Annotated in this window: 36 protein-coding genes; 19 read left to right on the plus strand and 17 right to left on the minus strand. The window is 69.1% G+C overall.

All coding sequences use genetic code 11. The features are described 5' to 3' along the window. Window positions 1–774: 774 nt before the first annotated feature. Entirely contained in the window at window positions 775–1,788 is a 1,014-nt protein-coding gene (locus TW83_RS09300) for a LacI family DNA-binding transcriptional regulator (RefSeq protein ID WP_045982497.1), read from the minus strand. Between the two features lie 175 nt (window positions 1,789–1,963). On the opposite strand from TW83_RS09300, the gene iolG reads away from it, so the two are divergent. The 10 genes from iolG to TW83_RS09350 all read left to right on the plus strand — a co-directional run bounded on the left by iolG (window position 1,964) and on the right by TW83_RS09350 (window position 13,470). Beyond that, the gene (iolG, locus tag TW83_RS09305) at window positions 1,964–2,956 is read left to right on the plus strand and encodes an inositol 2-dehydrogenase (RefSeq protein WP_045982498.1); all 993 of its coding nucleotides are present in this window, start codon (window positions 1,964–1,966) and stop codon (window positions 2,954–2,956) included. 125 nt (window positions 2,957–3,081) lie between these two features. Beyond that, the gene (locus TW83_RS09310) at window positions 3,082–4,005 is read left to right on the plus strand and encodes a sugar ABC transporter substrate-binding protein (protein WP_045982499.1); all 924 of its coding nucleotides are present in this window, start codon (window positions 3,082–3,084) and stop codon (window positions 4,003–4,005) included. Window positions 4,006–4,063: 58 nt separating this feature from the next. Further along, window positions 4,064–5,164 carry an ABC transporter permease gene (locus tag TW83_RS09315; RefSeq protein WP_045982500.1) on the plus strand — a complete coding sequence of 367 codons (1,101 nt, stop codon included), beginning with the start codon at window positions 4,064–4,066 and terminating at the stop codon, window positions 5,162–5,164. Continuing rightward, window positions 5,164–5,940, plus strand: a complete 777-nt coding sequence (locus TW83_RS09320; RefSeq protein ID WP_045982501.1) for an ATP-binding cassette domain-containing protein — start codon at window positions 5,164–5,166, stop codon at window positions 5,938–5,940. Before TW83_RS09315 ends, TW83_RS09320 begins: the two co-directional genes overlap by 1 nt. Beyond that, the gene (locus tag TW83_RS09325) at window positions 5,940–7,046 is read left to right on the plus strand and encodes a Gfo/Idh/MocA family oxidoreductase (protein ID WP_045982502.1); all 1,107 of its coding nucleotides are present in this window, start codon (window positions 5,940–5,942) and stop codon (window positions 7,044–7,046) included. Before TW83_RS09320 ends, TW83_RS09325 begins: the two co-directional genes overlap by 1 nt. Continuing rightward, complete coding sequence (gene iolC / locus TW83_RS09330) at window positions 7,033–8,952, plus strand: 5-dehydro-2-deoxygluconokinase (protein ID WP_045982503.1); 1,920 nt, start codon at window positions 7,033–7,035, stop codon at window positions 8,950–8,952. Before TW83_RS09325 ends, iolC begins: the two co-directional genes overlap by 14 nt. 50 nt (window positions 8,953–9,002) lie before the next feature. Beyond that, on the plus strand, window positions 9,003–10,832 hold the full coding sequence (gene iolD, locus TW83_RS09335; protein WP_045982504.1) for a 3D-(3,5/4)-trihydroxycyclohexane-1,2-dione acylhydrolase (decyclizing): 1,830 nt from the start codon (window positions 9,003–9,005) through the stop codon (window positions 10,830–10,832). Between the two features lie 10 nt (window positions 10,833–10,842). Beyond that, window positions 10,843–11,766, plus strand: coding sequence for a myo-inosose-2 dehydratase (gene iolE / locus TW83_RS09340; protein WP_045982505.1), 924 nt, complete (start codon window positions 10,843–10,845; stop codon window positions 11,764–11,766). 85 nt (window positions 11,767–11,851) lie between these two features. Next, window positions 11,852–12,646, plus strand: coding sequence for a 5-deoxy-glucuronate isomerase (gene iolB, locus TW83_RS09345; protein WP_045982528.1), 795 nt, complete (start codon window positions 11,852–11,854; stop codon window positions 12,644–12,646). Then, window positions 12,643–13,470 (plus strand): TIM barrel protein, encoded by an 828-nt coding sequence (locus TW83_RS09350; RefSeq protein WP_045982506.1) that lies wholly within the window; start codon window positions 12,643–12,645, stop codon window positions 13,468–13,470. The genes iolB and TW83_RS09350 overlap by 4 nt, the downstream gene beginning before the upstream one ends. Before the next feature lie 253 nt (window positions 13,471–13,723). On the opposite strand, the gene TW83_RS09355 is transcribed toward TW83_RS09350, so the two are convergent. The 7 genes from TW83_RS09355 to TW83_RS09385 all read right to left on the minus strand — a co-directional run bounded on the left by TW83_RS09355 (window position 13,724) and on the right by TW83_RS09385 (window position 22,345). Next, a complete protein-coding gene (locus tag TW83_RS09355) occupies window positions 13,724–14,797 on the minus strand; it encodes a 2,3-butanediol dehydrogenase (RefSeq protein WP_045982507.1) in 1,074 nt (357 codons plus the stop codon). A gap of 24 nt (window positions 14,798–14,821) precedes the next feature. Then, entirely contained in the window at window positions 14,822–15,592 is a 771-nt protein-coding gene (locus TW83_RS09360) for an acetoin reductase (RefSeq protein ID WP_045982508.1), read from the minus strand. Window positions 15,593–15,644: 52 nt separating this feature from the next. Beyond that, entirely contained in the window at window positions 15,645–17,444 is a 1,800-nt protein-coding gene (locus TW83_RS09365) for an NAD(P)/FAD-dependent oxidoreductase (RefSeq protein ID WP_045982509.1), read from the minus strand. Window positions 17,445–17,584: 140 nt separating this feature from the next. Then, entirely contained in the window at window positions 17,585–19,306 is a 1,722-nt protein-coding gene (locus TW83_RS09370) for a sigma-54-dependent Fis family transcriptional regulator (RefSeq protein ID WP_045982510.1), read from the minus strand. A 196-nt stretch (window positions 19,307–19,502) separates the two neighbouring features. Next, complete coding sequence (locus TW83_RS09375) at window positions 19,503–19,685, minus strand: hypothetical protein (protein ID WP_157001476.1); 183 nt, start codon at window positions 19,683–19,685, stop codon at window positions 19,503–19,505. 385 nt (window positions 19,686–20,070) lie between these two features. Next, a complete protein-coding gene (locus TW83_RS09380) occupies window positions 20,071–21,288 on the minus strand; it encodes a histidine kinase dimerization/phosphoacceptor domain -containing protein (protein ID WP_045982512.1) in 1,218 nt (405 codons plus the stop codon). Window positions 21,289–21,463: 175 nt separating this feature from the next. Continuing rightward, window positions 21,464–22,345 (minus strand): LysR family transcriptional regulator, encoded by an 882-nt coding sequence (locus TW83_RS09385; RefSeq protein WP_045982513.1) that lies wholly within the window; start codon window positions 22,343–22,345, stop codon window positions 21,464–21,466. Between the two features lie 97 nt (window positions 22,346–22,442). On the opposite strand from TW83_RS09385, the gene TW83_RS09390 reads away from it, so the two are divergent. From TW83_RS09390 to TW83_RS19340, 3 genes are all read left to right on the plus strand, one after another. After that, on the plus strand, window positions 22,443–23,975 hold the full coding sequence (locus TW83_RS09390; RefSeq protein WP_045982514.1) for a proton-conducting transporter membrane subunit: 1,533 nt from the start codon (window positions 22,443–22,445) through the stop codon (window positions 23,973–23,975). Window positions 23,976–24,005: 30 nt separating this feature from the next. Continuing rightward, window positions 24,006–26,366 carry a DUF2309 domain-containing protein gene (locus TW83_RS09395; RefSeq protein WP_052714796.1) on the plus strand — a complete coding sequence of 787 codons (2,361 nt, stop codon included), beginning with the start codon at window positions 24,006–24,008 and terminating at the stop codon, window positions 26,364–26,366. 469 nt (window positions 26,367–26,835) lie between these two features. Beyond that, entirely contained in the window at window positions 26,836–27,453 is a 618-nt protein-coding gene (locus TW83_RS19340; protein ID WP_052714798.1) for a hypothetical protein, read from the plus strand. Window positions 27,454–27,482: 29 nt separating this feature from the next. Here the strand turns inward: TW83_RS19340 and TW83_RS09405 are convergent, their stop codons facing one another. From TW83_RS09405 to TW83_RS09415, 3 genes are all read right to left on the minus strand, one after another. Next, entirely contained in the window at window positions 27,483–28,124 is a 642-nt protein-coding gene (locus TW83_RS09405) for a response regulator transcription factor (protein WP_045982515.1), read from the minus strand. After that, window positions 28,121–29,488, minus strand: coding sequence for a histidine kinase (locus TW83_RS09410; RefSeq protein WP_045982516.1), 1,368 nt, complete (start codon window positions 29,486–29,488; stop codon window positions 28,121–28,123). Before TW83_RS09410 ends, TW83_RS09405 begins: the two co-directional genes overlap by 4 nt. A gap of 90 nt (window positions 29,489–29,578) precedes the next feature. Next, window positions 29,579–31,438: a heavy metal translocating P-type ATPase gene (locus TW83_RS09415; protein ID WP_045982531.1), complete on the minus strand. Its 1,860-nt coding sequence runs from the start codon at window positions 31,436–31,438 to the stop codon at window positions 29,579–29,581. A 165-nt stretch (window positions 31,439–31,603) separates the two neighbouring features. Here TW83_RS09415 and TW83_RS09420 point away from each other — a divergent pair, with 165 nt between their 5' ends. Further along, window positions 31,604–31,861: a PepSY domain-containing protein gene (locus tag TW83_RS09420; RefSeq protein ID WP_045982517.1), complete on the plus strand. Its 258-nt coding sequence runs from the start codon at window positions 31,604–31,606 to the stop codon at window positions 31,859–31,861. Further along, the gene (locus TW83_RS09425; RefSeq protein ID WP_045982518.1) at window positions 31,851–32,393 is read left to right on the plus strand and encodes a cytochrome b/b6 domain-containing protein; all 543 of its coding nucleotides are present in this window, start codon (window positions 31,851–31,853) and stop codon (window positions 32,391–32,393) included. The genes TW83_RS09420 and TW83_RS09425 overlap by 11 nt, the downstream gene beginning before the upstream one ends. 679 nt (window positions 32,394–33,072) lie before the next feature. Here the strand turns inward: TW83_RS09425 and TW83_RS09430 are convergent. The 3 genes from TW83_RS09430 to TW83_RS09440 all read right to left on the minus strand — a co-directional run bounded on the left by TW83_RS09430 (window position 33,073) and on the right by TW83_RS09440 (window position 36,434). Then, window positions 33,073–33,792 (minus strand): transporter substrate-binding domain-containing protein, encoded by a 720-nt coding sequence (locus tag TW83_RS09430; RefSeq protein WP_045982519.1) that lies wholly within the window; start codon window positions 33,790–33,792, stop codon window positions 33,073–33,075. Beyond that, entirely contained in the window at window positions 33,782–34,885 is a 1,104-nt protein-coding gene (locus TW83_RS09435) for an isocitrate/isopropylmalate family dehydrogenase (protein WP_045982520.1), read from the minus strand. Before TW83_RS09435 ends, TW83_RS09430 begins: the two co-directional genes overlap by 11 nt. A 499-nt stretch (window positions 34,886–35,384) precedes the next feature. After that, window positions 35,385–36,434 carry an Ldh family oxidoreductase gene (locus TW83_RS09440; protein ID WP_045982521.1) on the minus strand — a complete coding sequence of 350 codons (1,050 nt, stop codon included), beginning with the start codon at window positions 36,432–36,434 and terminating at the stop codon, window positions 35,385–35,387. A 121-nt stretch (window positions 36,435–36,555) separates the two neighbouring features. Between TW83_RS09440 and TW83_RS09445 the strand changes: the two genes are divergently transcribed. Next, complete coding sequence (locus tag TW83_RS09445; RefSeq protein ID WP_045982522.1) at window positions 36,556–37,467, plus strand: GntR family transcriptional regulator; 912 nt, start codon at window positions 36,556–36,558, stop codon at window positions 37,465–37,467. Here TW83_RS09445 and TW83_RS09450 read toward each other — a convergent pair. Then, entirely contained in the window at window positions 37,464–38,534 is a 1,071-nt protein-coding gene (locus tag TW83_RS09450) for an AbrB family transcriptional regulator (RefSeq protein WP_239441314.1), read from the minus strand. The two genes, TW83_RS09445 and TW83_RS09450, sit on opposite strands and share 4 nt — an antisense overlap. 70 nt (window positions 38,535–38,604) lie before the next feature. On the opposite strand from TW83_RS09450, the gene TW83_RS09455 reads away from it, so the two are divergent. From TW83_RS09455 to tcuB, 3 genes are read left to right on the plus strand one after another with little or no spacing between them, the layout of a single operon-like run. Next, entirely contained in the window at window positions 38,605–39,270 is a 666-nt protein-coding gene (locus TW83_RS09455; protein WP_045982523.1) for a GntR family transcriptional regulator, read from the plus strand. Beyond that, window positions 39,267–40,661: an FAD-dependent tricarballylate dehydrogenase TcuA gene (gene tcuA, locus TW83_RS09460; RefSeq protein ID WP_045982524.1), complete on the plus strand. Its 1,395-nt coding sequence runs from the start codon at window positions 39,267–39,269 to the stop codon at window positions 40,659–40,661. Before TW83_RS09455 ends, tcuA begins: the two co-directional genes overlap by 4 nt. Next, the gene (gene tcuB, locus TW83_RS09465; RefSeq protein WP_045982525.1) at window positions 40,651–41,745 is read left to right on the plus strand and encodes a tricarballylate utilization 4Fe-4S protein TcuB; all 1,095 of its coding nucleotides are present in this window, start codon (window positions 40,651–40,653) and stop codon (window positions 41,743–41,745) included. The genes tcuA and tcuB overlap by 11 nt, the downstream gene beginning before the upstream one ends. Window positions 41,746–41,813: 68 nt before the next feature. Here the strand turns inward: tcuB and TW83_RS09470 are convergent, their stop codons facing one another. Both TW83_RS09470 and TW83_RS09475 read right to left on the minus strand, forming a co-directional pair. Beyond that, on the minus strand, window positions 41,814–42,908 hold the full coding sequence (locus TW83_RS09470) for a 4-oxalomesaconate tautomerase (protein ID WP_045982526.1): 1,095 nt from the start codon (window positions 42,906–42,908) through the stop codon (window positions 41,814–41,816). A 61-nt stretch (window positions 42,909–42,969) separates the two neighbouring features. After that, window positions 42,970–44,970 (minus strand): tripartite tricarboxylate transporter permease, encoded by a 2,001-nt coding sequence (locus tag TW83_RS09475; RefSeq protein ID WP_045982527.1) that lies wholly within the window; start codon window positions 44,968–44,970, stop codon window positions 42,970–42,972. Window positions 44,971–45,156: the final 186 nt, after the last annotated feature.

The following is a 45,156-nucleotide window of genomic DNA, read 5'->3' on the forward strand; positions in this document are numbered from 1 at the left end:
CCGCCCCTACGGCCCTTAATCGAGAGAGCGGGCCGGGGCCGGCTCAGCGCCCATCCGCACCGGCAGCGACATTTCTAAATGGCGGAACACGCGACATTTTAATTTGGTGACAACAGATGGCCTAACTCTCATGGCAGCGACCGGCAAGCGGATCCTGACGCATGATGCCGAGCCACTACGCCAAGCGACGCTGAGCGATAGCGTCAAACCAACCCCGCCCTGTCCCATACCGGGGGTCTACGGTCCGCACTGGACGGCACGGCAGTGGCTGCTCGGGTGGTGCACCCCCGCACAGCGCAGGTCGAAGACCGGCACGGCAGCTGGGCCAAGCTAGCCGTACGCTTCTTTGGCCATGTCGATCCAAGCGCTGCATCTGTCCATGTCGTTTGTACCGCGATGGAACTGATTTTTTTGTGCAAGCGAGCAAGGGACGCAAGCATTGCTTCGACGTAAAGGCCAAGTGCGACCGTCATCCGGCAGCCGTTAGGTTGGTCGGATACCCGGCCCCCTGCCCTAATACGCAGAAATCATGCTCTTAGGTACCCTTTCCCCGGTGGCAAGACCAGCCTGACGTACCAGGTCGCCGTCGCCAGCAATCCACATTTTCGGCGCGCCTTGAACGAACGGCGTATCCGTTAGAACGGTATGGCAAGTCCGGTCAGCAGCGACGTCTGCGGATCACAGCGGTTTTGCACGATCATCTGTGCCGATCACCGACGCCAGGTATCCGGACCAATTCGACTGTCTCGCCAGTATGCCTGCCTTCATGCCATCTCAGGCGCTGTGCCGGATGACCAATTCGCCGGTGAACTTGCGGTCCAGGTTCCTTGAATCGGCGCTTTCCAGGACGTCGACAAGGTAACCGGCCATCTCGGCAAGCGGCTGGCGGTATGTGGTCAACTGATAGTGCGGGCTGGCGGCCTGCGGTACGTCGTCGAAGCCGACCACCGCGATGTCCTGGGGTACGCGCAGTCCCAGCCTGTAGCGGATCGTGTCGATGGCACCCAAGGCCAGGGCATCGTTCTCGCAGACGATCACGTCGGGCAGATCGACGCCCTTGCGGCCGTGCAATGTCCGGAACGCGATCTCGGCCGACAGGATGGGATCATAGCGCGGCACCGAAACCGTCTCAGGGGCGTGGCCGAACCAGTCCTGCCAGACCAGGGCGAAGGTCTCCTTGCGCAACAGATGCGCCGACGCCGTGTTGGGCCCGGCGACATACAGCGGGCGGCGATATCCCTTGGCAATCACGTAATGCGCAATCTCCTTGGTCGCGATCTCGTCGTCCACGGCAATGGAGATCGTGTCGGGGTTGCGGGAGGTCCGGGCAAAGATGATCAGCTTCTTGAAGCGATGCGCCCGATGGGCCGCAGCTAGCACGTCGTCGTCGAACTGGATGCCAATCAGGATCGTGGCGTCCACCCGCCGCTGGCTGGCGTTGATCAGCGCCGGGGTCGTGTCCTCGCGGTCAAGCGTGTTGACCAGCAGCGTGTCCAGGCCCCGTCCCCGCAGCGCCCGGGTCAGGCAATCCATCATCACCAGCTTGTGCGGGTTGGCAAAGTCATCGACCAGCAGCGCCACAAGGTTCGACCGCGTCGATGCCAGGGCCGACGCGCTGAGATCGGGGATATAGCCAAGCGCCTGCGCGGCGGACATCACCTTCTCTCGGCTTTTGGCCGAGATCGAGGCGTCCTTCTTGAAGGCGCGGTTGACCGTCCAACGCGACACGCCGGCGGCGATCGCGACATCGTCCGCGGTCACGCTGTCGAACCGGTCGGGCTTGCTCATGGCTGGCTCCTGTCATGATCGGTGGCCTGTCCTGTCGATAGCTATACGGCAGCCAAAAGGCCACCACAGCAAGAAAAGCACGCGCGTGCAAAAAATGCTTGCACGCGCGTGCAATCAGTGTACCCATGATGACGCAGCGGCAGGGAGAGGCCGCGAACGCGATGGGGGGATTCGGATGCTGAAGGTTGGTTTGCTGGGTGCCGGCAGGATCGGACAGGTTCACGCGGTGAACATCGCGGGCCATCCCCGCTCCACTCTGGTGGCGGTGTCGGACATCCACGCAGAGGCCGCCGGCACCCTTGCCGCCGCGCATGGCGCCGAGGCTCGCAGCTCCGACGCGATCCTGAACGATCCCGGGATCGACGCCGTGCTGATCGCGACCTCGACCGACACGCATTCGGATTTGATCGAGGCTGCGGCCCGGTCGGGCAAGGCCGTGCTGTGCGAAAAGCCCGTGGATCTGTCGCTGGACCGGGCGCAGCGCTGCCTGGAGGCCGTGGCGGACCGGGCGACAACCGTGATGATCGGTTTCAACCGCCGATTTGACCCGAATTTCGCGGCGCTCAAGGCGTCGCTGCTGAAGGGCGACATCGGCAAGCCGGAACTACTGTCGATCACCTCCTTCGATCCGGCGCCGCCGCCGGTCGATTACATCAAGGTGTCCGGCGGGCTGTTCCGCGACATGATGATCCATGACTTCGACATGGCCAATTTCCTGATGGGCGATGCCCCCGTATCCGTCAGCGCGGTGGGCAGCAGCATCGTCGACCCCCGCATCGGCGCGGCGGGCGACGTGGACACCGCGGTCGTGACGCTGCGCTATGGCGACGGGCGCATCGCGGTCATCAAGAACAGCCGCCGGGCCGTCTATGGATACGACCAGCGGGTCGAGCTGCTGGGCTCGACGGGTCTGCTGCAGGCCGGGAACATGCTGGAGAACACGGTCGTCCGTTCGACGGTGGACGGGGTGGTGTCGGGAAAGCCCACCTATTTCTTTTTGGAACGCTACATGCCCGCCTATGCCGCGGAATGGGACGCCTTCGTCGGCGCGGTCCTGGACGGACGGCCGCAATCGGTGACGCTTGCCGACGGTATCGCCGCGCTGGCCCTGGCCGAGGCTGCCACCCGCGCCGCCCGGACCGGAGAGACCGTCCCCCTTCAGGGCTGACAGTTCCGGGCCCGCCGCGACCGCGAGGACGGCGCGACGGGCCTTCAAGCGATCCGGCAGGGGAGATGCCGGGAATGACGGGGGGTCGCCTGCGTCCCTTCGAACGATCAACAGGGAGGAAAGACATGACCAAACTGACAGCCTCGGCCGCCGTGGCGGCAGTGCTGACCCTTGCCGCGCCCGCGATGGCGCAGAACATCATCGTGGTGGCCCATGGCCAGGCCAACGACCCCTTCTGGTCGGTCGTCAAGAACGGTGCCGCCAAGGCGGGCGAACATACCGGTGCGACGGTCGATTTCCGGTCGCCCGAGGTCTTTGACATGGTCGCCATGGGCCAGCTGATCGATGCCGCCGTGAACCAGCAGCCCGACGGGCTGGTCGTGTCGATCCCCGATGCCGATGCGCTTGGGCCCTCGATCCAGCGTGCGGTCGAGGCGGGCATCCCGGTGATCTCGATGAACTCCGGCTCGGACGTGGCGGCCGATCTGGGCGCGCTGCTGCATGTGGGACAGTCGGAATACGACGCCGGCGTGGCCGCGGGGCAGCGGCTGGCCGAAATGGGCGGGACCAAGGGCATCTGCGTCAACCAGGAGGTCGGCAACGTCAGTCTGGACCAGCGCTGCGACGGCTTTGCCGAGGGCTTCGGCCATCCGGTGACGGTCGTGCCCACGGCCAACGACCCGACCGAGGTGCAGTCCAAGGTCCGCGCCGCGCTGGAATCCGACCCCGAGGTCGACAAGGTCCTGGGCCTGGGCGCCAGCTTGGTCGGAGAGCCCGCCGTCGCCGCCGCGGAGGCGCTTGGCCGCGACGACGTGATGATCGCCAGCTTCGATCTGTCGGCGGGCTTCCTGCAGGCGGTGGCCGACGGCAAGGCCGCCTTCGCCATCGACCAGCAGCAGTTCCTGCAGGGTTACCTGCCGGTCGCCTTCCTGGCGCTGAATGCCCAGTACGGCCTGATGCCGGGCGGTGACGTGCCCTCGGGGCCGAACCTGGTGACCCAGGACAGCGCCGCCCAGGTGATCGAGCTGTCCGCCCAGGGCATCCGCTAAGCCTATCGGCGGGCGCGCCATCCGCGCCCGCCCCGCTTTGCCAGCAGGGGGACCCCCGATGACCGAGATCGCATCGCAAGACGAACGGATCGCCACGGAATCCATGATGACGCGCCTGATGAAGCGCCCCGAACTGGGGGCCATCGGCGGCCTGATCCTGGTGACGATCTTCTTTCTGACCACCGCCAGCCCGTCGATGTTCACGCTGGCGGGCATCATGAACTTCCTGACGCCCGCGGCTCAGCTGGGCATCCTGGGCATCGCCGCCGCCCTGCTGATGATCGGGGGCGAATTCGACCTGTCGATCGGCTCGATGGTGGCCTTCGCGGGGATGATCTTCGGCGTGCTGGTCGTCAATCTGGGCCTGCCGCTGATCCTCGCGATCCCGCTGACGATGGCCTTCGCGGCCGCGACCGGCGCGGTGAACGGGGCCATCGTGCTGCGCACCGGGCTGCCCAGCTTCATCGTGACGCTGGCTTTCTTGTTCATCCTGCGCGGCGCGTCGCTGGTGGGACTGAAGCTCTTCACCAACGGCTCGACCCAGCTGCGCGGCGTGCGCGAGGCGGTGGCGGGCGACTGGCTGACGCCGATCTTCTCGGGCGACGCCTTTCCGGGCCTGTTCCGCTGGCTGGGCGATCAGGGGATCATCGCGACGCTGAACAACGGCGCACCCTCGGTCCCCGGCATCCCGGTCGAGATCCTGTGGTTCCTGGGCGTGGCGGGGCTGGCGACCTTCGTACTGCTGCGCACGGCGGCGGGGAACTGGATCTTCGCCACCGGCGGCGACAAGACCGCGGCCTCCAATTCCGGCGTGCCGGTGCGCCGGGTCAAGATCACGCTGTTCATCCTGACCGCCCTGGCTGCGACGCTGGTCGCCATCGTCACCGTGATCGACACCGGATCGACCGACGCGCGCCGCGGCTTCATGAAGGAATTCGAGGCGATCATCGCCGCCGTCATCGGGGGCTGCCTGCTGACGGGGGGCTATGGCTCTGCCATCGGGGCGTTCTTCGGGGCGATCATCTTCGGCATGGTCACGATCGGGCTGACCTATACCGGCTTCGACCAGGACTGGTTCCAGGTCTTCCTGGGGGCGATGCTGCTGCTGGCCGTGGTCTTCAACAACGCCATCCGCAAGCGCGTGACGGGGGAACGCTGATGTCCGATCCGATCATCCACATGCAGGGCATCAAGAAGCGCTTCGGCAACGTGATCGCCCTGAACGGCGTCACCTTCGACGTACGGCCCGGCGAATGCCACTGCCTTCTGGGAGACAACGGCGCGGGGAAGTCGACGTTCATCAAGACCATGTCGGGCGTCCACAAGCCGACCGAGGGCACGATCACCTTCGAAGGCCGTCCGATGCAGTTCGACAGCCCCCGCGACGCGATGGAGGCGGGCATCGCCACCGTATTCCAGGACCTGGCCATGATCCCGCTGATGAGCGTCACGCGCAACTTCTTCATGGGGCGCGAACCCACGAAGGGCCGCTTCATCAAGCGGTTCGACCTGGAGACCGCGAACCGCATCACGATGGAGAAGATGCGCCAGATGGGCATCAACCTGCGTGCGCCCGATCAGGCGGTGGGCACCCTGTCGGGCGGGGAACGCCAGACGGTCGCCATCGCGCGGGCCGTCCATTTCGGCGCCAAGGTGCTGATCCTGGACGAGCCGACCAGCGCGCTTGGCGTGCGCCAGACCTCGAACGTGCTGGCGACCATTGCGCGGGTCCGGGCGCAGGGGGTGGGCGTGGTCTTCATCAGCCACAACGTGCGCCACGCGCTGGCGGTGGGCGACCGCTTCACGGTGCTGAATCGCGGCCAGACCTTGGGGACCGCTGACAAGGGCCAGATCGACGCCGCCGAACTGCAGGACCTGATGGCCGGCGGGCAGGAGCTGGCCACGCTGGAAGGCAGCCTGGGAGGGACGGTCTGATGTCCCTGGGCGTCGCGCTGATCGGCACCGGCTTCATGGGCAAGTGCCATGCGATGGCCTGGCGCAACGTGGCGACCGCCTTCGGCGGCACGCCACCCCGGCTGGAGGTTCTGGCCGATGCGGCGGCCCCCGACGACCTTGCCCGCGCATGGGGCTTTGCCCGAGCCACGGGCGACTGGCAGGCCGCCGCCGCAGACCCGTCGGTGGATGTCGTCAGCATCACCACGCCCAACGGCCTGCACCGCCCGATGGCGGAGGCGGCCCTGCGCGCGGGCAAGCATGTCTGGCTGGAAAAGCCCATGGCCCTGACGCTGAAGGATGCGCAGGCCATGGCCGATCTGGCCGCCGCGCATCCGGATCAGGTGACGCTGCTGGGCTACAACTATCTGCGCGGCCCGGCCTTTCAGGCGGCGCGCGCGTTGGTGGCGGATGGGGTGATCGGACAGCCATTGGCCTTCCGCGGCGTCTATGACGAGGACTATTCGGCCGACCCCACCCTGCCCTGGTCCTGGCGCATGACGCATCAGGGGGGCGGTCTGGGCGCGCTTGGCGATCTGGGCTGCCATCTGGTCAGCGTCATGGTCGCGCTGATGGGTCCGGTGGCGGAACTGACCGCCATGACCCAGATCGCCGTGCCGACGCGCCCATCCCCCGAAGGCCCCCGCGCGGTCGAGAACGAGGACAGCGCCCTGGCGCTGATCCGCTTTGCCAGCGGCGCGCAGGGGTCGTTCGCCACGTCCCGCGTGGCGCGTGGCCGCAAATGCCGCCTGCAATGGGAGATCCACGGATCAAACGGCACGCTGGTCTTCGACCAGGAGAACATGAACGAGCTGTGGGTCCACCGGGCGGGCGATGCGGGCTTCACCCGCCATCTGACCGGGCCGGAGCAGCCCGATTTCGCGGCCTTCTGCCCCGCGCCCGGCCATGGGTTCGGCTTCAACGAACAGAAGGTCGTGGAATGCCGCGACCTGATCCGCGCGATTGGCGGCGGCGCGCCCTGCGGGCCCGACTTTGCGGCGGGTCTGACCATCGAACGCATCATACACGCCATGGCGACCAGCAACGGTCGCCCGGTGACGCTGGAGACTGCGCATGAAGACGCTTGACGTGATCACCATCGGCCGGTCCTCGGTCGATCTCTATGGCCAGCAGGTCGGCGGGCGGCTGGAGGACATGGGGTCCTTTGCCAAGTATATCGGCGGCTCGCCAACCAACATCGCCTGCGGGACGGCGCGGTTGGGGCTGCGGTCGGCGGTCATCACGCGCGTGGGCGACGAGCATATGGGCCGTTTCATCCGCGAGCAGCTGATCCGCGAGGGGGTCGATGTGCGCGGCGTGGCGACCGACCCCGCGCGGCTGACCGCGCTGGTGATCCTGGGCATCCGCGACGAGGACAGCTTTCCGCTGATCTTCTATCGCGAGAACTGCGCCGACATGGCGCTGTCCGAGGAGGACATCGACGAGGACCTCATCGCCCAGGCCCGCTGCGTGCTGGCGACCGGAACCCACCTGTCGAACCCCAGGACCGAGGCCGCGGTGATGCGCGCGCTGGACATGGCGCAGGCCCATGGCGCAAGGACCGCGCTGGACATCGACTATCGCCCGAACCTGTGGGGCGTGGCGGGGCACGGCGAGGGCGAGAGCCGCTTTGTCGAAAGCGCCGCCGTGACGACCAAGCTGGCGGCGACCCTGCACCTGTTCGACCTGATCGTCGGCACCGAGGAGGAGTTCCACATCGCCGGCGGCACGACCGACACGCTTGCGGCGCTGCGCGCGGTCCGCGCGGTGTCGGACGCGACGCTGGTCTGCAAGCGCGGCGCCAAGGGGGCGGTGGCCTTCACCGGCGAGGTCCCCGACAGTCTGGATGACGGAGAGGCGGGACCGGGCTTCCCGATCGAGGTCTTCAACGTGCTAGGCGCGGGCGACGGGTTCTTTTCGGGCCTGCTGAAGGGATGGCTGGACGGCGAAAGCTGGCCCCGCGCGTTGGAATACGCCAATGCCTGCGGCGCCTTCGCGGTCAGCCGCCACGGCTGTACCCCCGCCTATCCCAGTCTGGAGGAGCTGCGATTTTTCCTTGAGCGCGGGGTGACGCGGCCCGATCTGCGGAACGATGCGGCACTGGAGCAGATCCACTGGGCCACGAACCGCCAGGGGCGGATGGGCGGCGACTGGTCCACGATGCGCGTGTTTGCCTTCGACCACCGGATGCAGCTGGAGGAGATGGACGGATACACCCCCGCCGGGGGCGGCGCCTTCAAGCGGCTCTGCCTTGACGCGGCGCTGCAAGTGCAGGATGGCCAAGGCGGCTATGGCATCCTGTGCGACGGTCGCATCGGGCGCGCGGCGCTGCATGCGGCCTCGGGCACCGGCCTCTGGATCGGGCGGCCCGCCGAATGGCCGGGCTCGCGCCCGCTGACGCTGGAGCCGGAACTGGGCCCGGATTGCGGGGGCCTGGGCGAATGGGCGCGCGAGAACGTCGTCAAGGTGCTGTGCTTCTGCCATCCCGATGACGATGCCGCCCTGCGGGCCGAGCAGGAGGCGACGGTCGGTCGGCTGTACGCCGCGGCGCGTCGCAACGGGCTGGAGTTCCTGCTGGAAATCATTCCGTCGAAGGTCGGGCCGGTCGATGACGCGACGACCGCGACGCTGATTGCACAATTCTATGCGGCGGGTATCTATCCCGATTGGTGGAAGCTGGAACCCCTGACCAGCCAAGCGGCCTGGGCCAAGGCCATCGACGCGATCGAGGCGCATGACCGCCACACCCGCGGCATCGTGGTCCTGGGCCTGGACGCGCCCGAGGCCGAGTTGGCGGCAAGCTTCAGGATCGCGGCGGGCTTTGACCTGGTACGCGGATTTGCGGTCGGGCGGACGATCTTTGGCCAAGTGGCGCGTGACTGGTTCGCGGGGCGCATCGACGACGCGGCGGCCGTTACAGAGATGGCCGCCCGCTATCGGCGGCTGTGCGAGGTCTGGGACCAGGCCCGAGCCGCCGCGAGGGTGGCGGCATGAGCGTGCGGGACGCGGCGGCGTTGGACAACATGGAAGGCAAGGGTGGGCGAATGCAGCAGACGGTTCGATTGACGGCGGCGCAGGCGATGGTACGCTGGCTTTCGGTGCAGATGACCGAGAACGGAGAGCGGTTCATCGACGGTGTCTGGGCGATTTTCGGGCATGGCAACGTGGCCGGCCTTGGTGAGGCGCTGCACGGGATCGGCGACGATCTTCCGACTTGGCGCGGCCAGAACGAACAGACCATGGCCCATGCCGCCATCGCCTTTGCCAAGGGCCATGCCCGTCGGCGGGCGCAGGCGGTGACGGCCTCGATCGGGCCGGGGGCCACGAACCTGGTGACCGCTGCCGCCCTGGCGCATGTGAACCGCCTGCCGCTGCTGCTGATCCCGGGCGACGTCTATGCCTCGCGCCGCCCCGACCCGGTGCTGCAGCAGGTCGAGGATTTCGGCGACGGCACGATCAGCGCGAATGACTGCTTTCGCCCGGTCGTGCGCTATTTCGACCGCATCACCCGGCCCGAGCACCTGCTGACCGCCCTGCCCCGCGCGTTGCAGGTGATGACTGATCCGGTCGACTGCGGCCCGGTCTGCCTGGCCTTCTGCCAGGACGTGCAGGCCGAGGCCCATGACTGGCCCGAGGCGTTCTTTGCGCCCCGCGTCTGGCGCATCCGGCGCCCCGCGCCCGACGCGGCCGAGCTTGCCGATGCGGCGGCGATGATCCGTGCGGCCGAGGCACCGGTGGTAATCTGCGGCGGCGGCGTGATCTATTCCGGCGCCGAGGATGCGCTGGACGCCTTTGCTACCCGGTTCAACATCCCGGTGGTCGAGACGCAGGCCGGCAAGTCGGCCCTGGCGCAGGATCATCCGATGAATTTCGGCGCCGCCGGGGTCGACGGTTCGGCCGCGGCGAATGCGGCGCTCCGCGCCGCGGACCTGGTCGTCGCGGTGGGCACGCGCCTGCAGGATTTCACCACGGGTTCGCGCACCCTGTTCCCGCAGGCGCGGCTGCTGGGGATCAACGTCGCGGCCCATGACGCGGCCAAGCAGGGCGGGGTCGGCCTGGTGGCCGATGCGCGCGTGGCGCTGCAGGCGCTGTCCGCCGAGCTGGGCGATCTGCGCTTTGATTCCGCCGATCCGCAGGCGCGTGCCGGCTGGCTGGCGGCGGTCGATGCCCATTGCAGCAGGCCGGCCGACGGGCTGCCGACCGACGCGCAGGTGATCGGCGCCGTGCAGGCGGCCGCGCCCGACGGCATCGCCATGTGCGCCGCCGGCACCATGCCCGGCGCGCTGAAGCTGCTGTGGCAAGCCAGCCGCCACGGGTATCACATGGAATACGGCTATTCCTGCATGGGCTACGAGATCGCCGGGGCGATGGGCCTGAAGCTGGCCCGCCCCGCACGCGAGGTGCTGTGTTTCGTCGGCGACGGCAGCTACATGATGGCCAACAGCGAGCTGGCCACGGCGGTCATGCGGCGCGTGCCCTTCACGGTGATCCTGACCGACAATCGCGGCTATGGCTGCATCAACCGCCTGCAGGCGCATACGGGCGGGGCGGCGTTCAACAACCTGTACGCCGATTGCCGGGTCGAGGCGCAGCCGCAGATCGACTATGTCGCCCATGCGGCCAGCATGGGGGCCCATGCGGTCAGGGCGCGCGATCTGGCCGATCTGCAGGATCAGATCGCGGCCGCGCGCGGTCGCGACATTCCCACCGTCATCGTCATCGAGACCACCGCCCGGCCCGGCCCTGGCGACGGGCTGGAGGGCGCGGGCCAGTTCTGGGACGTGGCGGTCCCGGCGGTCGGGGGCACGGAGACGCTGAAACAGGCCTATGCGCGCTATCTGGAACAGATCGCGCATCAGGCCACGATCAACTGAAGGCAGGACCATGATCCTCTATGGCACCAACCCCATTGCCTGGGCGAATGACGACGACACGTCCATCGGCGCCCATATCCCGACCGAGCAGATCCTGCGCCAGGCGGGCCCCGAGATCGGCTTTGACGGGATCGAGAACGGTCACCGCTGGCCGGACGATCCGCAGGCGCTGAAATCGCTGCTGGCGGAATACGGGCTGCGCTTTATCTCGGGGTGGTATTCGACCGAACTGCTGACGCGTTCGGTCGAGGACGAGATCGCCGCCGTCCAGCCGCATCTGGCCAAGCTGAAGGCGAACGGCTGCCGCGTCTGCATCGTCTGCGAATGCTCGAACACGGTGCATGGACGCGCCGATGTCGCGGTGAATGACCGCCCCCGGCTGAGTGCCGAGGAGATGGCGGCGTTCGGCGCACGGATCGAGGCCTTTGCCGCCTATCTGGCCGGCGAGGGCGTCACGCTGGCCTATCACCATCACATGGGCACCGTTGTCGAGAGCCCCGAGGAGATCGACGCCTTCATGGCCGCGACCGGTCCCGCGACGCACCTTTTGTTCGATGCCGGCCACTGCACCTTCGGCGGTGGCGACCCCGAGGCGGTGCTGCGCCGTCACGCCCCCCGCGTCGCGCATTTCCATGCCAAGAACATCCGCCGCCCGCTGACCGAGCGCGTGCGGGCGGAAGGGCTGTCCTTTCTGCAGGCGGTGATGGCGGGGGCCTTCACCGTGCCGGGCGACCCCGAGGGGGCGATCGACTTCGTGCCGTTGCTGCGCATCCTGGCCGAGGCGGATTACGACGGCTGGCTGGTGATCGAGGCTGAGCAAGACCCCGTCCAGCGCGACCCGCTGCACTATCAGGCGATGGGGCTGAGGGCGCTGCGGGCGGCCGCGGCGGAGGCCGGGCTGGACCGGGGCGACAGCGCCGCGGGGCGCGGCTGAGGGGGCCAGCCCCCATCCCGTTCCGGGATTCCCCGGGGGTTTTTGGACAAAGAAGAAGCGGATGCGGACGCAGAAGGAGGCAAAGATGGCGGACCTGTTGAGGCGGCCGTTCGGGACGCATGGCGAGGTGCATCGCATCACGCCGGAGAGCGCCGGGTGGCGCTATGTCGGCTTTGCCCTGCACCGTCTGCGTGCCGGAGAGCGCGTAGCGGAGGCGACGCAGGCGCGCGAGGTGATCGTGGTGATGGTCGAGGGCCGCGCGTCCGTTCGGGCCGCGGGGCAGGACTGGGGCGTCCTGGGCGACCGGATGGATGTCTTCGAGAGGACGCCGCCGCATTGCCTTTATGTCCCGAACGGACAAGACTGGACGGCCGAGGCGGTGACCGACTGCGTCATCGCGGTCTGTTCCGCGCCCGGTCATGGCAGACACGCGGCACGGCGGATCGGGCCGGACGGCATCACGCTGACGCAGCGGGGCGAGGGCAGCAACACCCGCTGGATCAACAACATCGCCATGGAGGCCGAGGACTGGTGCGACAGCCTGCTGGTCACTGAGGTCTTTACCCCCGCCGGCAACTGGTCGTCCTATCCCAGCCACCGTCACGACGAGGACGATTTCCCCCGCATCACCTATCTGGAGGAGACCTATTACCACCGCCTGAAGCCCGCCCAGGGCTGGGCGGTGCAGCGGGTCTATACCGACGACGGCAGCCTGGACGAAGTGATGGCGGTGCGCGACCACGACGTCGTCCTGGTCCCCCGCGGCCACCATCCCTGCGGCGCCCCCCACGGGTTCGAGCTGTATTACCTGAATGTCATGGCCGGGCCCCGCCGCAACTGGCGTTTCGTCCCTGCCCCCGAAATGGAGCAGGTCGGATGACCGCCCCCCGCAGCGTTGATCCGCGCCCCCGCCCCTTTCAGCTGGCTGCCTGTGCCGAGATGCTGTGGCCGGACCGGCCCATGGAATGGCGCGCCGCACGCCTGACAGAGATGGGGCTGGGCGTCGGTCTGTGGAACTGGGACAGCCACGACCTGGACAAGCTGGCCCGGGTCGGGGCGCGCTATACCATCATGAACGGCTATCTGCGCGGCCGTCTTGCGGATGCAGAAGGGGCAATGATGCTGCTGGCATCGGCCAGGGAGGCGATAGAGGTCGGCAAGCGGCTTGGCGTGGCGCGGCTGAACCTGCACGGGACGGGCCTGGGCGATCACGGCATCCCCCTGTCCCCGCACGAGGTCGTCAGCGGCGCGATGTGGCTGCAGGCGCGCGACACGTTGAACCGCATCTGCGATCTTGCCGAACGGGAGGGCGTCGTCTTCACGCTGGAGAACCTGAACCAGCGCGATCATCCGGGCTGCCCGTTCGCATCGACGGGCGACGTGCTTGCGCTGGTCTCGTCCATCGACCGGCCCCAGCTGCGCATCAACCTGGATCTGTATCACACCCAGATCGGAGAGGGCGACCTGATCCGCTGGTGCGAACGCTGCCTGCCCTGGATCGGAGAGATCCAGGTCGCGGACAATCCGGGCCGCTTCGAACCCGGCACCGGAGAGATCGGCTTTGCCGCGATCGCGACCGCGCTGGTGCGGATGGGCTATGACGGGCCCGTCGGGATGGAGGCGTTCGCGCAAGGCGACAGCGACGCTGCCGTCGCGGCCTTTGTCAGCGCGTTCACGCCCGCACCCGCCGTATCCCTGGCCTGACGATCGTCGGGATCGAACCTGGTTGGGGACGCGCCGGCTTGCCCTTAGGCCGGCGGTCTGCACCTCCTCGTCTAGCGAAGCCAGCCGACCGTGACGTCCGATCCGATCGGCGTGATTAGCGGACTTGGGGCCACGCACAGGTCCTTGAGCGATAGCACGCCAATTCGCTTGGACAGCGCCCTGCCCTTGGCGCCGGTTGGCAAGGCCCGCAGGCGCGGGCCCCGTGGATGGACGACAGCGCGTCCGGGTCGGATCAGCGCGACAGGTCGATCAGGATCTTCAGCTGCGTGCCGGCCGGGTCCAGAAGCCGGTCGAACCCTTCGGTGATCGCCTCGTTCAGGCCGATCCGCCGTGTCACGACCTTGGCGGCGGGAAGCGCGCCGGACGCGATCATGCCCGCCACGCGCGGCCAGTAATGCGTGGGATAGGCCCAGCTGCCCCGCAGGTCGACATCCTTGAAGGTGACCGCGAACCAGTCCAGCGGGTTGTCATGCGGATGCAAGCCGGTCTGCACGACCACCCCCTGCTTGCGCACCGCGTCCAGGCAGGCCTTCAGTGCATGCTCGTTGCCCACGCATTCGATCGCCACGTCACAGCCCACGCCGCCCTCGGTCGCCGCGCGGACCGCGTCGCCGACCGACGCCTTGGTCGGGTTCAGCGTGACCACGTCGGGCAGCAGGTCGCGCACCAGCGCCAGCCGCGTCTCGTTCGGATCGGAAACGAAAAGCCGCACGGCGCCCGCCGCCCGCGCGGCCATCAGCGTCAGCACACCGATGGGCCCCGCCCCCGTCACCAGAACGGACGACCCGGCAAAGACCCCGCCCCGGTCGCAGGCATAGACCGCGACGGCCGCGGGCTCGATCAGGGCCACGGCCTCGTCGGGCAGATCGTCGGGGATCCTGACGACGTTGTAGTCGTTCAGCAGTGCCCGTTCCGCCATGCCGCCCGAATGCCAAGACAGACCCGCCAGGGCCAGCTGGTCGGACAGGTGGAACAGCCCACGATCGGCATAGTAATCGCCCGACCGGGGCATGATCAGCGGCTGGACGGACACGCGGTCGCCGGGGGCGACGTGGGTGACGCCCGCACCCACGGCCTCGACCACGCCGCCGAATTCGTGGCCCAGCACCTGCGGGCCGTGGGCGCCGGTGAAGGCATGTGGCTCTTTCGGGACGAAGATCGGGCCATAGGCGTATTCGTGCAGGTCGGTGCCGCAGATGCCGCAGAAGGTGTTGCGGATCAGGACCTGACCCGCGGCGGGGTCGGCGGGGGCGTCGATCTCCTCGATGCGCAGGTCGCGGGCGGCGTGGAAACGCAGGGCTTTCATGGGATGCTCCGTTGGGAAAGGGGATCAGCGATAGACCAGGCCGCCGTCCATGATGACGCATTGGCCGGTCATGTAGTCGCTGTCGGGGCTGGCCAGATAGGATACCAGGCGGGCCACGTCCTCGGCAGTCTGCGACCGGCCCAGGGCGATGCCGCCCACGAAGGCGTCGAAGGTCTCGCCGACCTTGGCGCCGGTGACCTCGGCAAAGCGGGCGTCGATCTGGGTCCACATGTCGGTGCCCACGACGCCGGGGCAATAGGCGTTCACGGTGATGCCCTGGGCCGCGAACTCCTTGGCCGCCACCTGGGTCAGGGCACGGACCGCGAACTTCGTCCCGCAATAGGCGCCCAGCATGGCATAGCCCTCGTGCGCCGCGATGGAGGCAGCCGAGACGATCTTGCCCGTCCGCCCCTTGGCCTTGAACTGCGCGGCGGCGGCCTGGATGCCCCACAGGACGCCCTTGACGTTGACGGCGTGGATGCGGTCCATCTCGGCCTCGGTGATGTCGGCGATGGGCTGGACCTGCGCGATGCCCGCATTGTTGATCATCACGTCGAACCCGCCCAGATCGGCCTCGGTGCGGGCGACGGCGTCGATGACGGCGGCGCGGTCGGCGACGTCCAGTCGGATCGTCGCCACGGGGCCGTCGATGGTGGCTGCGGCACGGTCCAGCGCCTCCTGGTCCAGATCGGCCAGCGCCACGGCCAGCCCGTCGCGCGACAGGCGCTGTGCGATGGCCAGCCCGATCCCTCTGGCGGCGCCGGTGACCAGCGCCACCCTGTTGTCGGTGGTCATGATGTCTCTCCTTGGGAAAAGGCGGCCCGGCGGGGTGCCGGGCCGGCGCCGGTCAGGACAGGTGATGCACCGGCTGCAGCCCGTGGACGGGGGTCTCGATCCCCTCGGCCCGCGCCTTCAGCTGCAGGGCCAGGTACAGCGAGTAATGCCGCGACTGGTGCAGGTTGCCGCCATGGAACCACAGGCCGGGCTGCTGGGTCGGCTTCCACATGTTGCGCTGTTCGCCCTCCCAGGGACCGGGGTCCTTGGTGGTGCCCGAGCCCAGGCCCCAGACCTTGCCCACCTTATCGGCCACGTCCTGCCCGATCAGGTCTGCGGCCCACCCGTTCATCGACCCGTATCCGGTCGCATAGACGATCAGGTCGGCGGGCAACTCCTCTCCGGTGTCCAGCAGGACGCCGTTCTCGGTGATCTCGACCAATTGGCCGTGGGCCAGCTTGATCTTGCCGTCGATGATCAGCTGGCTGGCGCCCACGTCGATGTAGTATCCCGATCCACGGCGCAGGTACTTCATGAACAGGCCGCTGTCATCGTCGCCGAAGTCCAGCTTGAACCCCGCCTTTTCCAGCCCCGCATAGAAATCGGCGTCGCGTTCGCGGATCTGGTTGTACAGCGGGATCTGCCACTGGTGCATGATCCTGTAGGGCAGCGACGCAAAGATCAGGTCGGCCTTTTCCGTCGTCATGCCGCCCGCGACGGCCTCCTCGGAGTAAAGCGCGCCCAGACCGATCTCCATCAGGCTGTCGGATTTCACGATATGGGTCGAGGACCGCTGGATCATCGTGACATCGGCGTCATGTTCCCAAAGCGCCGCGGCGATGTCATGGGCCGAATTGTTCGACCCCACGATCACGACCTTCTTGCCGGCATAGGCATCGGGGCCGGGATGCTTGGATGAATGGTGCTGTTCGCCCTTGAAGCGGTCCATGCCGGGAAAGTTCGGGACGTTCGCCTTGCCCGACATGCCGGTGGCCAGGACCAGCTCCTTTGGGTGCAGGGTGACCTGTTCCCCGTCGCGGTCCACCACGACCGTCCATTCGCCCTTGGCCTCGTCATAGCGGGCCGACCTGCAGGTGCTGCGGGTCCAGTAGTTCAGCTCCATCACCCGCGTGTACATCTCCAGCCAGTCGCCGATCTTGTCCTTGGGGGCAAAGACGGGCCAGGTGTCGGGGAACTTCAGATAGGGCAGATGGTCGTACCAGACCGGGTCGTGCAGGCACAGCGACTTGTAGCGGCGCCGCCAGCTGTCGCCGGGCCGGTCGTTGGTGTCGATGATGATCGCGGGCACACCCAGATGCCGCAGCCGCGCACCAAGTGCGATGCCCCCCTGCCCGCCGCCGATGATCAGCGTGTGGGGCTGGCGTGAATATCCCAGCTCGGCCGCCTCGGCCTCGCGCTCCTCGCGCCAGCTGGGGCGGTTCTTGCCGGCGCCGTGCTTGGCGCCCATCGGGCGGGACGGGCCCTTGGCCTCCTCATGGCCCTTCAGCTCCTGCAGGGCGGTCAGCAGCGTCCAGATGCGCCCGTCGCGCAGGCGGACCAGGCCATAGCCGCGCCCGACCTTGGTTTCGAAATTGAACCACGCAGTGACGACACCGTCGTCATCAGACACGGGTTCGGCCGGGTCCACCCGCCAGCCGGTCGGTGCGATGTGGCCTAGTTGCGCCCGCAGCATGTCGGCCACCTGGTCCGGCCCCTCCAGCGTGCGGATGTTCCAGGTAAAGCTGACCAGGTCGCGCCAGTGGCAATCGGTTGCGAACAGCGCCTTGGCGCGGTCGATGTCGCCCGACTCCAGCGCCTGGCCCAGATCGTCCAGCACCGCCTGCGCGCGCTGTTCGGCTGTGGTGTCCAGCATGATGGTTCCTCCCTCAAATCGGTCTCCCGAAGCGGAGGGTGCAGGCCGTCACCCGGTCCCGCACAGCAAAATCGACCGCCGCGGCGCGGCAATCGCATGCCGCGGCGCAACACCGTTGCGTGCGCAACGCGCGCGCAACATCACCCCAGGGCGCGCAACCGGCGCAGGACCGTGGACCGGTTGACCCCCAGCCTGCGCGCCGCCAGCGCCATGTTCCCCCCGCAGGCCGCCAGCACCTGCTGCAGGTCATCCTCCGGCACCCCGGCGGGTGCCGCGGCCTCCAGCAGCGGCGGCGGCAGATCGTGGCTGTCGATCACCCGCCCCTCGGCCAGCAGGGCCGCGGCCTGAAGGGTGGACGCCAGCTCGCGCAGGTTGCCGGGCCAGCGCCGCGCCTTGAGGTCGGCCCGCGCCCGCGCCGACAGCCGCAGCCCGTCGGCGGATGCCGCGCGCAGCAGGCGGTCCAGCAGCCAGTCCAGATCCTGGCGCAGATGCAGCGGCGGCAGGTCCAGCGCGGCCCCCGCGATGCGGAAGAACAGGTCCGCCCGGAACCGCCCGTCGCGCACGTGCTGGCCCAGATCGCAGCGCGTCGTGGCGATCACGCGCAGCTTGCACCCGGCCAGCGACCGCAGCAGCACCGCCTGCGCGGCCGTGTCCAGATCTTCGACCCCCTTGAGGAACAGCGTGCCTTGCCCGTCCGCGGGCAGCGGCGCCTGCCCCTGTCCGCAGCCCGCACAGTCGAAGACGTGAAAGGGCGCGGCATCCCTTCGGCACATGTGGATGGCGCGGGCCAGCCGCTCCTTGCCTGTGCCGGTCTCGCCGCGGATCAGCAGCGGCACCGCGCTGTCCGCCAGGCGCGCGGCACGTTCCAGCAGCGCCTGCATCGCGGGGTCGGGACCGGCAAGGCTGGACAGCCCGCCGGGAAGCAGCGGCTGGCCGCGCGGCTTGCGGGCAGCTTGGGGCGCGATGGCATGACCGAACAGCGCCCGGCCGTCGCGCAGGCGGATCACCCGATCCTCGGTCGGGCGGCCGCGCATCAGGTCGGGCAGGTCGTCCACCGACAGGTCGGTCACCTGGTCCAGCCGCTGGCCCAGCAGCGCGGTTCCGGGCGATAGCGCGGCCTGGGCCGCATGGGTCAGGCCGATGATCCGCCCCGCCCCGTCCAGCGCAATCGCGGCCTCGGGGTCCACCTCCAGGAACTCCGGGCTGGAGGACAGGCGCAGCACCCAATCGCTGCGCGTCATCGCCATCAGGTTCGCCATCTCGACCCGCCGGGCCGAGGTGCGCACCAAATTCATCGCCAGGTTCTGGCTGGCCTTGGGCTGGGGCGACCGCAGCAGCGACACGTCCAGCACCGCCGCCAGCTGACCCGAGGTGTCGAAGATCGGCGCCGCGGTGCAGGACAACGGCGTGTGATGCAGGTCGAAATGGTCGCTTTGATGGATCGTCACCGCCTCTCCGGTATAAAGGCAGGCCCCGACGCCGCAGGTTCCGGCCAGATGCTCGGACCAGTCCGACCCCAGATACAGGCCCGCCGCGCGCAGGTCGTCCTGGAACCGCGTGTCGCCGAAGAAGTCCACCGTCACGCCCTTGGCATCGGCCAGCAGCAGGACATAGTTCTGCCCCGCCACCTGCCGGAACAGCGCGCCCAGTCCCGACCGTGCGATGGCGATCAGGCGTTCGGACTGTTCGCGATGGCTGCGCAGCTCCGTCTCGGTGACGATATGCGCCGGAGAGGGCTTGGACGGGTCCAGGCCGTAACGCTCGATGCAGCGTCGCCAGCTGGCCTGCACGACGCTGTCGCGCCCGGTCGCCTGTCCTTGCAGCACGCGGTCGATCTCGTCGACATGGTCGATGTCGCGCATGGCCCTCCCTCGCCTTGCGGCAGCCCTCCCGATCAACGCACAGCAGGGCCGCGCTGTCCATACGACCTAAGACAGGCGCGCGACTGCCGCCGGACGATCCTGCCCTCGGCTGCGGTTGCGGTCGAACCGACTGCCTAACCTCCGACGGATGCAGCCATGTGGAATGTCGATCCAATCAAGACCCCTGTGACACAAGTCACGTGTCTCTCCATGCCCTACCCGGTGTCCTGAACACGACCGTCAAGTTGACCGCCGCCCTTATGCTGCTTCCGGCGTCGGCGGCCTGCAGCTTCGCGATGGCGGTCATGGGGATCCCGACGTCGGCGACGTCGAACATCCTCGCCATCTTCAAGGATGCGATTATGGCCCCGTTGATCATCTGCGCGCTGCTGCTCGTGGACTGCTTCGCGGACACAGAACCGGCGATCCTGATCCTTCCCCCATCCTACAGTTCACCGCGCAGAAGTTCAGCCAAGACGCCTTGGACCTCAGCATAATCGTGATATTCCATTACGACATGTCCACGGCCACCAAATCGGCCTGCTTGTCGAAGCCAGCGTTATTTGCGTCTAGGGGGATACTGCCGTCCACGAACGTGTGCTGTCGCGTCTCCTGCTTTAACGGTGCTGGCGCTGGTCAACTATCTGCCTAGGTGCCCGTCTTCCAAAGCAACAATGGTTCTGCCGCCCCAACCCAGGACCTGACCGACCGATCACCCGCAGGGTGACCGATGACCGGCTGCACCGACACGGCCCCCAGCCCCCTTAGGCGTCCTGCTGCGCGGCGAAGTCCAGGACATAGCACGTGCCCGGCTGCGCGTCCCGCCATTCGGACCGGCCGCGCAGCTGGCGCGCCATTCCCGCGATCAGCGTCATGCCCAGGCTGCTGGCTTCGGCCGCGTCGAAACCGGCCGGCAGGCCCCGGCCCCGGTCGCAGACCGTCAGCCGCAGCTGACCCGGATCGATGACGCGGATGGTGACCTGAACGGACCCACCAGCCTTGGAATAGGCATATTTGAACGCGTTCGTCACCAGCTCGTTCGCCAGCAGGGCCAACGGGATCGCCTGGTCCGTCACCAGCTTGACCGGCGCAAAGTCGCATTCCAGGGACAGCCCCGGCCCGGCCGCCTCGCGCAGCTGGGTGCACAGCGCGCCCATGAACGGGGCAAGGTCGACCATGTGGACCTCGTTGGCGCGCCACAGCTGGTCGTGAACCTGCGCGATGGTCATCACGCGCCCCTGCGCGTCGTCCAGAACGCGCGCCAGCCCCGGGTCCGAGATCGCGTGACGCTGCATGCCAAGCAGGCCCGCGACCATCGCAAGGCTGTTCTTGACGCGGTGGCTGATCTCTCGGGTCAGGATCTCCTGATGGGTCAGGGCGTCCTGCAGCCGGGCTTCGCTGGCCCGCAGCGCCTCCTCGACCCGGTGCCGTTCCAGCGCCACCCCGATCAGGTTGGCGAAACCCTGCAGGAAGGCCAGGTCGGCCGGGCTGAACCACCCCTCGTTCGGGCTGTCCACCTCCAGAACGCCGTACCGGTCGCCGTCGCCCTGGATCAGCACGTTGATCGCGCGCCGGATGCCGTGTTCCGCCAGCAGGCTGGGCGTGCGGAACCGCGTTTCCTTGGACAGGTGGTTCGAGATGACCGGCTCTCCGGTCTGGAAGGCATAGCCCGTCGGGCTTTCCGCGTCGGCACCGACGCGGGCATGCCCCACGACCCCGTCCCTCCAGCCGACGCCGGACTTGACCAGAAAGCGGCCCTCGGCAGGCAGGTATTCCATCACCTTGCAGAACTGGCTGTTCAGGCCAAGCGCGCAGACGCGCGACGCCTCCTGCAGCATGTCGGTCACGTCGCGGGCGCGCAGCGCGTATTCCCCGAAGGCGGCCGTCAGCTTCTGCTGGCGCAGGCGATAGGCCAACTCCTCGGCGACATCGCCGCATTTGGCAGGCGCGGCGGCCCGGGAGATCCCGTGGTCCTCGTCCATGGCGTTCCCTCTCTCTGTTCCGGCCCGATCTGCTGAACGGTCCGGCAGCGCATGCGGTGAACAGGGCAGTCATGCGGGCTGATGGCCCTGCCCCGCCGGTGCAACGCATCAAGGCATAACACCCTCCCGCCCAAATGGCTGCATCCGATCGTCCCCGGCCCGGTCGCTGGACGCCTCAGGACCCCGGCGCGTCCTGTCCGGTCAGGACCTCTGCCAGCAGCGGGTTGGGAAAGCGGCGCTGCAGCGTCACGGCATAGAACGTCTCGCTGATGCCTCCCAGCTGCGCGGCCTCGATCAGGGTGCCGGCCTGCAATTCGTCCCGCACGACGATGGGCGGGATCACGGCCAGACCGGCACCGTCGCGCGCCAGAAGACGCAGCATCGCCATGTCGTCCGCTTCGGCGGCGATCAGCGGCACGATGCCCGACCGGGCCATCAGCGCGTCGAAATCGGCACGCAGGGCGGTTTCCGGCACCGGCAGGACCAACGGTTCCGACCGCAGCAATTCGTCCGGCGACCGGCCGCTGCCCACCAGGCGCGGCAGTCCGATCAGGCCGACGGGCTGGTCGGCAAGCCGGTGCACCAGCCACAGACTGGCCGCATCGCGCGCCGGGGCGTGGTTCGTCAGCACCACGTCCAGCGACAGGACCTCCAAGCCGCGCAGCAGCTCGGCCTGCATCCCCGACCGCAGCACCACCTCGACATCCGGGCGTCCGATCAGCGGGCGCAGGAACTGCATCTGGAAATTCCGCGACAGCGTCGCAAGCGCCCCGATCCGCAGCGCGCGGCGACCGCGCCCCGTCTCGCGCAGGGTGGCGGACAGGTCGTCCGCGGTCCGAAAGATCGCCTCGGCATGATCCAGCGCGATGCGGCCGGCCTCGGTCAGGACCAAGCCGCGGCCGCGCCGTTCGAACAGGTCGTGGCCCAGGGCCGCCTCCAGCACGCGCACCTGCGATGACAGGGCCGATTGCGACAGGTTCAGCCGCCGCGCGGCGCCTGTCAGCGTGCCGTCCAGCGCGACGGCCCGGAACAGGCGCAGGTGATGAAGGTTCAGCATCGTTCGACCTGACAGAACGTTTTTCTACAGAATATGTAATTTTCAGAAGCATGGCCAGAGGCTATCCGACAGGGACCCTTCCATCGGAGCCCGCGCCATGATCCTGCCGCTGACATTCTTCGGACCCCTCCTGCTTGTTGCCGCCGCGGTGCCGTCCCGCGCCCGATCCGTTCCGCGGCTGGCCGAGGCCGCGGGCCTTGCCGCCATGGCGCTGGCGCTGATGGGCACGGTGCAGCTTCTGCTGACCGGGCCGCAATCGCTGACGCTGGCGCCGGGCATCCGCCTTGGACTGGACGCGGTCGGTGCAACAATTTCCGTGCTGGTCGCCTTCGTGGGCTGGATCGTCCTGCGCTATTGCCGCAGCTATCTGGTGGGCGAGGCACGCGCCGCACGGGCGCAGGGCGGCATCCTGGTCGCGTTGGCCGCCGTGCTTGTCCTGGCGATGGCGGGCGATCTGGTCCTGATCGCACTGTGCCTTGGCGTCATCGGCATCGCGATGCGCGACCTGCTGCTGTTCTATCCGGACCGTCCGGCCGCACGCCGCGCCGCGGCCAAGTTCACCTGGGTGTGGTGCGCGGGCGACGCGGTGCTGGTCGTGGCGGTGGTCCTGACCTGGGTGGCGTTCGGCACGACCGATCTGGCATCGATCAACGCGGTCGCGACGGCCGGCCCCCTGCCCCTGGCCGCGAAGGGCGCAGTGGCCGCCCTGGTCCTGGTCGCGCTGCTCAAGACGGCGGCCTTTCCCGTGCAGGGCTGGCTGACCGAGGTGATGGAGGCGCCGACCCCGGTCTCGGCGCTGCTGCACGCGGGGATCATCAACGCCGGCGGTCTGCTGCTGATCCGCACCGCCGATCTGGTACAGGCGGTCCCCGGCGCCATGGCGGCGCTGGTCCTGCTGGGCGGCCTGTCGGCGCTGTTGGGCGCGATGGTCATGCTGACGCAAAGCGCGGTCAAGACGGCGCTGGCCTGGTCCACCGTCGCCCAGATGGGGTTCCTGCTGCTGCAATGCGGGCTGGGCCTGTGGACGCTGGCGCTGCTGCATGTCGTGGCCCATTCGCTGTACAAGGCCCATGCCTTCCTGGCGTCGGGACAGGCGGTCCGGGCGGTGGCGGCGGCCCGGCGGCCCGGCCCGGTCGCGGTGCCCGGCGCGGGTGCGGTGGCACGCGCCTTCGGGATGGCGCTGGTCCTCTACGCAGTCGTCGCGCTGGTCTTCTGGGCGATCGGCGGGACCAAGTCGGCGCAGGCGCTGGCCCTTGGTGCGATCCTGATCTTCGGCACGGCCTATCTGGTGGCCCAGGGCCTGGCCGATGCCGCACCCCGCACGCTGACGCAGCGCACGGCGGTGGGCTCGCTTGCGACGGCCACGGGATATTTCGGCTTTCACCTTCTGGCGGACAGGCTGTGGGGGTCGTCGCTGCCACTGCCGCCGGTCCCCGGCGCGCTGGAATGGGCGCTGATCGCGCTGGTGCTGGTCTCGTTCGGGCTGATCGCGGTCGCACAGGCCCTGTTCCCGCTGTGGATGCACCATCCGGCGACGGCCGCCCTGCGCGTCCACCTGGCCAACGGGCTGTACATCAACGCCCTCTTCGACCGGATGATCGGCGGATTCCGCATCGCCCGGCCCAACTGATCCCCGACATCGTCCCCTGCGGAGGCTTTCATGTTCCTTGACCGTTCCAACCTGATGACCGATCACGCCGCCGGCCTACTGGGCGCCGCGACGGTCGCCGCGGCCGCGATCCCGCCGGCCTTTCCACTGGCGGCGACCGTGGCCGTCAGCCCGTTCCTGGGCCAGACCGACGACGACCTGCCCCGGGCCGCCGCCCGGCTGACCCGCGTCGCGGGCCTGTCGTCGATCCGTCCGCGCGAAGACTTCCGCGCCGTGGTCGCCGCCGGTCGCATCAGCGACGACGACCTGGCGGCGGCGCTGATCGCCTGCGCCTCGCCGCTGAAGCCGGTGGATCTGGCCACGCTGAAGCTGCGCCTGAACGCCCCGGCCCCCGCGCCCAGGGCGCTGCCGACGCTGGCCGATCTGGCCGCGCGCCGCCACGGCATCGACTGGCCCCAGATCATCGCCCGCAGCATCGGGCTGTGGGCCGCGGGCCGGTTCGATCAGGGGCAGGCGCTGTGGACGCCCGCCCCCGGCCTGGGCGCCTTTGCGGCGTGGCGGGAATGGGCGGTCAACGACCTGACCCCCGAAATTGCCGGATTGCGGGGGTTCTGCGCGCATGTCGCCGCCGCGCCCGACACGCCCGACCGGGCCATCCTGCGCGCCGCGGCCAGCCTGGGCCTGACGCCCGATGCCGCCCCGACGGCGTTTCACCGGCTGCTGGTCGATCTGGGGGGCTGGGCGCAGCATGCGCGCTGGCTGTCGTGGCAGGCCGAACAGGCGGGCGGCACCGACACCACGCTGACCGACCTGCTGGCGATCCGCCTGATCTGGGAGGAGGCGCTGCTGGCCCATGCCCCCGATCTGGCCGAGGGCTGGGCAGGCATCGTCCGGGACCATGCCCGGCCCCTGGAGCCGTCGCCCGACCAGGTGGTCGACGCGATCCTGCAGGAGGCATCCGAACGCGCCTATCAGCGCGGGCTGATCGCGCAACTGTCCGCATCGCGCCCGGCCCCCGCATGTCCGGCCCTGCAGGCGGTGTTCTGCATCGACGTGCGGTCCGAGGTGTTCCGGCGCGCGCTGGAACGGGTCGCCCCCGATGCCGAAACCTTGGGCTTTGCCGGGTTTTTCGGCCTGCCGCTGGCCTATCGCCCGCAGGGCAGCGACCTGGCCGAGGCGCATCTGCCCGTGCTGCTGTCGCCGTCGCTGTCGGCCCGCGACCGCACCACCGACGACGCCGAGGCGCATGCCCGCATCGTGGCCCGCACCGCCCGGGCCTGGGGCCGGTTCCGGCAGGCAGCCGTGTCCTCCTTTGCCTTCGTCGAGGCGGCCGGCCCGCTATACGGGGCCAAGCTGCTGCAGGGCGCACTTGGCCGGTCCAAGATGCCCGCCGCCACCGCGGCACCGCACCTGTCCGCGCCGATGGACCCCGCCGCAAAGGGGGCGATGGCGGCTGGCGTGCTGCGCGCGATGGGGTTGGTGGGGGGGCAGGCGCGGGTCGTCCTGCTGGTCGGGCATGGTGCGTCGGTGACGAACAATCCCCATGAAAGCGCCTATCACTGCGGCGCCTGCGGCGGGCGCAGCGGAGAAGTCTCGGCCCGTGTGCTGGCGGGTCTGCTGAACGATCCCGACACCCGTGCCGCCCTGCCCGCCCACGGCATCGCGCTGCCCGACGACACGCTGTTCGTGGCCGCGCTTCATGACACCACGACCGACCGCGTGACGCTTTTTGCCGACGACGCCCCGGCCGGTCATGCGCCCGACCTGGCCCGCACGACGGACTGGCTGGCTGCCGCCGGCGCCCTGACCCGGGCCGAGCGGGCGCAGCGCCTGCCCGGCGCGACGCCCGCGACCATCGCTGCCCGCGCGACCGATTGGGCCGAGACGCGCCCCGAATGGGGGCTTGCCGGCTGCGCGGCCTTCATCGCCGCACCGCGCGCCACCACGCGCGGGCTGGACCTTGGCGGGCGCGTCTTCCTGCACAGCTATGACCGGGCGCTGGACCCCGACTTCAAGGTGCTGGAACTGGTCCTGACGGCCCCGGTCGTCGTGGCCAGCTGGATCAGCCTGCAATATTACGGCTCGACCGTGGCGGCCCCGCTGTTCGGCGGCGGCAACAAGCTGATCCACAACGTGACCGGCGGCATCGGCGTCGTCGAGGGCAATGGCGGGCGGCTGCGCGCGGGTCTGCCATGGCAGGCGGTCCATGACGGCACCCGCCCCGTGCACGATCCCCTGCGGCTGACGGTGATGCTGGACGCGCCGACATCGGCCATCGATGCGGTCCTGGCCCGCCATCCACAGGTCGCCGCGCTGTTCGACAACGGCTGGCTGCATCTTCTGACGCTGGAGGCCGGGCGCATCGACGCGCGCTATCACCCCCGGAACGGTTGGCGCAGGGAGGGCGCATGACGGTCCCCTCGGCCGTGGACGGAAACCAGGGCGGCGCATAACGCTGTTCCCCCCGGCCGCAGCGATGATCACCGCGGTCAGCGTGCCGCACCAGCGATGGCGGACGTTCCATGGACGACGTGCCGACGCCTGGTATTGCGGCGGCCCGTCCTGCCCTGTTGCCATCAGCTTCGGTGCGGATTGCCGGTGGCGGGAATGATCGGCGCGCGAATGACCATTTCGGGCGTCAGTTCAAAAAGACTCAGCGACGCACCATCCGGTCGAATGCAGGTCTGCGCTCCGGATCCTCCGCCAGCCCGCGCCGCCACGCGGGCGGACGGCGGCCGCGGGGGGACAAGGGTCGGGGAATTCCGACGGACCTTTGCGTTTCCCCGTACCGGACCTTGGTACGATCCGCAGGGATCGCGGATATGGTTTCATGCAGGGGTGTTCAACGGCCGCAGGACGGCCCCCGTTGCGGAGAGATAAGATGATCCCCACCATTCACATGACGAACCGCCCCTTTCGGATGCGGCTGGCGGTGCTGCTGCTGGCGGGCGCGGCGATTGCCGCCCCCGTATCGGTCCGGCTGGACCCGGATGCGGGCCTGCGGCTGACATCCGCGATGGCCTTCGCCAAGGACGGCGACCGGGGCGGTGACGACAGTGGCGGGCGCGGTGGCGATGATCGCGGCGGTGACGACCACGGTGGTCGCGGTGGCGACGACCATGGCGGGCGCGGCGGCGACGATCGCGGGGGTGACGACCACGGCGGGCGCGGCGGCGATGATCGTGGGGGTGACGACCACGGCGGCCGGGGGCGGGGTCGCGATGACGGGCATTCGGACGATCACGGCGGGCATGGCCGTGGCCGCGACGACCGTCCGTCGGGCACGCCGGGTGGCGGCACGGTCGGCGGGGGTGCCGCGGGGTCGCGCCCGACCGAGATCGAACGCTCTGCCCGCGGGATCGAGGTCTCCTATGCCGACGGCTGGCGCGAGGAGCTGGAGAACGGGCGATACGAGCTGAAGGACGCCCAGGGCCGCACCGTCGTCGAACGGCGCGCCACGACCGAGGACATGCAGCGTCTGTCCGCGTTCAGCCGCTGATCCCGGCCACCCCACCGAATGGCGCAACGCTAGCCGTTGCGCCATTCCTTTTGCGCCAGAAGCGCGGCCTCGGTCCGGTTACGCAGGTGCAGCTTCTGCAGGATCTGCGTCATGTGGTGCTTGACCGTGCGTTCCTGCACGTCGGTGCGCCGCGCGATCTCCTTGTTGGACAGGCCTTCGGACACCAGCCGCAGGACCTCCTCCTCTCGCGGGGTCAGCAGGTCCAGGCCATCGCGGGACGAGGGCACGGGGCTGCGCATCCGCGCCAGCATCCGCGCCGCCAGCGACGGGGCGACGTGGCTTTCGCCCTGCATTACCCGTTCCAGCGTGGCGACCAGTTCGGCCCCGCCGATGCCCTTCAGCAGATAGCCCCGCGCGCCCCCCTCCAGGGCGGCAAAGACCGCGTCGCCGTCCTCGGACACGGTCAGCAGGACCATCACCGGCGCGGGCTGCAGCAGGGCGATGCGTTCCAGCGCCCAAAGCCCGCCCTGCGGCATCGACAGGTCCAGCAGCACCAGGTCCGGCGCATGCCTGCGCGCCGCCTCGACCGCCTCCGCGCCCGAGGCGGCGGTGGCCACCACGGCAAAGCGGCCGCTTTCCTGCAGCGTGCGCGCGACGCCTTCGCGGAACAGCGGATGATCGTCCGCCACCACAACCCGATGCCCGCTCATGTCTCGACCTCCATCCACAATTCCGTGCGCCCGCAGCGCCGCTCCAGTCCAAAGCGGCCGCCAAGCGATTCGACCCTGTCGCGCAATCCCTGCAGGCCCAGCCCCGGCGCGTGGTCCGCGGCAGGACCCGCACCCGCATTCGCGACCGTCAGGCGCAGCATCCCCGCCCCGCCCTGCAGGCGCACCGCGACATCCGCGCCGCCGGCATGGCGGGCGGCGTTGTTCAGCCCCTCCTGGACAAAGCGATAAAGGCAGATGCGCAGGCCCGGCGTCAGGGGCGGCGCGCCGTCCGTATCAAGCTGCACCGCGACCGGGGCCGGAACGCGCGCCTGATGCGCCTCGACCGCCAGACGGACGATCGCCTCGGCGGGCAGATGCGCCAGTTCCGGCAGGACCAGGCCCTTGGAGATCTGGCGGATCTCGGACATCGCGCGGTCCAGCGCCTGCTGGATCGCGGCCATCTCGTCCGGCGCCGGGGTGGGGGTGCGCGCAAGCGCGTCCAGCCGCAACCGGGCATAGGCCAGGTCCTGGGCCGGCCCGTCATGCAGATCGGCGCCGATCCGGCGCAGGCCGCCCTCGGTCGTGGCGGCGGCACGCCCGGCGGCCTCTTGGACCTGCAGGCGCAGCAGGTCGTTGCGCTCGGACAGGCGGCGCATGTCGGCCAGCCGGCGGTCCAGGTCGCGGCGCTGGTGGTCGATGGTCCGGCTGCCCTGGCGCACGATGGCGTAAAGCACCAGCCCCAGGGACAGCCCGCCCCCGCCCACGCCCGCAAGCGCCGTCAGACGCGCGGCCTGCAGGTCCGCCTTGAGCGCAGGATCGGCGACGTAAAGTTCGGCGACCGCGATGATCTCTCCGGTCCAGTCGGCGCGGATGGGGCTGTAGATCTCCAGCAGCGGCATCCCGAGCGCGTGTTCGGCGCGGTCCTCCTCCTCGGCGTCATCCTCGAAGATGGCGGCGATACGTCCGGCCCAAGCCTGGGACAGCTCCTTGGACAGGGGGAACGTGCGGCCGATCAGGTCGGGGTCGGATGCCGCGATGATCAGCCCGCCCTGCGTCCAGACCTTGTAGGACAGGATGCGGCCGTCCATCTCGGTCGCCGGCAGAACCTCGGACAGGGCGCGGCGCATGGCGGGGGACGGGGCGGTTCCGGCGACGTGATCCTCGACCAGCGGGTGCAGGAAACTGTCCATGTAAAGCGCCGCCGCCGTCGCCGTGTTGCGGACCACGACCTGCCGGATCCGGTCCGTCAGAAGCCACGCGGCCAGCACCATGAACACCGCCAGGACCAGCCCGCCCACGACGGCAAAGCGCGTGGCCAGGCTGGCCTTGGTCCAGAATGCAGGGGTCGCGTCGCGAATGGTCATGCCGGACCATCGCCGGTTTGCCGCGCCGTGACTACTGGACGCAGGTACAGGTCGGATGGCGGGACGGCAACACCCGTGGTCCGCACCCCGTCAGGCCGTCTCCGACGCCGGGTCGCCCTGTCCCGGCACGATCCGCAGGGCGCGCAGGGCGTTCAGGATCACGGCCACGTCAATCACCTCCTGCAGGATCGCGCCCTGCACCGGGGACAGATGGCCCAGGGCAGCGGCGATCATGCCCAGGCCCGACAGCCCGATCCCGGCCACGACGCTTTGCAGCGCGATGCGGCGCGCGCATTGCGCGATCTCGATGCCGGGCAGCAGCGGGTCCAGCCGATCGACCAGCAGGATGACATCCGCCGCCTCGGCCGAGGCGGCGGCCCCGCGCGCGCCCATCGCCACCCCGATATCGGCGGCGGCCAGCGCGGGCGCGTCGTTCACCCCATCGCCCACCATCATCACCGGGCCCGATCCGCGTGCGGACAGGACCAGCCGGACCTTGTCGTCCGGGCTTAGCCCGGCCTGCACATCGTCCAGCCCAAGCCCGCGCGTGACCGCCATCGCGACCGCGCGTCGGTCGCCCGTGGCCAGCAGGATGCGCCCGATCCCGCGGCGGCGCAGCCCGGCCAGCAACGCGGCCATGCCCGGCCGCAACGCGTCCGCCAGGACCAAGTGCCCTGCCAGGACGCCATCGACGCTCAGGGACACGACCACCGCGCCTTCGTCGCGCAGGGGCGCGTCCGTAGGCGCAAGGCCCAGCTGCGCCAAGACGAAATCGGTGCCGCCCACGACGACCGCATGACCGTCCACGATGCCCGCCACGCCTTCGCCCGGGGTTTCCACCACCGCCGCAGGCACCGGCAACGGTACCCCCGCCGTGGCAGCGACGATGGCCCGCGCGATCGGATGGCCCGAGGCCTGGTCCAGCGCCGCGGCAAGACGGATCATCTGGTCGGGGGACAGGCTGCCCGTCGGCTGCACAGACACGATCCGGGGGCGGCCCTGGGTCAGGGTGCCGGTCTTGTCCAGGATCAGCGTGCGGATGCCGGCCAGCGCCTCCAGCGGCTTTGCGCCCTTGATCAGCACGCCGAAATGCGCCGCCCGCGACAGCCCCGCGACCAGGGCCACCGGCACGGCCAGGATCAGTGGACAGGGCGTTGCCACGACCAGGACCGCCACCGCCCGGATCGGATCGCCCGTGACCCACCACGCAGCGGTCGCCAGGGTCACCGTGACCGCCAGGAACAGCATCGCGTACCGGTCGGCCAGACGCGCCATCGGCGCCTTGGACGCCTGCGCGGTCTCCACCAGGCGGACGATGCCGGCATAGGTGCTGTCGGCGGCGCGACGGGTGGCGCGGAGGTCGAACGCATCGCCCAGATTGGTCGACCCGCTCATCACCTCCTGGCCCTGCGTCCGGCGCAGGGGCATGGATTCGCCGGTCAGCGCCGACTGGTCCAGCAGCGCGCCCGGACCCGCCACCGTCCCGTCCACCGGGGCGACCGCGCCCTGCCGGATCAGCAGCAGGTCACCGGGCCCGATCCGGTCCAGCGCGACCTCAACCAGGCCATCGCCCCGATGCAGGGTCGCCGTGCGGGGGACGCGGGACAGCAGGTCGGTCATCTCTCGCCGGGCGCGGCCTGCGGCAAAACCCTCAAGGAACGTGCCGCCCGAATACATCAGCGCGACCACCGCGGCCGCCAGCGTCTCTCCGAAGATCAGTGCGGCGGACATGGACAGCGCGGCCACGATGTCCAGCCCGACCTCGCGACGCGCCAGGCTGTGCAGGATCTGGGCCAACAGGGCCGCCAGTACGGGGATCACCCCGGCGCTAAACGCCACTGCGGCAGCATCGGGCCGCCACGCTGCCAGCAGGCCCAGTCCGGACAGCAGGCCCAGCACCGCAACCGCCAGCAGGGCGACGTCGGCGCGGTCCTCAAGCATGGCCTTCATCATCGACACGCCCCGTTGATCGCGCCCCTGCCCCGGATCCTACGCCCGAACGCGGCCCCGTCAAAGCGTTCGCGCAGGCACCGCCTGCCCGCCGGGGTTGTAAGGTTGCTGCAAGGTCCGCCGTCCACTGCTGTGCGCATCGAAACACCGATCACGGAGACATCCATGCGTACCCCCCTTCTTGCTCTGATGCTGGCCGGACTGGCCTTTCCCGCCCTGGCCGCAGACCGCTGCGACGTGGCCCAAGCCGACTGGCGCCCGGTCGAGGAACTGACCGCTGCGCTGACCGCGAAAGGCTGGACCGTCAGCAACGTCAAGACCGAGGACGGCTGCTATGAGGTCTATGGCCACGACCAGGACGGCAAGCGCGTCGAGACGTTCTTCGACCCCGCCACCTTCGAGGCAGTCGGCGATGACGACTGACAGGGTACGCGTGTGGGACGGCTTCGTGCGGCTGTTCCACTGGTCGCTTGTCGCGCTGATCGCGGGGGCCTGGCTGACCGCCGATGGGCCCAAGATCGTGCACGAGCGCATGGGTTATGTCATCGCGGCGCTGATCGCGGCGCGCGTGATCTGGGGGCTGATCGGCCCCCGCCATGCCCGCTTCACGGATTTCGTCCGCGGGCCGCGCCCGGTGCTGGCCCATCTGCGCGACCTGCGGGCGGGCCGCGAACGCCGCTATCTGGGCCACAACCCGGCGGGCGGCGCGATGATCGTGGCGCTGCTGCTGACGGTCGCGGGCACCGCGCTGACCGGCTGGCTGCAGACGACCGACGCGTTCTGGGGATCGTCCACGATGGAGGAGGTCCACGAGGTTCTGGCCACGCTGATCCTGGTGCTGGCGTCGATGCATGTCGCGGGCGTCCTGGTCGAGAGCCTGCACCACCACGAGAACCTGGTCCTGTCGATGCTGACCGGCAAAAAGCGCCCCCTCTCCGACAGGGACCGCGGCTGAGGCGTGGCGCCCCGGCCGCGGCCACCGTGCCCCGCAAGCATGGCCGCGCGATCCACACAGATTTGATTGTGGCCGGCATTGTGCCGGCCAAGCATCCGGTCGACCGGGGGTACTGGCGCAAATGGCCCCTAGCGCCTAATCCTTGGAGCACAATCGAGATGTAAACTTTGTGCGGTCATGCGCGCGGCGTGCCGACAAAAGGCAAAGCAAAACTGCACTCCGGCGCTGACCGGTGAGATGCGTCGTCCGGGGCGATGACATCCTTGCTGATCCTCGCACCCGACACAGGGCATCGAACCGCTGCCGCACGCTATTGCCCGTTACGCCTGCCCCACGCGTGATCCGCGGCGGTGATGACGTCGCAATCCCGAATGCAGGCTATCTCCACTGCGGTTCGCGTCACCCGGATGGCCTCGCATCGCGATTGATCGCGGCCATCGTGCGCCGCCGATGCCCGTCAGAGGAGGCAGCACGTAGCCCGTTGCAAATGGCAAAGGTGGCCCTCCGGGCCAATCCCAATTCCGCTGCGGCCAAGCACAGATGGCATTCCGGCGGGCACCGAGATGCGGCCGATTCAAAAACCATCGCGTGCAGGGCTTTCGCAACCGGCGCCAAGGCGATGCTCCCGCCCTATAGAGCAAAACGTCACATTGGATACGAGACCGCCACACCCGTGCGGTCAGGGCAGGACCGCACCTTGGGTGGCGTTCCGCGTCATCATGTCGGCGATCAGGCCCGACTGCCGGGCATCCGCAAGGAACGCGTTCAGTGCGGCGACCACGGACGCATCGCGGCCGGCCGGCACGCCCAGGGCCTGGGGGATCACCATGAACCGTTCGGGCAGCAGGCGCAGGCCGGGGTGGCGGCGCTGGTCGGATTTAAGCTGCTGGCGGATGCCGGCGGCGACCTCGAACCCTTCGCGCAGGGCGAAATCGACGACCTCCTGCGAGGTTTTGACGCGTTCCAGGCTTGCCCGCACGATCGTGCGGGAGAGGTGCAGGTCATAGGCGCTGCCCCGCCCGACCGCGATGCGGATGCCGGGACGGTCGACCTGATCCAGCGCGGTGATGGGCGATCCGTCGCGCACCAGATACCACCCCTCGATCAGCACCCAGGGGTCGGTGAAGGCCACGGTCGCGGCGCGCGCCGGATCGACCGCGAAGAACCCCAGATCAGCGCGCCCCTCCGACACCATCGCGACCGAGGCGGCGGCATTCGGCACTGTCACCAGATCCAGCGGCAGCCCGCGCCGCGCGGCCAGGGCGCGGGCCAGATCGACCGAGATGCCCGCGGGCTGCCCGTCCGCCGTGGGGCGGGTCAGGATCGCGTTCCCGGTGTTGATCACCACGCGCAGCGTGCCGGTGGGCGCCAGGGCGGCGTTCAGGTCGTCATCGGTCATGGGTGGCTCCGGGGTTGCGGATGGTGTCGACGATGCGCGCGGCAAAGGCGGCGGTGCCAAGCGGCCCGCCCAGGTCGCCGGTCCGCCAGGCAGGCACGGCGATGACGCGGGCCACGGCATCCTCGATCAGGTCGGCCGCGGCCCCCAGGGCGGGATCGCCGCGGCGATCGCCCAGCCAACGCAGAAGCATCGCGGTCGAATTGATCAGCGATGCCGGGTTCGCGCGGTCCTGGCCCGCGATCGACGGCGCCGATCCGTGCTGGGCCTGCGCCATGGCATGGGACTCTCCGGCGTTCAGCGATGCGGCAAGGCCGATGCTGCCCGCGATCTCGGTCGCCTGGTCAGAGAGGATGTCGCCGAACATGTTGGTAGTCACGATGGTGTCGAAGGCCGACGCGTCGCGCACCAGCAGGGCCGCCATGGCGTCGACCAGAACCTCCTCGACCACGACATCGGGATAGGACTGTGACACGGCGCGCGTGCAGGACAGGAACAGGCCGTCGCTGATGCGCAGGACGTTGGCCTTGTGGACGACGGTCAGCCGGCCGCCCCGCTGGCGCGCGATGCGGAACCCCGCCTCGGCGATGCGGGTCGAACCCTGGCGCGTCACCTTGCGCATGGCGATGGCCACATCCTCGGTCGGCATGAACTCTCCGGTGCCGGCGAACATCGTGCGGTCAGCGTAAAAGCCCTCGGTGTTCTCGCGCACGATCACCAGGTCGACGGGCACGCCGCAGCGGGCCGGAAAATCGGGGTGGGACCGGGCCGGGCGGATGTTGGCGAACAGGTCCAGGTGCTTGCGCAGATGCCCCGACGGATTGACGCCGCCCTGGGCCTCGGGAGGATAGTCGTTGTGCGACACCGGCCCCAGGATCACCCCGTCCGCCGCGCGGGCCCGGTCCAGCAGGCCCGCGGGAAAGGTCGTGCCCTGCGCCGCAAGGGGCCGCAGCCCGACCTGGGCCTGGTCCAGGCGGAACCGCAGGCCGGTCCGGTCCTGCACCGCGTCCAGCACGTCCAGCGTCGCCGCAGTGATCTCGGGGCTGATGCCGTCGCCGTCCAGGACCAGAAGCGTGACAGGGTCGGATGGGGTCATGAAGGATCTCCGTTCTAGGAAGGGTCAATGCGGTGGGCGTTGTCCGGCAAGGTGCCGAGCCAGCATCTGTTGCCGGCGCGGCACGTGCTCAGACAGTCGCCGCGGTCGCTCACCAGCGGCAAGTCGTGCCCGCAGGCAGGGATCGCGCCAGGCCGTCCGTACCGCAGATCGCGGATGCGGGTGATGGTCGCGCTGTGGACTGGTTCGTACCGGTGCTCAATCCACCACCGGGCACGTTGTGGATGAAGACCGCCGGCTGGCCCGGCAGATAGCGGCATAAACAGGGGGCGAAGAGCCGAGCCAAGGCATCGGTTCGCCCGCGCCAAGGGGGATTACCCATCCCATCTGCTGCCCGGCACGGTCGACCTTATGCGCGCGGGGGCGGCGGGAATGGCCATCGTGGCCAGCAGCGCAGTCGTCAGGTTCCGTCGTCTGGTTGATCCCATGTCGTGGTTCCTTCGTCGGAAAATGCCCGCTGCGGCCCCAAGGCGGGCGTCTGTCACGGCTTCAGTGTGACACCCGCGCGGGCCGCCTCTTGCGCCAGCAGGCGCAGGTCCTCGCCGTCAAGGCAGATGCCGTCGCGTCTGCGGATCTGGGTCGCGCGCGCCTCGATCTCTCCGGGCATCATGATCCGGTCCACGCCGGCGGCGCGGGGCTGGTCCTTGGCGCGGCGGATCAGCTCCTCGATCCGCGCCTCGTACTGGCCGGTTTCCAGAAACAGGTCCGGGCGGAAGGCCAGGAAGACGTGGCCCACATCCTGGGGGGCGTCGAAATCGCTGTACTGATTGCCCACCGCGCCCCCGAAGGCTGCGCCTGACATCACCCCCGCCATGATCTCCATCATCAGGGACAGCCCCGATCCCTTGGCGCCGGCCAACGGCAGCACGACGCCCTCGTATCCCTTCTGCGCATCCGTGGTGGGGTTTCCGTCGGCATCCAGCGCCCAGCCAAGCGGGATCGGTTCGTTGCGGGCGGCGGCGCGGCGCACCTTGCCGCGGGCCACGACCGACAGCGCCATGTCCAGGACGATCGGACGATCACCCGCCGGCGCGGCAAAGGCAAAGGGGCTGGTTCCCAGGAACGGCGCCCGCCCGCCCCAGATCGGCATCGCCCGGGACGCGTTGGTAAAGACGAAGGCCGCCATTCCCGCATCCGCCGCCTGCAGCAGATAGCTTGCCGCCATGCCGAAATGCGTCGACCGCCGCACCGCGCACATGCCCATGCCATGGTCGCGCGCCATGTGCACCGCTTCGGCCATGGCACGGGTCGCGGCGACAAAGCCAAGCGCGTCATCCGCATCCAGCCGTGCCGCGACCGAGACCGGGCGGTCCAGCACCATACAGGGCCTGGCCTTGACCAGCCCACGACGCAGCCGATCCAGATAGATCGGGACGCGCGACACGCCGTGTGACGACACCCCGCGAAGATCCGCCAGCACCAGGCATTCGGCAACCCGCCGCGCGTCGGCCTGCACGTCATGGGCCGCGAAGATCGGGGCGACCGCAGACGTCAGACCGGCTTCGGTGAAGACTTGGCTTTCCTGCGGCATGCGCGGTCCTTTCGCTGTCGCGCATTTTATCCATTTTTGGTCGTTAAAATGCAATAGTGAAGACGACGACTGCGCGTGTTAGATCGGACGGACCCAAACAAAGGCCCCGCATTTGCCCCCCATGCCCCCTTCACGCAGCCGCATCGGCCCGCATCTTGCCGCCGACATCGCGGCGCATATCACCGCCGAATCCCTGACCGAGGGCACGCATCTGCGCACCGCCGATCTGGCCCGGAGATTCGCGGTGTCGCGCTGGCCGGTCGAGCAGGCTCTGAAGGAACTGGCAGAGAGCGGCCATGTCCGGCACGAACCGAACCGCGGCTTCTTCGTGCGCGGAAACGGGCCCGTGGCACCGGCCGCGCCGCCCGATCCGGTCCATGCGGCCTATCTGCGCCTGGCGGTCCTGTTGACGGAACAGGCCATCGGTCCGCAGGTCACCGAACAGCAGATCCGCGACCGCTTTGCGCTGACACGGCGGCAGACCTCGGATCTGATGGGGCGGCTGATCCGCGAGGGGATCGCGGAGAAGCGCGCAGGCTATGGCTGGAACATCAACACCGAACTGACCGCACCCGATGCGCTGGACCATACCACGCAGATGCGGCTGATCCTGGAACCCGCGGCGCTGCGCCTGCCCCGCTATCACCTGCCCCAAGGCGACATCGCCCGCCTGCGCCGGGTCGAGCACGACCTGCTGGACGGCACGATCGACCGCGCGCCACCCGACGCCCTGTACCTGCGCGGCGCGCAGTTCCATGAGGCGGTCATGGCCGGGGCGGGCAATCCCTTCATGCTTCAGGCGCTGATGCGGGTGAACCGGGTCCGGCGGCTGCTGACCTATCGCGCGATGGACGACCGCGAACGCTATTACCGGCAGTCGCGGGAACATCTGGCGATCCTGGACCTGATCGAGGCGGGCGACCATGCCGGCGCCGCCCTGCAGATGGAGGCGCATCTGAACAAAGTGCGTCACAGCCTGTCGGCGCTTGGCTTCATCGCCGCGCAGGACGTCGCGGGGACGACGTCCGGCTAGGGTCGGCGCCGGACCGGCCGCGGTACGCCCATATAGCGCGCCATCAGCGGGGCGCCGGTGATGACCACGACGATCCGCGTCAGGTGGTGCAGGACGACAAAGCCCAGGTCGGCACCCACGACGATGGCCAGCACCGTCAGTTCGGCCTGCCCCCCGGGGGCAAAGGCCAGGAACCCCTCCAGCGGGCGCGCGAGGCCGGTCAGGACCACGAATTCGGTGAAGGCCGCGGCCAGCACCGCCAGCACCATCACGAAGGCCAGCCCCGACAGCACGAACATCCGCAGCTCGCGCAGCGTGACGCCGACATACTGCACGCCGATGCCGATGCCGATGAACAGCTGCGCCAGCATGATCGCCTCGGCCGGGGGGCGCTGCGTGATGATGCCGGCCATCGACAGGGCGGCGGTGGTGATCATCGGACCCAGGATCGAGGCGCCGAACAGCCCCAGGTATTCGCCGCCCTTCCAGCCGACGATCGCGGATACCGCCATCCAGCCCAGCTGCCCCGCGCCGAAATCGCGCAGCGGCGCGCCCATCGCCCCGGTCAGCGGCGCATCGTACAGCCAGACCAGGATCGCCGGCGCGATGGTGACCAGCACCGCGACGCGGGTGGCGTGGATCAGGGACAGCGCCCGGACGTCGGCCCCGGCCTCCTGCCCGAAGATGACCATGTCCTGCAGCCCGCCGGGCATGGCGGCGTAATAGGACGTGGCCGGGTCAAACCCCAGCCTGCGAAAGAACGGCACCCCGATCAGGCCGATCAGCAGCACATAGACCGGGACAAGCGCCACGCTGAGCGCCATCTGCGGGATCTGGGCGACAACCTGGGGGGTGATCGACGCGCCGACGGCGACCCCCAGGATGGTCCGCGCCCCGACCGAGATCGGTCCCATCCCGCGCAGCCGCGCGCCCGTCAGCGCCGCCGCCAGGCAGAACGACATCGGCCCGAACAGGAACGGCAGCGGCAGTCCCAGCAGGTGGAATGTCGCCGCGCCCGCCAGCGCCAGCATCAGGGTGCCGGCCCGCGGGACCAGCGACGACAGCATGGAACGGTCGGGCTGCGTCATGGCATTCTCCTTGTTGACGCTTTATGTATCCAACTGTATGCAGCAGGATGCAACAAGGATCTGCAGGCCCATGACCGACGACACCGACGGCCCCCAGGGGCAATCCGCCTATCGCCGCCTGCTGGCCGACATCAAGTCGGGGCAGCTGCTGCCCGGCGCCCGCCTGCGCGAGACCGAACTGGCCGAGCGCTTGGGCATCTCGCGCACGCCGGTGCGCGAGGCGATCCGGCAGCTGGAGGCCGACGGCCTGGTCACCCACCAGGCGCGCCAAGGGGCCACGATCCGCAACTTGGACTATGCCGAGGTGATCGAGCTGTACGAGATGCGGTCGGTCCTTGAGGGCACGGCCTCGCGCCTTGCCGCGCGGATGGCGCAGCGCGTCGAGGTGGTCGAGCTGACCGAGCTGAACGACGCCTTGGCCGCCAGCGAACCGGGCGCCGCCGCGCAGGAGCTGAACCGCCAGTTCCACCGCACCCTGCTGGACGCCGCGCGCAACCGGTTCCTGGTCAAGACCATGAGCGCGCTGCAAAAGACGCTGCTGATCCTGGGGCCCACGACGCTGGCCGATCCGACCCGCCCCGAGGCCGCGGCGGCCGAGCATGCCGCCGTGATCCGCGCCATCGCCGCCCATGACGGCGATGCGGCCGAGGCCGCGATGCGCGCCCATGTCGAAGCCGCCCTGAACGCGCGCATCCGCGCCATGCGCGGCCGTGAAATACCAATGGAGGACGAATGACCCGATACAGCGACCTTTACGACATCGCGGTGGTCGGCGGCGGCAATGCCGCGCTGTGCGCCGCGATCACCGCGGCCGAGGCCGGCGCGCGGGTCATCATCCTGGAGGGCGCGCCCCTGCCCTATCGCGGCGGCAATTCGCGGCACACGCGCAACTTCCGCTGCATGCATCGCGGCCCGATGTCGCCGCTGACCGGCGCCTATGAGGAGGACGAATACTTCAACGACCTGATGCTGGTCACCAAGGGCAAGACCGACGAACACCTGGCGCGCATGACCATCCGCACCTCCGAGGAGTGCCTGCCCTGGATGCAGGACCACGGGGTCCGCTTTCAGCCGTCCCTGTCGGGCACCCTGTCGCTGTCGCGCACCAACGCCTTCTTCCTGGGCGGGGGCAAGGCGCTGGTGAACGCCTATTACAACACCGCCGCCGACCTGGGCGTCACCATCGTCTACGAGGCGCAGGTCCGCCATGTCCACCGCGAAGGCCAGGCCATCACCCATCTGGACGTCGAGATCGCCGAGGCCCCGCCGGTCACCATCCGCGCGCGGGCCTTCGTGCTGGCATCGGGCGGGTTCCAGGCGGATCTGGACTGGCTGGCGCGGGCCTGGGGGCCGTCGGCGCGCAACTTCCTGATCCGGGGCACGCCCTATAACCGCGGCGTCGTGCTGAAGGACATGCTGGACCAGGGCGCCGACAGCGTGGGCGACCCAACGCAGTGCCACGCCGTGGCCATCGACGGGCGCGCACCGAAATACGACGGCGGCATCGTCACGCGGCTGGATTGTGTGCCCTTCTCGATCGTGGTGAACCGCGACGGCCAGCGCTTTTATGACGAGGGCGAGGATACCTGGCCCAAGCGCTATGCGATCTGGGGTCGCCTGGTCGCGGCACAGCCCGACCAGGTCGGCTATGCGCTGATCGATGCCAAGTCGATCGACCTGTTCATGCCGTCGGTCTTTCCCCCCATCGTGGCGGACACGATCCCCGAACTGGCCGCCAAGATGGGGCTGGACCCCGCCGCGGTGCAGACCACCGTTTCGGCATTCAACGCTGCCTGCCGCCCCGGCATGTTCCACCCGACAGAGCTGGACGGGATGGCGACCGAGGGGCTGGACATCCAGAAGACGAACTGGGCCCGCCCGTTGGATACGCCGCCCTTTTACGGCTATCAGCTGCGCCCCGGCGTGACCTTCACCTATCTGGGCCTGAAGGTGTCCGACAGCGCGCAGGTCCATACGCCCGACGGGCCGATCACCAACCTGTGGGCCGCCGGAGAGATCATGGCAGGCTCGATCCTGGGCCAAGGCTATCTGGCAGGCTTTGGAATGACCATCGGAACCGTCTTCGGACGCATCGCCGGCAACGAGGCCGCCGCCCATGTCGCTTGATTTCGCCGCAAACACCCCGCTGACCGCCACCGAGGAGGCCCGCCGCCAGATCGAGATCTGCAACGCCTGCCGTTACTGCGAGGGGTTCTGTTCGGTCTTTCCCGCCATGACGCGCAGCAAGGCCTTTGCCGACGGCGACCTGACGCATCTGTCGAACCTGTGCCACAACTGCCGCGGCTGCCATTACGCCTGCCAGTACACCGCACCCCATGAATTCGACCTGAACATCCCCGCCGCCCTGGCCGAGGTCCGCCAAGACAGCTGGGAACGCCTGGCGCGCCCGCAGGCGCTGGCCCGGATGTTCCATGAACGCGGCGTCGCCATGGCGGGACTGCTGGTCGTCGCGCTGACGCTGTTCTTCGTGCTGATCGCGGCGGCGCGCCCGACCGGGGGCGAGGGGTTCTATGCCTACATGGCGCACAATATGATGATCGCGATCTTCATCCCCGCCTTCGTCGCGCCCCTGGCGCTGATCGGGCTGTCGCTGCGCGACTATTGGCGCGAGGTCGGCGGCGGGCGGGTCCGGTTGCGCCACCTGGCCAAGGCGGGCGACATGGCCGGGCGGATGAAGAACCTGAACGGCGGGCATGGCGACGGCTGCAACTTCGAGGATGGCGACCGCTTCAGCCAGAAACGCCGCATCGCGCATCAGCTGATGATGTGGGGGTTCCTGGCCTGCTTTGCCGCGACATCGTCGGGCACGATCCTGCATTACGTCTTCGGCTGGTACGCCCCCTATCCGCTTTGGGCGCCGCCCAAGCTGCTGGGCGTGCCGGGCGGCATCGCGATGGTCGCGGGCGCGATCGGGCTGGCCGCGCTGAAGCTGCGCGCCGATCCCGACCTGGGCGCGCGCCGGGTCTGGGGCGGAGAGATGGCCTTCATCGTGCTGCTGGGCGCGGTGGCGGCGACGGGGCTTGCGCTCTATGCGGCCACGGGCACGGGCGCGGTCGGCCCGCTGCTGGCGGTCCACCTGGCGACGGTCATGACGCTGTTCCTGCTGATGCCCTTCTCCAAGATGATCCACGGCTTCTTCCGCTTCACCGCGCTGGTGGCCGAGGCCGGGAAGCTGGAGAAGACCCGCTGATCCGTCATCCCCGCGCATGAAAAAGGCCCCGGCTGCGATGCCGGGGCCTTTGTCGTCCAGGGGCGGGCCTATGCCCCGGCCAGCGCCGCCGCGGGGACGAAGACCTCTCCGGTGACCAGCTTGCGCGCGGTGCGGATCGCGCCGGCGCTGACCACCTGCAGGTCGTGACCCCGGCCGCTGGTGCGCAGGGCCACGTCGATCATGCCGCTTGGATGCTCGATCAGGATCTCTCGGTCCTCTCCCTCCGGGCGCTGCGCCAGCCCGTCCGAGACCGACCCCTCCAGGACCGACACCGTCGCCACGCACAGCGCGCCGGTCACCGCGAAGGCGGCATGCGCCTTGTGCGGCACGAAATAGCGCGCGGCGACGTGGCCGCCGTCGCGCGGCGCGGCCAGGATCGCGACCTTGGGGATGACCTTTCCGGTCACGTCGCCCAGGCCCATGCGGCGCCCGGCCTCCAGCCGCATCGCCTCCAGCCGGGCAAAGAAGTCGCGGTCGGCGTCCAGTTCGGCGGGGGTCTCATAGCCGGTCTTGCCCAGGTCCGCCGCGCGCAGGATCATCATGGGCACCGCCACGTCGATCAGCGTGACGTCGATGCCGTCGATCTGTTCCAGCAGATGGCCCGAAGGCAGCAGCCCGTTGGTCTTGGACCCGACGATGTCCATGAAGTTCAGCCGCACCGCGGCGGCCGTGCCTGGCACCCCGGCGATGGCCTGATCGCCGTCGTAATCGACCGCACCGTCATCGGTGCTGACCACGGCCTCGATCCGGCTGGCGGTGTTCTCGTTATAGATGACGACGCGCGTCTCGCTGCCGGTTGCCGCGACCATGCCGCGTTCGATGGCAAAGGGGCCGACGCCGGCCAGGATGTTGCCGCAGGACGGCCCGGTATCCACCACCGCCTCGGTCACCGAGACCTGGGCGAACAGATAGTCGACATCCACCCCCTCGCGCGCGGAGGGACGCACCATCGCCACCTTGGAGGTCAGCGTGTCCGCGCCCCCGATGCCGTCGATCTGGCGCGCATCGGGCGAGCCCATCGCCGCCAGCAGCACGCGGTCGCGCGCGGTCGCGTCGGCAGGCAGGTCGTCGGTGCGGAAATAAGGCCCCTTCGAGGTGCCGCCGCGCATGATGATGACAGGAATGCCGTGCTGTTTGGCCATGTTGTTCCTCCGTTCGTTCAACAGGAATGGCCCGCGCCTTTCGGTGCGGGCCAAGCTTTCGTCAGGAGACCAGCGGCCAGGGCAGCCGGTCGTAGAAGTGGTTCTGAAGCAGCCCCTCGGGCAGGATCAGGTTCAGCGCCGATGTCAGGATCAGCAGGATGATCGCCCCCATCAGCGTCAAGAGCAGGGTCTGCACCCAGCCAGACCTGGCGACGATGCGCAGGAACGCCACGAAGAACAGCACGACCGCCAGGAAATAGCCGACCAGCGCGATGGCGGCGACAAAGCCCACCAGCCAGCCGATGTATTTCAGCGGCGTCATCGGGCCCAGCTGGTCCGACACCTCCTTGGATTCCGCGTCGAAAACCGCCCCACTAGACCGGTTGCCGCGGATCTGCGGCCACAGGACCATGGCCGCCGTGGCCATGCCCACGACCGCGATGCTGACCGGGAAGATGCGGCCCAGCTGCGACAGGTTGATCGTCTCGACGAAGGTGAAGACGAACAGCGCCATGATGCCCAGGGTGAAGGCGATCTGCGGCCACATGGGCTGGGTCAGGGTCGCGGCGGACTTGCCCTCGACCTCAATCTTGCTGCCGCTCTTCTTCTGGGAATACATGCTGAAGCCGACGGACAGCAGGATGATCGCGCCGATGATCAGCACGATGGGACGCTGGAACGCGTTCCACCCCGAGAACTGCAGCGCCTGGTACAGATAGCGTTCGGCCTGCGTGGCCAGAACGAAGCCGATCAGGAAGGCCGGGCGCGGCCAGCCGAACCGGCGCAGCATCATGCCGACGACGCCCAGCACCACCAGCGCCACCAGGTCATAGAGCGAGCGGTTGGGCTGGAACGCGGCAAAGGTGATGACCAGGATCATGAACGGCGCGACCAGGGGATAGCGCACGACCGTGACCTTGGCGATGGCGGGCGCCAGCAGGATGCACAGCGCCGTGCCCAGGACGTTGGCGATCGCCAGCGACCAGACGATCGTGTAGGTCACGTCCAGGTTGGTGCTGACCATCGACGGCCCGGGCTGCAGGCCGATCAGGATCATGCCGGCCAGGAAGATCGCCATGGACCCCGACCCGGGAATGCCGAACAGCAGGGTCGGCACCAGGCCGCCGCCATCCTTGGAGGCGGTGGTCGATTCCACCGCGATGACGCCGCGGATGTCGCCCTTGCCGAACTGGCTCTTGTCGCGCGAGGTCTGCACGACGTGGCCATAGGCGATCCAGTCGACGACCGATCCGCCCAGGCCCGGGATCATGCCCAGCATCGCGCCAAGCGCCGCCAGCCGCAGTGTCAGCCAGCGGTACATCCAGGTGTCCTTAAGCCCCTGCGACCAGCCGGCGCCGATGGCCGAGCCTTCCTGCGCGATCGAGCTGTTGCGGCGCAGAAGGTCGCCGATCTCGGGGATGGCGAACAGCGCCAGGCCCACGATGACCAGCGGGACGCCGTTCATCAGATACAGCGAGCCGAACTCCATCCGGTATTCGCCGGTGGCGGGCGCCGCGCCGACCGCGCCAAGCGCAAGTCCGGCCGCGCAGGCGGCGACGCCCTTGGCCAGGCTGGAGCCGGACAGCGCGCCGACCATCGACAGGCCGAACATGGTCAGCATGAACAGTTCGGCCGCGCCGAAGGACAGGATCAGCGGACGCGCGATCAGCACGCAGACCGTCAGGACCAGCGCCCCGAACAGACCGCCGATGAACGAGGCCGAGAATGCCGCGCTGAGCGCGCGGGCCGCCTGGCCCTTCTTGGCCAGCGGAAAGCCGTCCAGGATCGTCGCTTGCGAGGCCGACGACCCCGGGATCCCCATGAGGATCGAGGCGAAGGTGTCCGATGTGGACAGGACCGGCAGGATGCCGATCAGCATCGCCAGCGCCAGCGTCGGTTCCATGCCATAGACGAAGGGCAGCAGCAGCGACATCCCGACGATGCCGCCAAGGCCGGGCAGGACGCCCACGACCAGGCCGGTCAGGACGCCGATCATCAGGTACTGGATATGTTGGAACGTCAGCACAGTGCCGAGCGCAGAAAGTATCGCGTCAGTGACCATGGTAAGCCCTTGGACCTTCTGATGGGGTGATGGCGCCGTGCAGCACGCGCGTCGCAGGACGCTGCGGCATGCCGCCGGGGGCGATCACCCGGTTTGCGGGGAACCGGCCGCACCCGGGCCCGGACTGCGTGTCGCAGGGGCATCGTGGCGCGGTCGGAACGGGGGGCGGGCGGCACGCGTGTCGCG

This window comes from Paracoccus sp. S4493, assembly GCF_000967735.1.
Classification (GTDB): domain Bacteria; phylum Pseudomonadota; class Alphaproteobacteria; order Rhodobacterales; family Rhodobacteraceae; genus Paracoccus; species Paracoccus marcusii.

Bases quoted from the DNA above. Each gene is read 5' to 3' on its own strand.
- TW83_RS09300 (WP_045982497.1), bottom strand. From the start codon at position 1,788: ATGAGCAAGCCCGACCGGTTCGACAGCGTGACCGCGGACGATGTCGCG.
- iolG (WP_045982498.1), top strand. From the start codon at position 1,964: ATGCTGAAGGTTGGTTTGCTGGGTGCCGGCAGGATCGGACAGGTTCAC.
- TW83_RS09310 (WP_045982499.1), top strand. From the start codon at position 3,082: ATGACCAAACTGACAGCCTCGGCCGCCGTGGCGGCAGTGCTGACCCTT.
- TW83_RS09315 (WP_045982500.1), top strand. From the start codon at position 4,064: ATGACCGAGATCGCATCGCAAGACGAACGGATCGCCACGGAATCCATG.
- TW83_RS09320 (WP_045982501.1), top strand. From the start codon at position 5,164: ATGTCCGATCCGATCATCCACATGCAGGGCATCAAGAAGCGCTTCGGC.
- TW83_RS09325 (WP_045982502.1), top strand. From the start codon at position 5,940: ATGTCCCTGGGCGTCGCGCTGATCGGCACCGGCTTCATGGGCAAGTGC.
- iolC (WP_045982503.1), top strand. From the start codon at position 7,033: ATGAAGACGCTTGACGTGATCACCATCGGCCGGTCCTCGGTCGATCTC.
- iolD (WP_045982504.1), top strand. From the start codon at position 9,003: ATGCAGCAGACGGTTCGATTGACGGCGGCGCAGGCGATGGTACGCTGG.
- iolE (WP_045982505.1), top strand. From the start codon at position 10,843: ATGATCCTCTATGGCACCAACCCCATTGCCTGGGCGAATGACGACGAC.
- iolB (WP_045982528.1), top strand. From the start codon at position 11,852: ATGGCGGACCTGTTGAGGCGGCCGTTCGGGACGCATGGCGAGGTGCAT.
- TW83_RS09350 (WP_045982506.1), top strand. From the start codon at position 12,643: ATGACCGCCCCCCGCAGCGTTGATCCGCGCCCCCGCCCCTTTCAGCTG.
- TW83_RS09355 (WP_045982507.1), bottom strand. From the start codon at position 14,797: ATGAAAGCCCTGCGTTTCCACGCCGCCCGCGACCTGCGCATCGAGGAG.
- TW83_RS09360 (WP_045982508.1), bottom strand. From the start codon at position 15,592: ATGACCACCGACAACAGGGTGGCGCTGGTCACCGGCGCCGCCAGAGGG.
- TW83_RS09365 (WP_045982509.1), bottom strand. From the start codon at position 17,444: ATGCTGGACACCACAGCCGAACAGCGCGCGCAGGCGGTGCTGGACGAT.
- TW83_RS09370 (WP_045982510.1), bottom strand. From the start codon at position 19,306: ATGCGCGACATCGACCATGTCGACGAGATCGACCGCGTGCTGCAAGGA.
- TW83_RS09375 (WP_157001476.1), bottom strand. From the start codon at position 19,685: ATGATCAACGGGGCCATAATCGCATCCTTGAAGATGGCGAGGATGTTC.
- TW83_RS09380 (WP_045982512.1), bottom strand. From the start codon at position 21,288: ATGGACGAGGACCACGGGATCTCCCGGGCCGCCGCGCCTGCCAAATGC.
- TW83_RS09385 (WP_045982513.1), bottom strand. From the start codon at position 22,345: ATGCTGAACCTTCATCACCTGCGCCTGTTCCGGGCCGTCGCGCTGGAC.
- TW83_RS09390 (WP_045982514.1), top strand. From the start codon at position 22,443: ATGATCCTGCCGCTGACATTCTTCGGACCCCTCCTGCTTGTTGCCGCC.
- TW83_RS09395 (WP_052714796.1), top strand. From the start codon at position 24,006: ATGTTCCTTGACCGTTCCAACCTGATGACCGATCACGCCGCCGGCCTA.
- TW83_RS19340 (WP_052714798.1), top strand. From the start codon at position 26,836: ATGATCCCCACCATTCACATGACGAACCGCCCCTTTCGGATGCGGCTG.
- TW83_RS09405 (WP_045982515.1), bottom strand. From the start codon at position 28,124: ATGAGCGGGCATCGGGTTGTGGTGGCGGACGATCATCCGCTGTTCCGC.
- TW83_RS09410 (WP_045982516.1), bottom strand. From the start codon at position 29,488: ATGACCATTCGCGACGCGACCCCTGCATTCTGGACCAAGGCCAGCCTG.
- TW83_RS09415 (WP_045982531.1), bottom strand. From the start codon at position 31,438: ATGAAGGCCATGCTTGAGGACCGCGCCGACGTCGCCCTGCTGGCGGTT.
- TW83_RS09420 (WP_045982517.1), top strand. From the start codon at position 31,604: ATGCGTACCCCCCTTCTTGCTCTGATGCTGGCCGGACTGGCCTTTCCC.
- TW83_RS09425 (WP_045982518.1), top strand. From the start codon at position 31,851: ATGACGACTGACAGGGTACGCGTGTGGGACGGCTTCGTGCGGCTGTTC.
- TW83_RS09430 (WP_045982519.1), bottom strand. From the start codon at position 33,792: ATGACCGATGACGACCTGAACGCCGCCCTGGCGCCCACCGGCACGCTG.
- TW83_RS09435 (WP_045982520.1), bottom strand. From the start codon at position 34,885: ATGACCCCATCCGACCCTGTCACGCTTCTGGTCCTGGACGGCGACGGC.
- TW83_RS09440 (WP_045982521.1), bottom strand. From the start codon at position 36,434: ATGCCGCAGGAAAGCCAAGTCTTCACCGAAGCCGGTCTGACGTCTGCG.
- TW83_RS09445 (WP_045982522.1), top strand. From the start codon at position 36,556: ATGCCCCCTTCACGCAGCCGCATCGGCCCGCATCTTGCCGCCGACATC.
- TW83_RS09450 (WP_239441314.1), bottom strand. From the start codon at position 38,534: ATGACGCAGCCCGACCGTTCCATGCTGTCGTCGCTGGTCCCGCGGGCC.
- TW83_RS09455 (WP_045982523.1), top strand. From the start codon at position 38,605: ATGACCGACGACACCGACGGCCCCCAGGGGCAATCCGCCTATCGCCGC.
- tcuA (WP_045982524.1), top strand. From the start codon at position 39,267: ATGACCCGATACAGCGACCTTTACGACATCGCGGTGGTCGGCGGCGGC.
- tcuB (WP_045982525.1), top strand. From the start codon at position 40,651: ATGTCGCTTGATTTCGCCGCAAACACCCCGCTGACCGCCACCGAGGAG.
- TW83_RS09470 (WP_045982526.1), bottom strand. From the start codon at position 42,908: ATGGCCAAACAGCACGGCATTCCTGTCATCATCATGCGCGGCGGCACC.
- TW83_RS09475 (WP_045982527.1), bottom strand. From the start codon at position 44,970: ATGGTCACTGACGCGATACTTTCTGCGCTCGGCACTGTGCTGACGTTC.